Source organism: Tenuifilum sp. 4138str, from assembly GCF_041102575.1.
Taxonomy (GTDB): domain Bacteria; phylum Bacteroidota; class Bacteroidia; order Bacteroidales; family Tenuifilaceae; genus Tenuifilum; species Tenuifilum osseticum.
The window spans coordinates 115,343-173,013 of record NZ_JBGCUE010000002.1; the positions used below are offsets into that span (position 1 = coordinate 115,343).

At 43.1% G+C, this 57,671-nt stretch carries 53 protein-coding genes and 1 tRNA gene (1 of these 54 cut by a window edge); 39 read left to right on the plus strand and 15 right to left on the minus strand.

Features of this window, described 5'->3' with window-relative positions; genetic code table 11:
• Window positions 1–76 precede the first annotated feature (76 nt).
• Window positions 77–652: a SiaB family protein kinase gene (locus AB6811_RS02350; RefSeq protein ID WP_369488668.1), complete on the minus strand. Its 576-nt coding sequence runs from the start codon at window positions 650–652 to the stop codon at window positions 77–79.
• A 170-nt stretch (window positions 653–822) separates the two neighbouring features.
• Window positions 823–1,818, minus strand: a complete 996-nt coding sequence (locus tag AB6811_RS02355; RefSeq protein ID WP_369488670.1) for a type I phosphomannose isomerase catalytic subunit — start codon at window positions 1,816–1,818, stop codon at window positions 823–825.
• Between the two features lie 86 nt (window positions 1,819–1,904).
• On the opposite strand from AB6811_RS02355, the gene udk reads away from it, so the two are divergent.
• Together udk and AB6811_RS02365 are read left to right on the plus strand one after the other, a co-directional pair.
• Window positions 1,905–2,528 carry a uridine kinase gene (gene udk, locus AB6811_RS02360; protein WP_369488672.1) on the plus strand — a complete coding sequence of 208 codons (624 nt, stop codon included), beginning with the start codon at window positions 1,905–1,907 and terminating at the stop codon, window positions 2,526–2,528.
• 2 nt (window positions 2,529–2,530) lie between these two features.
• Window positions 2,531–3,256 carry a 3'-5' exonuclease gene (locus AB6811_RS02365; protein ID WP_369488674.1) on the plus strand — a complete coding sequence of 242 codons (726 nt, stop codon included), beginning with the start codon at window positions 2,531–2,533 and terminating at the stop codon, window positions 3,254–3,256.
• Here AB6811_RS02365 and AB6811_RS02370 read toward each other — a convergent pair.
• Complete coding sequence (locus tag AB6811_RS02370; protein ID WP_369488676.1) at window positions 3,253–4,047, minus strand: alpha/beta fold hydrolase; 795 nt, start codon at window positions 4,045–4,047, stop codon at window positions 3,253–3,255. The two genes, AB6811_RS02365 and AB6811_RS02370, sit on opposite strands and share 4 nt — an antisense overlap.
• Window positions 4,048–4,764, minus strand: a complete 717-nt coding sequence (locus AB6811_RS02375) for a pyridoxine 5'-phosphate synthase (RefSeq protein ID WP_369488678.1) — start codon at window positions 4,762–4,764, stop codon at window positions 4,048–4,050.
• 53 nt (window positions 4,765–4,817) lie between these two features.
• On the opposite strand from AB6811_RS02375, the gene AB6811_RS02380 reads away from it, so the two are divergent.
• The 12 genes from AB6811_RS02380 (at window position 4,818) to AB6811_RS02435 (ending at window position 18,000) form a co-directional block, all read left to right on the plus strand.
• Window positions 4,818–5,483: a CBS domain-containing protein gene (locus tag AB6811_RS02380; RefSeq protein ID WP_369488680.1), complete on the plus strand. Its 666-nt coding sequence runs from the start codon at window positions 4,818–4,820 to the stop codon at window positions 5,481–5,483.
• Window positions 5,484–5,487: 4 nt separating this feature from the next.
• Window positions 5,488–6,363, plus strand: coding sequence for an NAD kinase (locus tag AB6811_RS02385; RefSeq protein WP_369488682.1), 876 nt, complete (start codon window positions 5,488–5,490; stop codon window positions 6,361–6,363).
• Window positions 6,364–6,452: 89 nt separating this feature from the next.
• Window positions 6,453–7,232, plus strand: coding sequence for a DUF6089 family protein (locus AB6811_RS02390; RefSeq protein ID WP_369488684.1), 780 nt, complete (start codon window positions 6,453–6,455; stop codon window positions 7,230–7,232).
• Window positions 7,232–7,882: a type IX secretion system protein PorG gene (porG, locus tag AB6811_RS02395; protein ID WP_369488686.1), complete on the plus strand. Its 651-nt coding sequence runs from the start codon at window positions 7,232–7,234 to the stop codon at window positions 7,880–7,882. Before AB6811_RS02390 ends, porG begins: the two co-directional genes overlap by 1 nt.
• Before the next feature lie 4 nt (window positions 7,883–7,886).
• On the plus strand, window positions 7,887–8,624 hold the full coding sequence (gene uppS, locus AB6811_RS02400) for an undecaprenyl pyrophosphate synthase (protein ID WP_369488688.1): 738 nt from the start codon (window positions 7,887–7,889) through the stop codon (window positions 8,622–8,624).
• A 153-nt stretch (window positions 8,625–8,777) separates the two neighbouring features.
• Window positions 8,778–11,258, plus strand: a complete 2,481-nt coding sequence (bamA, locus tag AB6811_RS02405; RefSeq protein WP_369488690.1) for an outer membrane protein assembly factor BamA — start codon at window positions 8,778–8,780, stop codon at window positions 11,256–11,258.
• A 73-nt stretch (window positions 11,259–11,331) separates the two neighbouring features.
• Window positions 11,332–11,841 carry an OmpH/Skp family outer membrane protein gene (locus AB6811_RS02410; protein WP_369488692.1) on the plus strand — a complete coding sequence of 170 codons (510 nt, stop codon included), beginning with the start codon at window positions 11,332–11,334 and terminating at the stop codon, window positions 11,839–11,841.
• 36 nt (window positions 11,842–11,877) lie between these two features.
• Window positions 11,878–12,396: an OmpH/Skp family outer membrane protein gene (locus AB6811_RS02415; protein ID WP_369488694.1), complete on the plus strand. Its 519-nt coding sequence runs from the start codon at window positions 11,878–11,880 to the stop codon at window positions 12,394–12,396.
• A 78-nt stretch (window positions 12,397–12,474) separates the two neighbouring features.
• On the plus strand, window positions 12,475–13,293 hold the full coding sequence (gene murI / locus AB6811_RS02420) for a glutamate racemase (RefSeq protein WP_369488696.1): 819 nt from the start codon (window positions 12,475–12,477) through the stop codon (window positions 13,291–13,293).
• Between the two features lie 35 nt (window positions 13,294–13,328).
• Window positions 13,329–14,999, plus strand: coding sequence for a nucleoside kinase (locus AB6811_RS02425; protein WP_369488698.1), 1,671 nt, complete (start codon window positions 13,329–13,331; stop codon window positions 14,997–14,999).
• Window positions 15,000–15,185: 186 nt separating this feature from the next.
• Window positions 15,186–16,541, plus strand: coding sequence for an SPOR domain-containing protein (locus AB6811_RS02430; RefSeq protein WP_369488700.1), 1,356 nt, complete (start codon window positions 15,186–15,188; stop codon window positions 16,539–16,541).
• Between the two features lie 4 nt (window positions 16,542–16,545).
• Complete coding sequence (locus AB6811_RS02435) at window positions 16,546–18,000, plus strand: EF-hand domain-containing protein (protein WP_369488702.1); 1,455 nt, start codon at window positions 16,546–16,548, stop codon at window positions 17,998–18,000.
• A gap of 379 nt (window positions 18,001–18,379) precedes the next feature.
• Here AB6811_RS02435 and AB6811_RS02440 read toward each other — a convergent pair whose 3' ends face one another.
• On the minus strand, window positions 18,380–19,315 hold the full coding sequence (locus AB6811_RS02440) for a DUF4412 domain-containing protein (RefSeq protein ID WP_369488704.1): 936 nt from the start codon (window positions 19,313–19,315) through the stop codon (window positions 18,380–18,382).
• A 120-nt stretch (window positions 19,316–19,435) separates the two neighbouring features.
• Here AB6811_RS02440 and hydF point away from each other — a divergent pair, with 120 nt between their 5' ends.
• Window positions 19,436–20,665: a [FeFe] hydrogenase H-cluster maturation GTPase HydF gene (hydF, locus tag AB6811_RS02445; RefSeq protein WP_369488706.1), complete on the plus strand. Its 1,230-nt coding sequence runs from the start codon at window positions 19,436–19,438 to the stop codon at window positions 20,663–20,665.
• Window positions 20,666–20,668: 3 nt separating this feature from the next.
• Here the strand turns inward: hydF and priA are convergent, their stop codons facing one another.
• On the minus strand, window positions 20,669–23,134 hold the full coding sequence (gene priA / locus AB6811_RS02450; RefSeq protein ID WP_369488708.1) for a replication restart helicase PriA: 2,466 nt from the start codon (window positions 23,132–23,134) through the stop codon (window positions 20,669–20,671).
• A gap of 774 nt (window positions 23,135–23,908) precedes the next feature.
• On the opposite strand from priA, the gene AB6811_RS02455 reads away from it, so the two are divergent.
• The 10 genes from AB6811_RS02455 (at window position 23,909) to AB6811_RS02500 (ending at window position 32,606) form a co-directional block, all read left to right on the plus strand.
• The gene (locus AB6811_RS02455) at window positions 23,909–24,580 is read left to right on the plus strand and encodes a succinate dehydrogenase cytochrome b subunit (RefSeq protein ID WP_369488710.1); all 672 of its coding nucleotides are present in this window, start codon (window positions 23,909–23,911) and stop codon (window positions 24,578–24,580) included.
• 30 nt (window positions 24,581–24,610) lie between these two features.
• Window positions 24,611–26,530, plus strand: coding sequence for a fumarate reductase/succinate dehydrogenase flavoprotein subunit (locus tag AB6811_RS02460; RefSeq protein ID WP_369488712.1), 1,920 nt, complete (start codon window positions 24,611–24,613; stop codon window positions 26,528–26,530).
• A 30-nt stretch (window positions 26,531–26,560) separates the two neighbouring features.
• On the plus strand, window positions 26,561–27,304 hold the full coding sequence (locus AB6811_RS02465) for a succinate dehydrogenase/fumarate reductase iron-sulfur subunit (protein WP_439655706.1): 744 nt from the start codon (window positions 26,561–26,563) through the stop codon (window positions 27,302–27,304).
• Window positions 27,305–27,306: 2 nt separating this feature from the next.
• Window positions 27,307–28,203 (plus strand): universal stress protein, encoded by an 897-nt coding sequence (locus AB6811_RS02470; protein WP_369488714.1) that lies wholly within the window; start codon window positions 27,307–27,309, stop codon window positions 28,201–28,203.
• 53 nt (window positions 28,204–28,256) lie between these two features.
• Window positions 28,257–28,329 (plus strand) — tRNA-Gly (locus tag AB6811_RS02475).
• A 147-nt stretch (window positions 28,330–28,476) separates the two neighbouring features.
• Complete coding sequence (rsfS, locus tag AB6811_RS02480; RefSeq protein WP_369488716.1) at window positions 28,477–28,857, plus strand: ribosome silencing factor; 381 nt, start codon at window positions 28,477–28,479, stop codon at window positions 28,855–28,857.
• A 31-nt stretch (window positions 28,858–28,888) separates the two neighbouring features.
• Entirely contained in the window at window positions 28,889–30,910 is a 2,022-nt protein-coding gene (gene ftsH, locus AB6811_RS02485) for an ATP-dependent zinc metalloprotease FtsH (RefSeq protein WP_369488718.1), read from the plus strand.
• 3 nt (window positions 30,911–30,913) lie between these two features.
• Window positions 30,914–31,117, plus strand: coding sequence for a putative signal transducing protein (locus AB6811_RS02490; protein WP_369488720.1), 204 nt, complete (start codon window positions 30,914–30,916; stop codon window positions 31,115–31,117).
• The gene (locus tag AB6811_RS02495) at window positions 31,114–31,941 is read left to right on the plus strand and encodes a phosphatidate cytidylyltransferase (RefSeq protein ID WP_369488722.1); all 828 of its coding nucleotides are present in this window, start codon (window positions 31,114–31,116) and stop codon (window positions 31,939–31,941) included. Before AB6811_RS02490 ends, AB6811_RS02495 begins: the two co-directional genes overlap by 4 nt.
• A 14-nt stretch (window positions 31,942–31,955) precedes the next feature.
• Window positions 31,956–32,606, plus strand: a complete 651-nt coding sequence (locus AB6811_RS02500; protein WP_369488723.1) for a phosphatidylserine decarboxylase family protein — start codon at window positions 31,956–31,958, stop codon at window positions 32,604–32,606.
• A gap of 7 nt (window positions 32,607–32,613) precedes the next feature.
• On the opposite strand, the gene AB6811_RS02505 is transcribed toward AB6811_RS02500, so the two are convergent.
• The gene (locus tag AB6811_RS02505; RefSeq protein WP_369488725.1) at window positions 32,614–33,405 is read right to left on the minus strand and encodes a DeoR/GlpR family DNA-binding transcription regulator; all 792 of its coding nucleotides are present in this window, start codon (window positions 33,403–33,405) and stop codon (window positions 32,614–32,616) included.
• A 124-nt stretch (window positions 33,406–33,529) separates the two neighbouring features.
• On the opposite strand from AB6811_RS02505, the gene AB6811_RS02510 reads away from it, so the two are divergent.
• The 8 genes from AB6811_RS02510 to AB6811_RS02545 all read left to right on the plus strand — a co-directional run bounded on the left by AB6811_RS02510 (window position 33,530) and on the right by AB6811_RS02545 (window position 42,032).
• Window positions 33,530–35,095 carry a glycerol-3-phosphate dehydrogenase/oxidase gene (locus AB6811_RS02510; protein ID WP_369488727.1) on the plus strand — a complete coding sequence of 522 codons (1,566 nt, stop codon included), beginning with the start codon at window positions 33,530–33,532 and terminating at the stop codon, window positions 35,093–35,095.
• Window positions 35,096–35,135: 40 nt separating this feature from the next.
• Entirely contained in the window at window positions 35,136–36,626 is a 1,491-nt protein-coding gene (gene glpK / locus AB6811_RS02515) for a glycerol kinase GlpK (RefSeq protein ID WP_369488729.1), read from the plus strand.
• 101 nt (window positions 36,627–36,727) lie between these two features.
• Complete coding sequence (locus tag AB6811_RS02520; protein ID WP_369488731.1) at window positions 36,728–38,068, plus strand: hypothetical protein; 1,341 nt, start codon at window positions 36,728–36,730, stop codon at window positions 38,066–38,068.
• 42 nt (window positions 38,069–38,110) lie between these two features.
• Complete coding sequence (gene pyrH / locus AB6811_RS02525; RefSeq protein ID WP_369489070.1) at window positions 38,111–38,818, plus strand: UMP kinase; 708 nt, start codon at window positions 38,111–38,113, stop codon at window positions 38,816–38,818.
• Window positions 38,819–38,855: 37 nt separating this feature from the next.
• Window positions 38,856–39,422, plus strand: a complete 567-nt coding sequence (gene frr / locus AB6811_RS02530; protein WP_369488733.1) for a ribosome recycling factor — start codon at window positions 38,856–38,858, stop codon at window positions 39,420–39,422.
• 907 nt (window positions 39,423–40,329) lie between these two features.
• A complete protein-coding gene (locus tag AB6811_RS02535) occupies window positions 40,330–40,767 on the plus strand; it encodes a hypothetical protein (RefSeq protein WP_369488735.1) in 438 nt (145 codons plus the stop codon).
• Between the two features lie 12 nt (window positions 40,768–40,779).
• Entirely contained in the window at window positions 40,780–40,998 is a 219-nt protein-coding gene (locus AB6811_RS02540; RefSeq protein WP_369488736.1) for a hypothetical protein, read from the plus strand.
• A gap of 179 nt (window positions 40,999–41,177) precedes the next feature.
• Window positions 41,178–42,032 (plus strand): hypothetical protein, encoded by an 855-nt coding sequence (locus AB6811_RS02545; protein WP_369488738.1) that lies wholly within the window; start codon window positions 41,178–41,180, stop codon window positions 42,030–42,032.
• A 133-nt stretch (window positions 42,033–42,165) separates the two neighbouring features.
• Here the strand turns inward: AB6811_RS02545 and AB6811_RS02550 are convergent, their stop codons facing one another.
• Both AB6811_RS02550 and AB6811_RS02555 read right to left on the minus strand, forming a co-directional pair.
• On the minus strand, window positions 42,166–43,359 hold the full coding sequence (locus AB6811_RS02550) for a hypothetical protein (RefSeq protein ID WP_369488740.1): 1,194 nt from the start codon (window positions 43,357–43,359) through the stop codon (window positions 42,166–42,168).
• Window positions 43,352–44,518: a serine hydrolase domain-containing protein gene (locus AB6811_RS02555; protein WP_369488741.1), complete on the minus strand. Its 1,167-nt coding sequence runs from the start codon at window positions 44,516–44,518 to the stop codon at window positions 43,352–43,354. Before AB6811_RS02555 ends, AB6811_RS02550 begins: the two co-directional genes overlap by 8 nt.
• A 107-nt stretch (window positions 44,519–44,625) precedes the next feature.
• Here AB6811_RS02555 and AB6811_RS02560 point away from each other — a divergent pair, with 107 nt between their 5' ends.
• The gene (locus tag AB6811_RS02560; protein ID WP_369488743.1) at window positions 44,626–45,684 is read left to right on the plus strand and encodes a lipid A deacylase; all 1,059 of its coding nucleotides are present in this window, start codon (window positions 44,626–44,628) and stop codon (window positions 45,682–45,684) included.
• Window positions 45,685–45,860: 176 nt separating this feature from the next.
• Here AB6811_RS02560 and AB6811_RS02565 read toward each other — a convergent pair whose 3' ends face one another.
• The 4 genes from AB6811_RS02565 to AB6811_RS02580 form a co-directional block, all read right to left on the minus strand.
• Entirely contained in the window at window positions 45,861–46,124 is a 264-nt protein-coding gene (locus tag AB6811_RS02565) for a Txe/YoeB family addiction module toxin (RefSeq protein WP_369488745.1), read from the minus strand.
• A complete protein-coding gene (locus tag AB6811_RS02570) occupies window positions 46,121–46,375 on the minus strand; it encodes a type II toxin-antitoxin system Phd/YefM family antitoxin (protein ID WP_369488747.1) in 255 nt (84 codons plus the stop codon). The genes AB6811_RS02565 and AB6811_RS02570 overlap by 4 nt, the downstream gene beginning before the upstream one ends.
• A 69-nt stretch (window positions 46,376–46,444) precedes the next feature.
• Entirely contained in the window at window positions 46,445–47,689 is a 1,245-nt protein-coding gene (locus tag AB6811_RS02575) for a tetratricopeptide repeat protein (protein ID WP_369488749.1), read from the minus strand.
• 53 nt (window positions 47,690–47,742) lie between these two features.
• Entirely contained in the window at window positions 47,743–48,720 is a 978-nt protein-coding gene (locus AB6811_RS02580) for a M28 family metallopeptidase (RefSeq protein WP_369488751.1), read from the minus strand.
• A 122-nt stretch (window positions 48,721–48,842) separates the two neighbouring features.
• Here AB6811_RS02580 and AB6811_RS02585 point away from each other — a divergent pair, with 122 nt between their 5' ends.
• From AB6811_RS02585 to prfB, 4 genes are all read left to right on the plus strand, one after another.
• Complete coding sequence (locus AB6811_RS02585; RefSeq protein ID WP_369488753.1) at window positions 48,843–51,911, plus strand: glycosyltransferase family 117 protein; 3,069 nt, start codon at window positions 48,843–48,845, stop codon at window positions 51,909–51,911.
• Between the two features lie 2 nt (window positions 51,912–51,913).
• Entirely contained in the window at window positions 51,914–52,531 is a 618-nt protein-coding gene (locus AB6811_RS02590; protein ID WP_369488755.1) for a polysaccharide deacetylase family protein, read from the plus strand.
• Between the two features lie 13 nt (window positions 52,532–52,544).
• Complete coding sequence (locus AB6811_RS02595) at window positions 52,545–53,633, plus strand: glycosyltransferase family 4 protein (protein WP_369488757.1); 1,089 nt, start codon at window positions 52,545–52,547, stop codon at window positions 53,631–53,633.
• A 93-nt stretch (window positions 53,634–53,726) separates the two neighbouring features.
• Window positions 53,727–54,816, plus strand: a protein-coding gene (gene prfB / locus AB6811_RS02600; RefSeq protein ID WP_369488759.1) for a peptide chain release factor 2 whose coding sequence is annotated in 2 segments (ribosomal slippage) — window positions 53,727–53,789 and window positions 53,791–54,816 — 1,089 coding nt in all. Because the reading frame shifts where the segments join, the coding sequence is not laid out codon by codon here.
• Window positions 54,817–54,822: 6 nt separating this feature from the next.
• Here prfB and AB6811_RS02605 read toward each other — a convergent pair.
• Window positions 54,823–55,779: a DMT family transporter gene (locus tag AB6811_RS02605; RefSeq protein ID WP_369488761.1), complete on the minus strand. Its 957-nt coding sequence runs from the start codon at window positions 55,777–55,779 to the stop codon at window positions 54,823–54,825.
• Window positions 55,780–55,895: 116 nt separating this feature from the next.
• The gene (locus AB6811_RS02610) at window positions 55,896–57,239 is read right to left on the minus strand and encodes a fasciclin domain-containing protein (RefSeq protein WP_369488762.1); all 1,344 of its coding nucleotides are present in this window, start codon (window positions 57,237–57,239) and stop codon (window positions 55,896–55,898) included.
• A gap of 189 nt (window positions 57,240–57,428) precedes the next feature.
• On the opposite strand from AB6811_RS02610, the gene AB6811_RS02615 reads away from it, so the two are divergent.
• Window positions 57,429–57,671, plus strand: the 5' end (the start) of a protein-coding gene (locus AB6811_RS02615; protein ID WP_369488764.1) for an amidohydrolase. It continues 903 nt past the right edge of the window; the window shows 243 of its 1,146 coding nt (coding positions 1–243); its start codon is at window positions 57,429–57,431; the stop codon falls past the right edge of the window.

Genomic DNA, 57,671 nt, shown 5'->3' on the forward strand with positions numbered 1-57,671 from the left:
GTTACGGCAAAGTTAGAATAAATCAAATGATTTTATACAAATTCCATACCTTTTCAGTGTATGTAAGGTGAAAAAATTAAAAATCGTCCTCTTCGGCCGAGATAGGGATAGTAACAGCAAGTATGAAAAAGTGGCGATTATTCTCGTAAGGAACAAAATGGTAATATAGCTTGCGTTTCGATTTGCGTGCAATATCAATTAACCCTAAACCGGCTCCACCCTTCTCATTAAGTTCACCTTCAACCATCTGCTGCATGAACATCTCCTTAAGTTGCGTTGGACTGGCGCTGTTTAACCTATCGAGCCTTTGCTCCAGGATGGGAACCTTATCGTTCCTAACCAGGTTGCCGGTTACAATGTAAAAGCTATCGCGCTCCTTACCCACTACAAACAAACCATTACCAATCTGTTTTTCTTTTTCATCGTAGTCGTCGGAGTGTTTGGTGATGTTCTGCAAGCATTCAATCATGATGTGGAAAACCCTTTTGCGGGTTGCGGTGGGGACATTCATTTCAGCAATCTTCCTATTTGCCATAAAGGCAAATGAACGCATGATTTGGTGGTTCATTTCGCCCTTATATATAAGGGGAAAACCACTTGCTGCAATCTCATTTGCCAGGGTCGATTTTATGAAATAAATGACGCTATCCATCCGTAAAAATATCAGTTGAAGATACGTAAATAATTTTTATCCCGCAAAGTTTTAGCTCATGAACTTGTCTCCTTTTTTTACGAAACAATGCAATTTAATGATAAAATGATTTTTTTAGTGCACGAACTATATGAATTTTTAACAATACATACTACCTACATTATCAAAACTCATGCCTGATTTATATACACCTCGAGCAAGGAGCATTTCCCCTGCGGTCGTAAAATGATATCCTTCAGATCGGCAGGCAAAAGGAGCGTTTCGCCTTTTGTTAGCCGCTCGCTGGAGCCCGATGCGTAAACAACACTACATTCACCCTCAACACAAAGGTAAATAACAAAGGAATCGAGCATGTTATAGTCGCGTTGCATTGCGCTAGTAAAGGTAATCCTGTTAACGGTAAAGTACTTACAAGCGGATAGTTCACTTGTTTTATTCACCTCATCCACCGGATGAGTTTTGGGGTTCTGAACCCTTGAGAAATCAATTACATCCACAGCCAGTTCGGTGTGGAGTTCACGGGATTTACCTGAACTATCAACCCTATTCCAATCGAAAATTCTGTAGGTAATATCGGAGGTTTGCTGAATCTCGGCCAGCAGTACCCCTTTCCCAATGGCATGCACCCTGCCCGCCGGGATAAAGAAAACATCGCCGGCTATAGCATTCTCCTTGTGCAGGTAACGCTCCAGGTTACCCTCCTTTACTGCCTGAATGTACTCTTCCCGGGTAATATCCTTTTCAAATCCAGTGTATATGAGCGCATCCCTATCGGCATCAATAATATACCACATTTCAGTTTTGCCGTAGGCATGATGACGTTCCCGAGCGGTATCATCATCGGGGTGTACCTGTATTGAAAGAGTTTCGGAAGCATCGATGAGCTTAATGAGCAAGGGAAACTCCTCGCCAAACCTCTCGTAAAGGCTTTCGCCCACAAAGTCGCCCATGTAAACCTCAATCAGCTCATTCAAGGTATTACCAGCCAGAAAACCGTTCTGCACAACCGACACATCGCCTTCAACTCCCGATACTTCCCAACTCTCACCATATTTTTCTTCGGGGTTTGGGAATTGCTTACCCATGGAATGGTGCAACTTGGTACCTCCCCAAATGCGCTCCTTAAGGATAGGTTTAAACTTTAAAGGGTATAATGAATTGCTCATTGCCAACAGTTTATTTTTGCTGAAAACTATTTAAATAATTAACTTGCATTACTACTTTTGCAAAGGTAACACTAAAAGTTGATAGGATGCTAATAATTGGTATTGCCGGTGGTACCGGCTCAGGTAAAACTACAGTTGTAAACAAGATTATTGATTTGCTTCCCAAGGGAGAGGTGGTTGTTATCCCTCAGGATTCCTACTACCGCGATAACTCACATTTACCCTTAGAGCAACGTCAGGAAATGAACTTTGACCATCCCGATTCCATTGAGTTTGAACTGCTGGTGCAACATGTTAAGGATCTGAAAGCCGGGAAACCCATTGAACAACCCATTTACTCATACCTAACATGCGCCAGAGCACCTGAAACCATTAAGATTGAACCCCGCCACGTGGTAATTATTGAAGGTATCCTGATTTTTACCTGTGAGGAACTCAGGAAGTTGATGGATATCAAGGTTTTTGTTGATGCCGATGCCGACGATAGGCTATCGCGTGTAATAGCCCGCGATATTGTGGAACGTGGCCGTTCAGTTAATAAGGTACTGGAGCGTTACGAAAAAACTGTTAAGCCCATGCACCTGCAGTTTATTGAGCCTACTAAACGTTATGCCGATATAATTGTACCTCAGGGTGGAAACAATTCGGTTGCCATAAATATTCTTACATCAATAATTGAAAAAACACTCCGTTCACATAATTTGCTGTAGCCATGCTCACCGATGTTAAGCTCGATGAAATTCTTTTCCTGGACATTGAAACGGTTCCTCAATACCCTGAGTATAACCAAATGCCCGAGGAATTTAAAAAGCTTTGGGATAGAAAGGCAAAAACGTTGGCTAAGCCTGATGAAACGCCTGAAGCAATATATGAGCGCGCTGGAATTTATGCCGAGTTTGGAAAGATTATTTGTATTTCCGTGGGCATAATTGTGCCCTCCAATGGCAATTACACTTTCAGAGTAAAATCATACTATGGTGACAGTGAGATTGATTTACTCAAGGGCTTTGCCGAAATGGTAAACGGGTTTAGTGCCAAAAAACCTAACCTAAACCTTTGCGCCCATAATGGCAAGGAATTCGACTTCCCATACATTGCCCGCCGAATGCTGGTTAACGGTATTAAAATACCCGATATCCTAAACGTAGCTGGCAAAAAGCCATGGGAGGTAAAATTTCTCGATACCATGGAGCTATGGAAGTTTGGCGATTTTAAGCATTACACTTCGCTGAACCTGCTATCGTATATCTTTGGTATTCCCTCACCTAAGGATGATATAGATGGGAGCGAAGTGGCTAAGTGCTACTATGAACTGAACGATTTGAACCGGATTGTGATTTACTGTGAAAAGGATGTGTTAACAGTAGCGCAGCTTTTCCTGAGGTATAACGGTTTTCCAATTATTTCGCCCGAAAACGTAAGCCGTTCCGAGGTTTAACCCAAAAAACTCTTTAATGCCGAGATAAACATTTCTGGCTTTTCGGCATGCACCCAATGACCAGCTTCGGGAATGCTTACAACTTGGCAATTAAGGTAAATCTCCTTTAGCCTACCTACCTGATAGGCAGGTATATAGTTTGAATTCTCGCCACGGATGAACAGCACATTGGCCCCCAATGCCGATGTTTTTTCAACCTCAACACCCAGTAAAAGGTGTTCAAGGTTATTTTCAAGTGCATTGAGGTTTATTTGCCACTCAAATCCAAGGAACCTCCTTTTAAGGTTTTTTAGCAGAAAGTTTCTCAACCTCTCGTTGAGATTGTTTTGCTGCAATACCCTACCAGCATCAATACGTGAGGTTATTTCGTCAGGCCTCAAAGCCTTTAGGGCCTCTATAATTCGCATGTGCTCAGCATAAGCTGATCGGAACCACTCATCCTCGGGGCTATAGCTCCACGGGGCAACATCAACCACAACCAGTTTTTCCACTTTGAATGGATACTGCGATTGGAAAAGCATTGCCACACGACCACCCATTGAGTGCCCCAACAGGTAGAAACTATCCAGTTTCAACCTATTGGTTAGCTCAAGCAAATCATTTACCATATGCTGGTAGGTATGATCAGGTGAATGAGGGCTTTGCCCGTGGTTTCGCTGATCGGGGATTATGAGAGAGTAACTACTTTCAAGGTTTTTGGCTATGGAAATCCAGTTATCGGACAAGCCGTAAAGGCCATGTAGAATTACTAATGGCTTACCCTGTCCAAGTTGCCTGTAAAAGAGTTCCATTTAAAAGCGAAGCTGACGGAGGTACATCTGTATGGTATTTTCCAGCCCGTAGTACAGGGCATCACAAATAAGTGCATGCCCAATGGACACTTCGAGCAGGTTGGGAATATTTCGGGCAAAGTAGTTCAAGTTATCGAGGTTAAGGTCGTGGCCTGCGTTCAATCCAAGGCCAACTTCCATAGCTGCTTCGGCAGCTTTTACAAATGGCTCAATAGCCTGTGCAGGATTTTCAGGGAAATGCGTAGCGTATGGCTCAGTATATAGCTCAATCCGATTTGTTCCGGTATCGGCAGCATGCTTAACCATCAGGGGATCCGCATTCACAAAAATTGAAGTTCTGATACCATGCTCCTGAAAACGAGCAATAACTTTTTTAAGAAAGTCCTTGTTGGCAATAGTATTCCATCCGGTATTGGAGGTAAGGGCATTGGGTGGATCAGGCACTAGGGTAACCTGGTGTGGGGTAACACTAAGAACTAACTCTATGAACGATTCTGAGGGATACCCCTCAATGTTAAACTCGGTGGTAATTACTGGGCGAATATCGCGAACATCCTGATAACGTATATGGCGCTCATCGGGGCGAGGATGAACAGTAATCCCTTCGGCACCAAAACGTTCGCAATCAATGGCTGCTTTCAGCACATTTGGAATATTTCCACCCCGGGCATTGCGTAAGGTGGCAATTTTGTTTATATTTACACTTAAACGTGTCATTGCAATCAAATAAGTTTAACTTTGTACAAAAGTAATCGTTTTTTACAAGAAATATGGTAGCCAAGGACATGATTTCCGATGTAATTCCTCCACTCAAAACCTCCGATACCGGGATAACGGCTTTGAACTGGATGGATATTTTTAAAGTATCGCACCTACCTATTGTAAACGATAAAGAATTCCTTGGCTTAATATCAGAGAGCGATATCTATGACCTCAACATGCCCGAGGAGCCCCTTGGTAACCATCAGCTTTCGCTTTTGCGACCATATGTAATTGAGGACCAACATGTTTTTGAGGTAATGGAGGTCCTATCGCGCCTAAAGCTATCGTTAGTACCGGTACTCGATAGCTCAAAAAACTACTTGGGTGTAATAACCCTAATGGAACTTCTGCATTACTTTACGGAACTTTCAGCCCTCAGGCATAAGGGAAGCGTTATTGTTCTTGAGATGAACGTTAACGATTTTAGCTTGTCGCAAATTTGTCAAATTGTGGAGGGGAACGATGCAAAAATTCTTGCCGCTTATATTACCTCGCACCCAAACTCCACCCAAATGGAGCTAACGCTCAAGCTTAATGTCACCGATGTTACCTCAATAAAGCAAACCTTTCAGCGTTACAACTATAACGTTCTGGGAGCATACATGAAGCAGGATGACGAAAGTGACTTGCTAAACGATAGGCTAAATTATCTATTCAAATTTTTGGACATATAAGCAAATGACCATAGCAGTATACGGGAAAAGAATAGATGCGGAATTTGCCGAGGCAACCCGAAATCTTTTTGCAGCACTCGAAAAATATCGGGTCAATGTTTTGATTTACCTTCCACTACTCGATTACATAAAATCAAACCTATCGTACACACCACATATCGGCGGCACGTTTATAACTACTCAGGATCTAAAGGAAACCGATGTAATGATTAGCCTTGGAGGCGACGGTACCTTTCTTGATTCTATAGCCCTAGTTCAGGATATGGGAATCCCCATTATGGGAATTAACTTAGGTAGGTTGGGCTTTTTGGCAACAACGTCAATCCCTGAAATTGACAATTCCATTGATCTGCTGATGGCCTCAAAGTACTCCATTGAGAAACGAAGCATGCTCCAGCTTGTAAGCGACACTAAACTTTTCGATCCATTCCCATACGCTCTCAACGATATGGTTATCCGTAACTCCGTTGCTGGGCTACTCCATGTTAATACATACATCAACGGCGATTATCTGAGCACATACTGGGCCGACGGGTTAATAATTGCAACACCTACAGGTTCAACAGCATACTCACTCAGTGTTGGAGGCCCAATACTTACCCCAAACCTATCGGCGTTTGTACTTTCGGCAATTGCCCCTCACCATTTAACCGTCCGTCCCCTTGTAATTCCTGACGACAGCCTGATTGAACTTGAAGTGTCAGGGAGAGACGAAGAGCTGATAGTTTCCCTGGATTCAAGAAACATTAGAGTCCCACAACCCGTTAAACTTATGCTTAAAAAAGCTCATTTCAATGCCAATGTCATCTGCTTAAAAGGAACAACCTTTTACAGAACCATTAGGAGCAAATTGCTATGGGGCATGGACAAAAGAAACTGACTGGTGGTTGAAACAAAATTGTATTTAATTCGTTTTAAATAGATAATAGTTAAACATTTACTATATTTGAATGCTGATATATATTTGCCATGCGAAGGGTTACATGTTTGATAGTGGGGTTATTGACAGGTTTGGTTCTGCATGCCCAAACCTGGAAACAAAATCGCATTGAGGTCTATTTAGGTTTGCCAGTTAACCACTATTTTGGAGATATTGGCAACTCCGCTAACACCAATGTTATTACCAGCATTAAGGATGTTAGGATTAGAGCCTTACGCGGTGGTTTTGGCGGGGGTGTTGGTTTTAAGGTTAATCCATTTATATCGGCACAAGCAAGTTTAAATACGGGTTTCCTTGGTAATACCGACGATGGCTCATACTACAGCTCCAGGGATTACCGATTTTCTACTTTTTATTCCGAGCTAACCGTAAAGGGAATTTACTACATTATTTCTGAGAGCCATCAGAATTACTACTATCGCATTATGGACTTCAGGGGCGGTTTGCGCCATATCAATAAACCGTTTAGCGTTTACGTTTTTGCAGGCGCCGGTGGTTTGTTCTTCAGTGCAACACCCAATGACAAGTTGCTTTCCAGAACACCGCCACCGGGTTTTACTAAACCCGAGGTTGACGATTCAAAGTATTTTGCCCTGGTAATTCCCGCAGGTGTTGGTGTAAAGTATGAGTTTTATCCCCGTTTCCAGCTAGGGGTTGAACTTGGAGCCCGTTACGTAACCACCGATTATCTCGATGCTTTTTCATCGGTTTACTCTAGTCACAACGACATGTACTATACCATTAACTTTAACGTTTACTACAAAATTCCTTACCAAAAATTACTTAAACGCTCATTCTGGCAATTTTAATGGATACATTAAAAAATCTATTACTTTCCTTAACCCTTTGCTGCTTAGCCATACTAGCTGGCCAAGCACAGGACCGACGCGATTTTGGGATTCAGGCGGGAACTACCTACTACTACGGTGAGTTTAACGAGGTAATGCCACTCTATAGCCCATCATTTGCAATGGGAGTAATTTTCCGGTATAACATAAATCACAACTACTCCATAAGGGCATCGGCAATTTATGCCAATGTTAGCGGCTCATCCTCATCGGCAAATATAATTCCCGATCCCAACATCAGCTTTTCAAAAAATATAATTGGAGCTGAAGCAATGGGCGAATTTAACTTTTACTCCATAAACCCAACCAGCAGCCGCAAAGCAAACCTCTCGCCATATGTAAATGCTGGGGTTGGGCTTGCACAAATGGGCACCTCGTTAATTTTTCAAATACCTTTTGGCGTAGGCTTAAAATTTACCCCTGGTCAAAGGCACACCTTTGCCCTGGAATGGAGGTTTCACAAAACCTTTACCGATAAAATTGACGATTACAGCAGCCCCGACGATGGCCGCAAACCTTTTTTACACAATAACGATTGGTTCTCATTTATTGGATTGATTTATACCTATCGTATTCCAAATAACAGCTATATTTGCCCCGCATATAGATAGAATCATGTCGCTAATTGATAAAATTGAAAGGAGCAGAGTCCCTGAGCACGTTGCCATTATTATGGACGGGAATGGTCGATGGGCTAAGCAGCGTGGCAACCAGCGAATTTTTGGACATAAGAACGGTGTAAAAGCGGTTAAGGCTGCCACTGAGGCCGCAGGCGAAATTGGGGTTAAGTATCTTACACTTTATGCCTTCTCAACCGAAAACTGGAACCGCCCTAAGTCGGAAGTAGATGCCTTGATGAGCCTACTGGTTGAAACCATCAACTCCGAGACGGATACACTCCTGAAAAATGGAATTCGCGTACTAACCATAGGCGATCAGTCCATGCTACCGCCTGATGTTCAGCGTAAGCTAAACGATGTTATAACACGTACTGCAAGCTGCAACACCATAACTACCATTCTGGCCCTTAACTATGGCTCGCGCCATGAGATTACTGAAGCCGTAAAAAAAATTGCTGCTCAAACCAAGGATGGAACAATATCGCCCAACCAAATAACCCCTGAAATCATTTCTAAATACCTATATACTACAAACATTCCTGATCCGGCCCTGCTGATACGAACAAGCGGTGAGCTGAGGCTCAGCAATTTCCTGCTTTGGCAATTGGCCTATACTGAGCTTTACTTTACCCCAGTTCTTTGGCCCGATTTCACCAAAGAGGATTTTTTTGAAGCAATTGTTGATTACCAGAAACGCGAACGTCGGTTTGGTAAAACCAGTGAGCAACTTTAAACGTTCGTAATTTTTAACAGTAGTTATTGGAGATTGGCTATATAAAATCATATTTTTGATGCCGAAGGTTATAATACTTTCGGCATTTTGCTTTGTAACATAGGAAATTATACTAATTTTACGCGTCAAAAATAAAAGAGTAACTGATTTGATATGATGAGATTTAGGCTTTTGGCACTTGCCATGTTCTTTATAGGGGTTTCAGCATTTGCCCAGGAAAAACCGTTTAGCTACGAACTTCCAAAAAGATATTGCGTTAAGGAGATCACTGTATCGGGGGTAAAGTTTCTAAATCCTGATGTTTTAATCTCCATGACTGCTATTAGTATTGGCGACACCATTCAGGTTCCGGGTGAAGCAATTACCAAAGCAGTTAAAAAACTGTGGGGCCAAGGACTTTTTTCAAATGTGGATATTAAAGCCTCTCGTATTGAAGGCGATGATATTTACCTTGAGATCAGCCTAACTGAGCAACCCCGCCTAACTACAGTAAATTTTACTGGCATTCGTAAAGGTGAGGCCGACGACCTGAAAGATAAGCTTAAACTCCGAAGCGGCTCCCAGCTAACTCAAGCCACCCTAGAAAATAGCATTATCATAATAAAGAAACATTACAGGGCAAAAGGGTTCCTGAACGTTGATGTAAATCCCGTACTGGAAAATGACACCATAATAAGCAACGGAACAAAGCTAACCTTCAATATCCAGAAGAACGACAGGGTTAAAATTGGTGAAATCACCTTTGAGGGTAACAAAGCCTACGGTCAGGCACGACTCCGTCGAGCACTTAAAAAGATACACCGCCGCGACCTCAACATCTTTAAATCGGCTAAGTTCATTGAAGCAGACTACGATGAAAGTTTGGATAACCTCGTTGCCTTTTACAACGAGCACGGCTACCGGGATTTTAAAATTTTAGGCGATTCCATTTACACTATCAACCCCAAAAGAATAGGTATCCACTTTAAAATTTTCGAAGGGCCACAATACCACATCCGCAAGATTGAGTGGGTAGGTAACACTAAATTGCCTGCCGAGGCGCTCACGGCCGTTCTGGGGATGAAAAAGGGCGATGTTTATGACAGGAGTTTGCTGGAGAAAAGGTTATTCACTGAGGAGAACTCTATCTCCACTCTATACATGGATGATGGGTACCTTTTCTTCCATCTTGAGCCAGTAGAGGTTCAGATTCAAAACGACTCGGTTGACCTTGAAATGAGAATTTATGAAGGCGACCAGGCTACCGTAAACAGGGTAATTATTGCCGGTAATACAAAGACCAATGAGCATGTTATCCGCCGTGAGATATGGTCAAAACCTGGATACCTTTTCAGCAAGTCCGAAATAACCCGAACCCTCAGGGAACTTGGTCAGATGGGTCATTTTGACCCCGAAAAACTAGGGATTGATCCCCTGCCCAACCAGGCCGATGGAACCGTGGACCTTAAATATTCGGTTGAAGAAAAGGCCAACGACCAGCTCGAGGTATCGGGGGGTTGGGGTAACAAGATGTTTGTGGGAACCATTGGTATCCGTTTCTCAAACTTCTCGGTTCGGCGAATTTTCGATAAAGATGCCTGGCGTCCTGTTCCCTCGGGCGATAGCCAGTCATTAGCAATCAGAGCATCAACCAACGGAACATACTATAAAGCATTTAGCCTTTCGTTTACTGAACCCTGGCTAGGCGGACGTAAGCCAACTAACTTCTCCTTCTCGCTCTACAGAACCATACAATCAGGTGGAGTTAGCTACTTCTATCAAACAAGCGATAAATACTTCAGGGTGAGCGGGGCTTCCGTTGGAATAGGCACCCGTTTGAAATGGCCCGACGATTACTTTACCATTTACAATGAGGTGGGAATTCAAAACTATAAACTGAGCAACTGGTCAGGGTATTTTATCTTTACCGATGGGCAGTCGAACAACCTTAGTTACAAAGTTACCCTCGGCCGAAACTCAACGGACCAGATGATATATCCCCGAACCGGCTCAAACTTTTCGCTCTCGCTTCAAATTACCCCACCCTACTCCCTTTTCAATGGCAAGGATTACAGTAAACCCATGACCGACTCGGAAAAGTACAAATGGATTGAATACCACAAGTGGACTGGAAGAATACAATGGTACATACCTCTGGTTGAGAACTTGGTTCTTTACACCAATTTCCAGATGGGGGTAATGGGATACTTCAATAGCAAACTGGGCCATTCCCCATTTGAGGGGTTTGACCTTGGCGGTGATGGTATGTCGGGGTACAACCTTTACGGAAAGGAAACCATTGGTTTAAGGGGTTACCAGAACGGCTCGCTTACACCATACGTTCGCATAGGTGAGAGCCTAGTTGGGAATGCACACCTATACGACAAGTACACCGTTGAGCTGCGATACCCAATCTCGCTAAAACCGCAGGCTGCAATTTACCTGCTTACCTTCCTTGAAGCTGGTAATGCCTGGCAGAACGCTGGCGATTTTAATCCGTTCAACGTTCATCGCTCAGCTGGTGTTGGGGCTCGCTTTTTCCTTCCCATGTTAGGAATGTTAGGCGTTGACTGGGGATATGGTTTCGATAAGGTGCCCGGACGTCCCGATGCACATAAGGGTCAGTTCCACTTCATTATTGGGATGCCTTTTTAATCCTTACAGTTAAAACTGTTAAACTTGGCATATAAATTGTGTAACTTTAACCTGAACCAAATATTATAAAGTTATGAAGAGAACTATTCTGATATTAGCTGCACTTACAATTGGACTTGGGGCTTGGGCTCAAAAATTTGCCTATGTAGATACCGAGTACATACTTAAAAAAATACCATCGTATAAAGCCGCACAGGAACAACTCGACAAGCTTTCAGAGCAATACCAGAAAGAAATAGAGGAAAAGTATGCCGAGGTTGACAAGATGTACAAGGACTACCAAACCGAAAAGGTACTCCTGACTGAGGAAATGAAAAAGAAACGTGAGGATGAGATCATAGCCCGTGAGCGTCAGGTTAAGGAACTGCAGATGAAGTATTTTGGTCGCGATGGGCTACTTTTCAAGAAGCGTGAGGAACTGGTTAAACCCATTCAGGATCAGGTTTTTAACGCAATCAAAGAGATTGCAGTTGAGGGGGGTTACGCCGTAATATTTGACGCTGCCGCCTCACCTAACATGATTTACACTAACCCACGATTCGATAAGAGCGAAGAAGTTCTACAGCGCTTAGGTTTTAAATAATTTTTATATATTTGCTTAAACTAAAAACGATAAACAATGAGAAAGATTCTTGGATTAGCAATAGTTGCTCTACTAACATTTAGTTTTTCAGGAGTAAAAGCCCAGAACTATAAATTTGGTCATATTAACAGCCAGGAAATACTAAAGGCTATGCCCGATAGGGATAGCGCTGAAGCAAAAATTAAGAAGTATGCCGAATCGTTACAGGATCAGATTGAGCAACTTCAGGTAGAATTCAATAAGAAGTACCAGGATTACCTGCAAAAACGAGCTACCTTCACCGATGCAATACGCGAGATGAAAGAAAAAGAACTCACCGATATGCAGCAGAGGGCTCAGGAATACCAGCAGGTTGCCGAGCAGGATTACCAGCGTTATCAAGCTGAAACCATGAAACCTGTAATTGATAAAGCCGACGCAGCCATTAAAAAAGTTGCTAAAGCAAATGGGTTTACTTACATTTTTGATACCAGCTCGGGAGTTCTCCTTTACTTCTCAGAACAGAGTATCGATATTACTCCGTTGGTTAAGAAAGAGTTAGGCATTACAAAGTAAACTTACAATAACTTTAAATTTAGGGGGTAAACTGAACTTTGTTCGTTTAGCCCCTATTTTATTTACAATTGAGAGTAAATGAGCGGCAATTGTAATCCTATAGGAATTTTCGACTCCGGTGCGGGTGGTCTAACAGTTCTTTCAGAACTGGTTAATGTTTTGCCCAACGAGAAGTACATATATTTTGCCGATTCAGCAAATTGCCCTTACGGTTCCAAACCTGCCGAGGAAATTATCAACCTATCGGACAAGATAACACGCTTCCTAATAACAAAAGGTTGCAAGGTTATAGTTGTGGCCTGCAACACAGCAACGGCAGCTGCAATAGATTACCTGCGAAACTCATACAGCATACCATTTATTGGAATGGAACCAGCAATTAAACCCGCATCGCAAAATACTAAAACCAAAAGCATAGGGGTTTTGGCTACGGCTGGAACTTTTAAAGGACGATTGTACATTGAAACCAGCCGAAAATACGCCGCCGATGTTAACGTATGCTACCAGGTGGGCGAAGGGTTAGTAGAACTAGTTGAATCAGGAAAAGCTGATTCCCCTGAAGCAGAACAGCTCCTGCACAGATATATCGACCCAATGGTTGATTGTAATATTGACCATCTGGTTTTGGGCTGCACCCATTACCCATTCCTAAAACCTGTGCTGGAAAGAATGCTACCTAATCATGTCACTATTGTGGACCCTGCACCGGCAGTTGCCTTGCAAACTAAAAGGGTAGCCGAAAATAATGGGTTGCTTTGTAATCAAAATCTAGTAGATAGCACCAGTATCGACTTTTACTCAAGCAGCAATACCGAGGTACTTAAGATGCTCGTTGAAATGAACATTAGACCACAATACAGGATTGAAGATTTATACTTTAACAATGTGAAACTGTAAAAAACCTATTGTATCTTTAAATAAATATTACTCATATGCGCAAAGAGGTTGAAATAGTTATTGAGAATACCGGGCAAAAGGTTCGTGTAACTCCCGGACACTCACTTCTGGAAATTTCAAAAATATTCGAAATAAAATCCGATTACCAGATCCTGGGGGCAATGGTTAACAACCAGGTCAAGGAGTTAGACTATGAGGTTTTTACACCAAAAACCGTTCGATACATCGATATTACTCACCCTGCAGGAATGCGGATGTACCAACGATCGCTATTTTTCCTGCTACAAAAAGCTGTACGCGATATTATCCCCGGTGCCAAGGTACGAATTGAGCATTCCGTATCCAAAGGCTTCTACTGCGAGATTGACGGCTGCAACCTGCCCCTGGAATTACCGCTTATATTCAACATATGCGATAGAATGCGCGAGATTGTGGCGGCAGATTTGCCATTTCGGCGCGATAAGGTATTAACATCCGATGCTATCAAACTCTTTAGAGATTTGGGTTACGAGGACAAAGCCAGGTTATTCGAAACTCGTCCTACCCTTTACACCTCGGTTTACTACCTTGGCGACATGGCCGATTACTTCTTCGGAAGTCTTGTCCCTTCAACGGGCTACCTAAAAGTGTTTGACCTCACTAAGTATTACGATGGAATGCTGCTGAGGGTGCCTAAACGGTTCCAGCCCGATGAAGTGGAAGATGTAGTTATTCAGAACAAAATGTTTGAAATCTTTCAGGAATATAAGGATTGGCTTGAGATTTTAGGCGTTGAGAATGTTGGAGCTATTAACCAAGAGGTAGCCAAAGGAAATGCCAGTGAACTAATAAAAATTTCAGAGGCATTACATGAAAAAAAGGTTGCCGACATTGCCGATAGAATACACCAGCAACCCGAACCGGTAAGGCTTGTACTTATTTCCGGCCCGTCATCATCGGGTAAAACAACTTTTGCTAAGCGTTTAGCAATTCAGCTAAAGGTTAATGGTTTAAAACCATACACCATCTCGCTCGATAACTATTTTGTTGACAGGGAGAAAACCCCTAAGGATGAGTTCGGAAACTACGACTTTGAGGCACTGGACGCGCTTGATGTTGAGTATTTTAACAATGACCTGGTCAGGCTGCTTAAGGGCGAAGAGGTGGAAATACCAAAATTCTCCTTTGAGGAGGGAAAACGCTTTTTTGATGGCACCAAACTTCAGATTGAACCCAATGGCGTAATAATAATTGAGGGTATTCATGCCCTAAACCCAGCCTTAACCCACTTAATCCCTAACAACCAAAAGTTCAAGGTTTACGTTTCGGCATTAACCTCAATTTCAATCGATGGCATAAACCGAATACCAACCACCGATAACCGATTAATACGCAGAATAGTAAGGGACTATCGGTATCGGGGGTATAGCGCACTGGATACCATTGGCAGGTGGGAAAGTGTTCGTCGTGGCGAGGATAAAAACATCTTCCCATTCCAGGAGGAGGCCAACGTTATGTTTAACTCTGCCCTGCTTTACGAGTTTAGCGTTTTAAAACGCTTTGCTGAACCAATAATCCAGGAGGTTCCGCCAACCCGACCGGAATACGATGAGGCCCAAAGGCTGCTTAAGTTCTTAAGCTACTTCACTCCAATATCGGAACGTGAAGTGCCACCCACCTCAATCATACGTGAGTTTCTGGGAGGTAGCACTTTTTCCTATAAATAGCACAAAGTTTTCAACAGTGTATTGTGCTGACTTATTGTCGCTTGCGCATTTTTTGTTAGTAACAATTACTCGTTTAAAAGCCCAAAAGATTAGATTTTTGGGCTTTTTGTTACATTTTAAACAATTATTTCTTAATATTGTAACTAATTAACCCTATTGTGAACCTAAACCTTAGCCCAATAAACGATGCCTAGTATCGTTACAGTGTTATATAACCTGGTTGGCATTACCCTACTGAGTTTCCTGATTGGAAACGATGTTGCATTAAATGTAAATGTTCCGAAGGCAGTAAATGCCGGTAGCGAGTTTGACGTTGAAGTTATCTTGAAAAAGGGAAACCTTAGCGGTTTTGCTCGCCTACAACAGGATTTACCCATGGGTTTAACTGCCCAGCTAGTGGAATCGTCGCTTGGCGACTTTTCATTTGACGAACAAAAACTCCGATTCGTATGGCTTCGTCTTCCTGAGGGTAAGGAGATGCGTTTGGTTTACCGGGTAAAGGTTGACGAGAGGCTTAAAGGGTCGTTCACGCTAAAAGGGACCTTTGCCTACGTTGACAATAATGAACGAAAAACAGCCGAATTCCAAACCTCCACCATTAGTATTAACCCATCGACCAGGATTGACCCCAATTTAATTGTTGACATTAACGAGTTTCAGACCATTATTCCACCACAAGCACCAGTTGGATTTGTGGCTAGCAATGTTAGATGCATAAGGCAAACCCCTATCCCTTCAGGTGCTGAGAATGACTATCTGGTAAAACTACTAGTAAACAAGGGTAATGCCCAGAAGTTTGCCAAAATTGAAGAAGACGTTCCTGAAGGATTTACAGCCGAAGCCATTGAAACCAAGGATGCTGTTTTCACCTTTAAGGACCAAAAGGTTAAATTCCTTTGGATGAACCTCCCGGCCGAACCCCGATTTGTTGTATCGTACAAACTCATTGCCCCCGATGGGAAAGGAAATATTACCGTAAGCTTAAAGGGAACCTTCTCATACCTTGTGGGTGAGGCTACTAGGGTAATAGATATCATTCAAAAGGATATCGACCTAACGAACATCGACCCTGCTGCACTTGACGGACTTATTTCTTCAACTTTCTCAACCGAAGGAGCAAATATCATCTCAGGATTTACCCCTTACTCCGAAGGTGGGATTGATATTCCAATTGAGTATAAAAAAATTGAAGACAAGCCAAAACGTAAAGCCAAGCCGGAATTTGATATGGAACCCTTTATGCTTATGCCCGAAAAAGGGGTTTACTATAGGGTTCAAATTGCAGCCGGACATAAACCCATTGATATTAAACGATACTTTACCCGCTATAACATCAAATATGATGTTAGAACCGAAAAACATGAGGGATGGTATAAGTATTCCATAGGTTCGTTCAAGGAGTACAAGGAAGCTCGCGATTTTAGAATTCTTATCTGGAACTCCACAAGAATTAACGATGCCTTTGTTACTGCTTACAACAACGGGACTCGAATTACTGTGCAGGAAGCGTTAATGATTACTAGTCAAAAGTGGTACAGGTAGTTTTATGAAAAAACTAATTAAATTACACTTAGGGAGGTTAGTAACTGTTTTGGCACTTTTGGTTGTGCTACCAAATGCGCTTCATGCCCAAATTGATGAGGAAGAATACTATAAGGGTATACTCGATACCATAGTTGAAGTTCAAAACCCAGTTTACAAACCAGTAATTTCGTTGGGTGTTGGTTACCTGAGTTTCTGGGGTGATGTACGAAACCCTATCAGCTCTCCCCTTTACGGGAATGTTGCAGGAAAACTTAATGTTTCCAACCTGGTGGGCCGCAAGCACTACTTTAAGGGAAATATCTTTGCCATATATGGCGATATTTTTGCCCACGACCCCAAGCTCTCCTACCTTATGCAACAGCAGCCTTTGCCCCTCGACGATTTGAATAATCCTATTTTTGTTAACTCGGCCTTTAAAACCAACATCTTCCAGTTAGGATTATCGTTTGAGTACAACTTTGGCCATGTTTTTGGCCCTGCAAAACGCTTTAAACCCTTCCTATCAGTAGGTTTTTCAACCATTTTCTTTAGCCCAAAGGGCAATTTCCTCAACAACGGATCGGGGAACTTTTACTATTTCTGGTCCGATGGAACCATGCGAAATTTCCCTGAGAATGGGCCCGATGCCTACCGTGCAAGAATAGTAAGATTTGACAGCGATTACGAAACCGATTTGTCAGGAAAAGATCTCTATAAACAAGGAAGTATCTCGCAACAAACATTTTCAGTTCCAATTGATCTTGGGTTCGACTTCTATCTCTCCGATAGGGTAAACCTAAGGGTGGGAGCTGCTTTTAATTACTGCTTTAGCGATAAAATTGACAACTACGACAGTAAAATAGCCAAAGCCCAGGGATATCCTGTTAAGAATAATATCAAGGATATATTTAGCTTTACCTACTTTACCATGAATTTCGACCTGTTCTCCGATCCAAAAACAATTCTTGTGGAGAGGGTTTTTGCTATGCTGGGTGAGGATTACGATTACGAGATTTTCTTTAGCGATGCAGATGGAGATGGCGTTTTCGACAGGTTTGACGAGTGCCCCGACACCCCGGCTGGTGTTGCTGTCGATTCAATAGGTTGCCCATCCGATACGGACTTTGATGGTGTATTCGACTACATGGATAAGGAGCCTAATACTCCGGAGGGCGCTATTGTTGACGAAAGTGGTTCGCAGGTAACGGCCGATGTTCTGGCTGCCATGTTTAACCGAAAGAGCGAGGCTGTTTCGCGTAAGCAGGTTCGTTTAATCCCTGTTACCCACGTTTGGTCGCGCAGTTTGAACTATACACCGGGTAAGATTCCCGAAAAACTCAGGGTTGTTGACTCCGATGCCGATGGATACATATCGTTCCAGGAACTGATGAGGGCAGTAAATGAGTTTTTTGACGGCACAAACAACCTTACCCTTCAGGATTTGTACGACCTAAACGAATACTTCTTTGCACAGTAACCCAAACCTAACCAATATATATTTTCACAAAAACCTATTTGGTTTTAAAAGGAAAGAGGCTGGTTTTTATACCCAGCCTCTTTGATTTTCATAATAATCCTTGAGAATAATGAACAAAATTAAAATGTGAACATATTATTGAAAACACCAAAATACTAAATTGTTTAGCCCTTAATAACTTCCCTCAAACTCCATTATATTCCGATTCATTCCGAATCATTCCAACCTAAAGTCACGCAATTAACTTTTAACGTTTAACGGACTAAAAAAATCTTCTAACTTCATCATATTCTGTTATTCCGGCTCATTCCGCCTCATTCCTCTAGAAATTTGCCCTGTTGAATATGCTAACCCAGGGAACTCAGGTTCATGTGCCTACCTACTTCTTATCGCCCCCTAAGCCAACAACCTGGTAATCGGCAACACTTAGCGTTCTAGATATATTTGGATTAAACTCCTTTATCCAGAAATCGGCACGGGCATTAGAGTTTGCATCCTTGAAATGCATTTCAAGCACTGTGCCCAATAGGTAAGCTGTCCCTCCAGTAGCCAGGTACTGGAAACCATTCATGTGTCCAAAAGCCTCGGAGTAGTTATACTTTATATCGTTCGTAGCCCAAAGCTCTACCTTGCCTTCGGGGTTTTCATATACATATTCCTTACATTTATAGCCCAGAACATTTTTGGTGCGTCCTGTGGCCTTATAGTACATATTATAGGCCGATAAATCTTCTTGAGGAACTGGCTCGGCGAGCTCATCCTTCCCCTTTTCCTTTTGGACTGAGTCGGGTTCAAAGTTCATGGCTATACCGCTTTTCTCTCCATCCTTATCGCTTAGAATGAGCATTGCCTTGTTCTTGTAGTCAAAAATCATCAATGATTTTTCCTTCTTCCCCGTTTCGCGATTCAATGCCTCAAACTCCATGGCAAAGTTTTGCGAGTTCTTATCGAAATAAAAGGCGTATGTACCCTTGTTAACCTCTGTTGATGCGGAATCGACCGATTCAATATCCATCTTCATGCTTGAAGTAAAATTGTAGGCCGGATCAAACTTCACATTTTTGAAACCCATTAGCCCCATCATCTTTTGCTGCATATACCTATCGGCAGCGCTTGGCTGCTTCTTTTCCTGTTTTTCAGGCTGCTCCTCCTGCTGTTGTTCTTCAACCTTTTTTTCATCCTCGCCACGTTTCAAACTTTTAGCTACGGCTTTTTGGGCTTTATCCTTTAGGAAACCACCTACTTGAGCCTCGGTTACCATGGTTACGCTCATTAGGGCAATAATCAGGGTAAATACAAATGTTTTACGTACCATTTTTTTAAGTTTATATGTTTAAAGTAATGCAAGTTAACCAAATGATTTGAACATTGTGCTGACTGTCAGGTTATTTTTTGAAAAATATTTCAATACTTTTGCGAAGTAACAACATGATTTATGCAGAAAGGGAAAGAAACAAAGCCTCATATTGGTATTTATGGCCGCAGAAACAATGGCAAGAGCTCGTTAATTAACCTGCTTGCCGGGCAAAATGTTGCCATAGTATCGGACTTTGCAGGTACAACCACCGACCCGGTAAAAAAGTCGTTTGAGATTACCGGATTTGGACCTGTAATACTGGTTGATACTGCCGGAATTGACGATGTGGGTGAGCTTGGACAGAAAAGGGTTGAAAAAACCCTACAATCCATTAACCATATTGACCTTGCCCTATTGGTTGTTACCTCAAATACTTGGGGCGACTACGAGGAGATGCTGGTAAACGAGTTTATCAAAACCGATACACCGTACCTAGTGGTTCATAACAAGAGCGATATTGAGCCTGCTTCCAGTATTTTTAAGGAAAAGCTGAGTGGCAAAAGGCATTCGGGATTTATTGATATCAGCTGCAAATCCCAAACCCAACCCAACGAGCTTATTAGTCTAATCAAGAAAGCCATTCCCGAATCGTCGTATAGGACACCTACGCTGCTTGGCGACCTTATATCGTACGGTGATATTGTTTTACTTATCACCCCTATTGATGTTGAAGCTCCTGCAGGCAGGTTAATACTCCCACAGGTTCAGGCCATACGCGATGTTCTGGACAACGATGCCGTGGCAGTTGTTCTTAAGGAACGTGAGGTAGATGCCTTCCTACGTAAAACCCAGGTTAAACCTGCATTAGCCATTACCGACAGCCAAATTTTTGTTAAAGCCGATGCATCAATCCCCCGCGACATTCCGCTAACCAGCTTTAGCATACTCTTAGCCCGCCTGAAGGGCGATTTTGAAAACTACCTTAAGGGTACTCCAAAAATATCGGAACTAAAAGATGGCGATAGGGTGCTTCTGCTTGAAAGCTGCAATCACCATGTTTCATGCGACGATATTGGTAGAGTTAAGATTCCAAGGTGGATATCGAACTTTACCGGGAAGCAGCTCGAGTACGATGTGGTTGCAGGCCTCGATGCCCTACCCCGCGATATTAAGGAGTACTCACTTGTTATTCAGTGTGGTGGCTGTATGATTACCCGCAAGCAACTTATTAACCGCTTGCGTCCGGCCGTAGAGGCAGGCATACCTGTTACCAACTACGGAATGGCTATTGCCTATGTTCAGGGGATTTACCAACGTGCCATTGCACCTTTTACAGCAAACAAGGAATCAAAAGCCGATTACCTCTAGGCTTTAGTATGGGTCAACATCAATGGCGATAACCACCGTGCTGGTTTCCCTTTTTTGCTTTAACATCGTAATACTATACCTAATAAATTCCTTGATTCGCTGCAAGGGCTGTTCACGCTTAATCTTTACAAGAATCTCGAGTATATATAGCCCTTGTACTCTCGAAATTATTGGAGGCTCAGGCCCCAGTACATTCTCACCCAGCGAATGCCTTAGGGTTTTTGCCAGATTCTCAGCGGTATCTTCCAAGTGGTGCTTATCCTTATGTTTGAGGGTAATCCGAACAAGGCGGTAAAAAGGCGGATAGTGGAATCGGTTACGCTCTGCTAGCTGCCATTCCCAGAAAGTAAAAAAGTTGTTACCTGTAACGCTTTTAATAACGGGATGATCGGGCTGCGCTGTTTGAATAATAACTAAACCCTGCTTCCCCTTTCGCCCAGCCCTACCGCTAACCTGAGTAATCAGCTGAAAACTCCGCTCAAATGCTCTGAAATCGGGGAAATTAAGCATATTATCGGCATTTAGAATGCCTACAAGACTAACCCGGTCAAAATCGAGCCCCTTGGAAACCATTTGGGTGCCAACCAGAATATCAATTTTACCTTGCTCAAAGCCCGAAATAATTCGCTCATACGATGAGCGTGAACGGGTAGAATCCAAATCGATACGCTCAATAACGGCATCGGGGAAGAAAACCGAAAGTTCGTCCTCAACCTTTTCGGTTCCAAAACCCTTGGGCTGCAGGTTTGTACTCCCGCATGCAAGGCATGAACCCATCTGCTCCATGCCAAAGCCGCAGTAATGACATGTTAGCTGATTGGTATACTTGTGGTAGGTAAGCGTAACATCGCAATGCTCACAGTGGGGCACCCAACCGCAATCGGCACACTCAATAAATGGAGCATACCCGCGCCTGTTCTGGAAAAGTATTACCTGCTCCTTCTGGGAAAGAGCGTTCTCAATGGCACTCAGGAGAGTATCGGAAAAGTGCGACTTCATTCGCTTTCGCTTACGAGCATCGCGGGTATCAACCACAATAGTACGTGGCAATTCCAAACCACTAAAGCGCTCCAGCATCTTTACTAATCCAAACTTACCGGATTTAGCGTTAAAGTAAGTCTCAACTGCCGGTGTTGCGGTACCAAGCAAAACCTTTGCCCCAACCTGTTTGGCTAGGACAATAGCAGTATCACGAGCGTGGTATCGGGGTGCAGGGTTGTACTGCTTGAATGTATTTTCATGCTCCTCATCAACAATTACTAACCCTAAATTTGAAAAAGGCAAAAAAATTGAAGATCGAACCCCGAGAATTACATCGAAAGGCTCCTCGCTTAGCATTTTCAGGTAAACCTCAACGCGCTGAGAGTCTGAGAACTTGGAATGGTAAACACCAACCCTATTCCCAAAAACTTTGTGCAGGCGATTAATTATTTGTGTGGTCAATGCGATTTCGGGTAACAGGTAGAGCACCTGTTTCCCATTTTGTAGTGCTTGGTTAATAAGGTGAATGTAGAGCTCAGTTTTACCGCTTGAGGTAACTCCGTGCAGCAGCACAACATCGTGTGAGCTAAATTGGTTTTGTATTTCATTGAGGGCGTTAATCTGAAAATCTTCCAGGGCAAGGGGGTTACAAGTAGCAGGATCGCTATTAGCATTATCAATCCTTGAGGTTTCAACCTCATCCTGGACTATATATCCTTTGTCAATTAACGACTTTAAAACGGATGCCGATACATCAACCTTTTCCAGCAGGGTCTTCCTGAGAACCCTTGCAGTAGATAAATCGTTTGGAGTAGTTGCCTGCGAGGCAATAGCAAGTATTAGCCTTTGCTGTGCTGGTGCACGTTTAAGTGAATCAATAAGCTCACAGAGTTTTTTCTCATCGGAGTATTCCGGTGCCAAAGCAATATAATTTTCGGTTTTAGCGCGATAATCGGACTCAATATCCTCAGTTATGAAAAGCAATTTGCGCTCCAACATCGATTTTATAACGCTCATAGGATGTTTGAGACCCGATTTTTGGGTAAGTTGCTGGATGGTAAGCTTACGCTTTTGCCCTAGCAGATGGATAAGGGTCATCTCCTCATCGGAGAGGTCAATTTCATCAAATTCGCCAGAAGAAATGTAAGTATCACTCTCCATTTTTAATCCCGATGGTAGCGCAGCTTTCATTACCTCGCCAAGGGAACACATGTAGTATTCAGCAAGCCATTCCCATAGCTTATACTGGCTGGGAAGCACAATAGGCGTAGTATCAATAACCTGTAAAATATCCTTTACCTGTTGTACCTGGGGTTTTTCGGTGTGCACCCTGTAAACCAGAGCTGAGTAAAGCCTGCGTTGGCCAAACGATACAACAACCCGGACCCCGGGTTGAATCATTTTTTCCATCTCAAAGGGTACGGAGTAGGTGTATGTTGCCTGAAGAGCTAAAGGCAAAATAACATCAGCATAAAGTTGGCTTGTCATTATAACAGCTTTTTCACTCTGGAAAGTTATATAAAATAGTTGTTCATGCTAAGGCTTAAGCCTAACTGTTAATATCTTTATGGAGCTAACTGAAACAGCAAAAAACTTGCTTACAACATTTTGTGTTTTTATCAATGAAATGGTAATGCAAATCATCAATTATCTTCGTTTTGTCAAAATAATTTTACTAACTTGCAAAAAAATTATTCCTTGCGGAAGTTAATAAACAGGTTAGAATAATTGAAGTTTTAGAAGCGATGAAGGATTTGTTTAAACTTAAAGGTAAACTTTTAGTCCTAATAGTTGTTAGTGTTATTATATCCGTAGGTTTAAGTTCATGCCATAATAATATTCCATGTCCGGCCTACGCAAGTGTGGTAAAGTAAAGTATATTTGTATAAAATTTTGGCCTATGAAAACTAGAAGAATCGTAACTGGATTATTGCTACTTGCATTTGTAGCAGTATTAGCAAGTTCATGCTCCAAAAAAACTTGCCCAGCCTACAGTAAAATTTACCGTAGTACAGTAGTTAACAACTAGGCTATCCTAATTTGTATTGCCCACAAAGGATTTGTTAATCCTTTGAAATATCGAATATTACAGGGTTTCTCAGTAAGAGAAACCCTTTATTTTTATTCATTATCAAGGCCTTATGTGTTAGTCGGTACACAAAATGCGTGTTGGAAAAGTTATTTAGAATGTTAAATTAGTTCATATGCTTTAGATGAAAAGCAAAATTTAATAACTTGTACTGCCAATTAAACCGATAAACTATGATTGAAATGTTTAACTCATCGATTGGGAAAAAGCTGGTAATGAGCATAACCGGATTGTTTCTAATGGTATTCCTGCTAGTTCATTTAACTGTAAACATGCTGCTACTGGTGGGCGATGGTGAGGTTTTTAACCGAGCAGCTCATTTCATGGCCAGCAACCCTGCCATTAAGGTAATTGAGCCCTTGCTGGCAATCGGCTTTGTGTTTCACATTATCTATGCAACCTTCCTGACCATTAAAAATCAAAGAACAAGGCCAATAGGTTACTCAAAAACTACATCTAATGGTCTTTCAACCTGGTCGTCGAAAAATATGTTCATTCTGGGTACTACCATTTTCATTTTCTTAATCATACACCTAGCAAATTTCTTTTGGAAACTAAAGTTTGGAACCGTTGAAACCATTACTTACGGGAGCGACACTATGCCCAACGCATACGCATTGGTTTCGGGTCTTTTCATAAGCTACTGGTGGTACGATTTGCTTTACGTGATTGGTGCAATTTTTCTTGGATTACACCTGAGCCATGGTTTTTGGGCTGCTTTCCAAACCCTTGGATGGAATGGTACAAAATGGCTAAAACGCCTTGAGGTGGTAGCCTATGTTTACGCCATTATTATTGGAACGGGATTTAGCATTATCCCAATCTATTTTTTACTGTTTAAGTAGATTTTAATCCGATTATAAATATCGACAGCTATGAGTAAGCTAAACGCCAAAATACCTGAAGGCCCATTGGCCGAAAAATGGACTAATCATAAAGCGAAACTCCGACTGGTAAACCCAGCCAACCGACGAAAACTCGATATTATTGTGGTAGGAACAGGCCTTGCAGGTTCATCGGCAGCATCAACACTTGGCGAACTGGGGTACAACGTAAAAGTGTTTTGCTACCAGGATAGCCCCCGAAGGGCTCACTCCGTTGCAGCACAAGGCGGAATAAACGCTGCTAAAAACTATAAGAACGACAACGATAGCGTTTACAGGCTATTCTACGATATGATTAAGGGTGGCGATTTCAGGGCCCGTGAAGCAAATGTTTACCGTGCTGCTGAGGTAAGTAACCTTGTAATTGACCACTACACCGCACTGGGAGTACCTTTTGCCCGTGACTATGGTGGATTAATTGAAAACCGTTCGTTTGGGGGCGTTCAGGTTTCAAGAACCTTTTACGCTAAGGGACAAACCGGCCAACAGTGCCTTATTGGCGCCTACTCCGCCCTCTCGCGCCAAATTGATAAAGGAACTGTCACCATGTACCCCCGCAGGGAGATGATGGATCTTGTTGTAATTGACGGAAAAGCACGAGGGATTATAGTTCGCAACTTAGTAACCGGTGAGATTGAGCGCCACTCGGCTCATGCAGTAGTTTTAGCCACTGGAGGTTACGGCACAATCTATTACCTCTCAACACTTGCATTAAACTCAAATGGCTCAGCCGCATGGCGTGCCCATAAACGTGGCGCACTGTTTGCCAATCCAAGTTTTGTGCAAATTCACCCAACCAGCATTCCGGTGCTAAACGACCACCAATGCAAGCTTACCCTTATGTCGGAATCGTTAAGAAACGACGGCCGGGTGTGGGTGCCAAAAACAAAGGGTGACCCCCGCAAACCCAACGAGATACCAGAGGACGAACGGGACTACTACCTGGAGCGTCGTTACCCTGCTTTTGGGAACCTTGTTCCGCGCGATGTGGCCTCGCGTGCCGCTAAGGAACGCTGCGATGCCGGTTACGGGGTTGGCCCAACAGGCCTATCGGTTTACCTCGACTTCCGCGATGCCATTCAGAAAAAGGGCCGTAAGTACATTGAGGAAAACTATGGCAACCTATTTGAAATGTACGAGAAAATTACAGGAGAATCGCCTTACGAGGTACCCATGCGCATTTACCCTGCTGGCCACTACACCATGGGAGGGCTATGGGTTGACTATAACCTGATGACTACCATCCCTGGCCTATACGCCATTGGCGAAGCCAACTTTAGCGATCATGGGGCAAACCGCTTAGGCGCCAGCTCACTCATGCAAACCTCGGGCGATGGTTACTTTATACTACCCTACACCATTGCCGATTACTTAGCTGACGAGATAAAAACACCAAAAATACCCACCAATACCCCTGAGTTCGATGCAGCCGAGAAAGAGGTTAAGGAACGGATTGAAAGGTTAATGGCAATTAACGGAACCGAAACGGCTACCAGCTTCCACAAGCGGCTTGGAAAGATCATGTGGGATTACTGCGGGATGGTTCGCAACGAGGAAGGGCTTAAAAAGGCACTTACATTGCTCGATGAGCTAAAGGATGAGTTTTGGAAAAACCTTAAGGTTCCCGATACGGCCAGCGAACTGAACCAGGAACTGGAAAAGGCAAATCGCGTAGCCGACTTTCTTGAACTCGGTAAACTTATGGTTTACGATGCACTTAACCGTAGGGAAAGTTGCGGGGCACATTTCCGGGAGGAAAGCCAAACTGAAACAGGAGAGGCCAAACGCGACGACGAGAACTACTCATACGTTGCAGCCTGGGAGTTTACCGGCGATGGCAAGGAGCCAATACTCCATAAGGAAGAGCTGAAATTTGAATACGTAAAGCTTCAAGAGCGCAGCTATAAATAGCATCTCATCAACCATATAATACTAAAGGCTATGAAGGTAAAACTCAAGATATGGCGACAGAAAGATTCCCGTAGTAAAGGAAAATTCGAGGTTTATGAGCTCGATAATGTTGCCCCCGATATGTCGTTCCTTGAAATGCTCGACTCGCTGAACCAGCGACTGGTTAGGGAGGGAAAAAGCCCGGTGGCGTTCGACCACGACTGCCGCGAGGGGATTTGCGGTTCCTGCGGCATCTACATAAATGGTCGACCCCATGGAAACGACCACCGAACCACCACCTGTGAACTGCGTATGCGCCGCTTTAAGGATGGCGATTCCATTACCATTGAGCCCTGGCGCGCAGCAGCTTTCCCTGTTGTGAAAGACCTAGTGGTTGACCGCTCAGCCTTTGATAAGATTATACAAGCCGGAGGCTACATTAGCGTGAACGCAGGTGCCGCACAGGATGCCAATGCTATTCCTGTACCCAAACACAATGCCGATGTTGCCTTCGACACGGCATCGTGCATAGGTTGTGGGGCATGCGTGGCTGCTTGTAAAAATGCATCCGCTATGCTCTTTGTGGCTGCCAAAATCACCCACCTGGCACAATTCCCACAAGGGCGGGTCGAAGCACCCGAGCGGGTTAAGCGTATGGTAGCCAAAATGGATGAACTAGGTTTTGGCAGTTGCACTAATACACGTGCTTGCGAGGCTGAATGCCCAAAGGGTATTTCCATTAGCACAATTGCAAAGCTAAATCGCGAATATATCACCGCTAAACTTAAGGACTAAAAATGCCAGCTAAAAAAGATAAATCGCCCGACATACTGCTTGTTCCGGTTGATTTTGGGGACTACTACGAAAAGGCCATTGAATTCGCTCAGAAATTAGCCCCAATTACAAAATCACAAATCCATTTACTTCATGTTCTTGATTTAAAGGATTGGTGGCTCGATGAGGTTAAAGAGGAACGGCTTATCAATGAGGCCTTTAATAAACTGCTTAACATATCGCGCCAGTTTGGATTACCTGAGGACTCAAAGCTGATGGTGCTAACCGGAAAGCGGCACCATAAAATTGTGGAATACGCTGAGCAGGAAAACGTCCGCTTTATCCTTATGGTCGATAATTACCCCTTTGCCCAGGAAGGAAAAAGAATTGGATCAACCCTGGAGAACGTGATTATGAAGGCTACCAAGCCTGTAATAACCGTAAAAACCGTTCCTGAAACAATCTTTAAAAATATGCTTGTTCCCCTGGATCTAACTAAAAATTGCCGTATAAAACTATTTAACTCTGTTGCCCTTGCTCTAAAATTCGACTCTAAACTAAATATCGTATCGGTAATTTTTGGGGATATCGACCCTGAAAAAAGCCGAATAAATGAAAAGATTGAAAAGTATGCGGCTGTTTATGCTGAAAATCACATACCCCATACTAAAAAATTGATTCGCAAGGATGAAGATTTTGCATATCAGGAAATACTTGATTACGCCGATGAAATTAAGTGCGACTCCATTATAATTATGACGCACAAGGAAAACGTGGGCTTTGATAACTACGTGGGCGCATTTGCTCACCACATTATCAATGAGGCCAAGGTCCCGGTTATCAGCCTTAACAATGCATCATCAACACAAACAACAAGGGATTTACTATCGTCAATTATTGATCCCTTAAATATTTTTTAGGGTGTTGGCTCACCAATTTGCCTAAATATGTTATAAATTTGCAGTGCAAACAGGCGGGAGTAGTTCAGCTGGTAGAACATCAGCTTCCCAAGCTGAGGGTCGCGGGTTCGAGTCCCGTTTCCCGCTCAAACGTAAAGGGGTTAACCCCTTTACGTTTTTTTATATAGCTTTATTTAGCTACAACCTTGAGCTTAAACCTGTTTATGTAAAACAATTAAACGGGTTGATGTTCATTTTTTTGATTAATTTTGCAGTTTAGTAAAAACGGATTAAATGGCAGTAAAAAGAGTAAAGAAAACATCGAACACCGAGGATTTACTTACGTGTATAGTTGATGCTATTCAAGAAAAAAAGGGGAAAAACGTTGTATCGCTTGAGATTGGCGCTTTGCCGAATGCTGTATGCAAGTACTTTGTTTTCTGTAATGCCGACTCCACCACACAGGTAGATGCCATTGCAAACAATATTGAAGATAAAGTGTTAGAGAAGCTGGGCGAAAAGGTTTACCGCTCCGATGGTTACCAAAATGCAATTTGGATTGTACTAGACTACATCGATATAGTAGTGCATGTATTCCAAACTGAATGGCGCAACTACTACCGTGTTGAAGCACTTTGGGCCGATGCTAAAGCTATACAGTACGAAGAAGTTTAACAATAATACGTAATAATAGAAATAGTCCTATATGGCTGAGAACAACAATAACAACCCTATGATGAACGATGAAAACGGCAAACCAAAAATGCCACGATTCAACGTTTACTGGGTTTACATCATTATAATTCTTGGATTTTTCCTGATCCAGTATTTTTACTCTGGTAAAACAGCTCAGCTAACCACATGGCAGGAGGTAAAAAACCAAATGCTGGAAAAGCAGGAAATAAGCAAGCTATTGGTGGTAAGGAACGCTGGCAAGGTAGAGGTTTACCTTAAGGAAGATAAGCTAGAGAAGTACAAGGATAGACTAGGACAGGGATTTGGCGCTGTTCCAAAGGCAGGGCCTCACTTTTACTTTACCATTGGTTCCATTGAAACCTTTGAGCGGCAGCTTGCCGAGGCACAAACCAATATAGAGGAAAGTCAAAAAATATACCCGGAATACGTTGACCGGCCAAACTATTGGGCCGATATACTCTCATGGGTACTTCCGTTTGTAATACTTGCAGCCATTTGGATCTACATTTTCCGCAGAATTTCCAGAGGCGGTGGAGGCGGACCAGGAGGCGGGAATATTTTCTCGGTAGGTAAGTCAAAGGCACAGCTGTTTGATAAGGAAACACGCCCAAGGGTTGACTTTAAGGATGTGGCAGGACTTGAGGAGGCTAAAATTGAGGTAATGGAAATAGTTGATTTCCTCAAAAACCCCAAGAAGTACACTGAGCTGGGTGGTAAAATTCCCAAGGGTGCTTTACTCGTAGGCCCTCCGGGAACCGGTAAAACACTACTTGCCAAGGCTGTTGCCGGCGAGGCCAACGTTCCCTTCTTTAGCATGTCCGGTTCTGAGTTTGTGGAGATGTTTGTAGGCGTGGGAGCATCGCGCGTTCGCGACCTGTTCCGTCAGGCCAAGGAAAAGGCTCCATGCATTGTATTTATCGACGAGATTGATGCCATTGGCCGAGCTCGCGGTAAAAACCCGAGCTTCTCCGGCAACGATGAGCGTGAGAACACCCTTAACCAACTTCTTACCGAGATGGATGGATTTGCCTCCAACCAGGGTGTAATTATTCTGGCAGCAACCAACCGCGCCGATATTTTAGACCGTGCTCTTTTGCGTGCTGGTCGTTTCGACAGGCAAATTCATGTTGAGTTGCCCGACCTCAAGGAGCGTCTCGATATCTTTAAGGTTCACCTTCGCCCTATTAAGCTTGAGGAGAATCTCGATATCAGTTTCCTGGCAAAGCAAACCCCGGGATTTTCAGGTGCCGATATTGCCAATGTGTGCAACGAGGCTGCTCTTATTGCGGCGCGTAAGAATAAAAAGTATGTTGAGAAACAGGATTTCCTTGATGCCATCGACCGAATCATTGGAGGTCTTGAAAAGAAGAATAAGATTATATCAAAGGAGGAGCGTCGTACCATTGCCTACCATGAGGCTGGACACGCCACCGTTAGTTGGCTGCTAGAGCATGCTAATCCTTTGCTCAAGGTTTCAATTATACCCCGTGGCAGGTCGTTAGGCGCAGCATGGTATTTGCCTGAGGAACGTCAAATCACTACAACCGAGCAGCTTTTCGACGAGATGTGCTCAACCCTTGGAGGTAGGGCAGCTGAGGAGATAAACTTCAATAAGATATCAACTGGCGCTCTGAGCGACCTGGAAAGGGTAACCAAACAGGCCTACGCCATGGTTGCTTACTTTGGAATGGGCAAGAGTCTTCGAAATATAAGCTACTACGATTCCACCGGCCAGGTTGAATTCACATTTTCCAAACCCTACAGCGAGAAAACCGCTGAACAAATTGACGAGGAAGTTAAAGAAATTATCGATAAGGCCTACGAAAGGGCTAAGCAGATACTTACCGAGAACCACGAAGGTCATGTTCAGCTTGCCGAGCTACTGCTTGAACGTGAAGTTATCTTCAGCGAGGATTTGGAAAAGATATTTGGCCCACGGAAAACCCTAAGCCGTGAGCAAGAACTGGTAAAAGAGCTTGACGAGGAGGCTCACAAGCAAGATTTAGAAAGTAAAGAAAACCAAACCGAATAAACCATGGACCAAAATTGGCAAGAGGTGTTTTCCACTTCGCATACATGGCAAGCCGAAATGGCTAAACAAATCCTCGAGGAAAACGAGATTCCTGCTGTTGTGATTAACCGTAAAGATTCCAGCTATCTTTTTGGCGAAGTTTCAGTGTATACAGAGCCCGAACATGCTGAAAGGGCTAAAGAACTTTTAAAAGATATACAGGGTTGAGCGAGTTTTTAAAACGTACCATTAGCGGATTACTTTTTGTAATAGTACTGGTTGGGGCAATTTACATTGGCCACATCACCTTTTTCATTCTTTTTTTAGCCATTACCACTGCCACCATGCTTGAGTTCTACCATTTAGGACTTAAAGCCAAGTTACGGCCACAATCGCTACTTGGAGTATTCATTGGGATGGCCTTCTTTATTTGGTCGTACTTCTACAGCTCAGGCCGGATTGAGCAGCTAACGCTTTACGGTTTTGTACCTTTGCTCGTTTCAATTTTTGTTGTTGAACTTTACAGGCACCAGCAAAAGCCAATGCAGAACATAGCATTAACCCTGCTTGGAATTTTCTACATTGCCTTACCGTTTTCGTTAATGAACTTCATTACCATCAATGGATCCTCGTATAGCATGGATTACAACCCGAACATATTACTAGGAATACTCTTTCTGGTTTGGGCAAACGATACCGGAGCGTACGTTGTTGGTGTGAGTATGGGTAAACATAAAATGATTCCCCGCATATCGCCCAAAAAAAGCTGGGAAGGTTTTGTTGGGGGTATAGCCACCACGCTACTGGTAGCATGGGTTATTGCAATGTTTTTCGATGAGGTAAGCCTTAAGCACTGGCTTGCAATAGGACTAATTACAGCCCTTATGGCGGTACTGGGCGATTTAGTGGAATCGATGTTTAAACGCAGTATAGGGGTTAAGGATTCCGGGAAATTTCTTCCGGGACACGGGGGACTACTCGACCGTTTTGACGCATTGTTAATGGTACTCCCCATGGTTTATGTTTACCTTGAAGTAATGATGATTATTTAATTTTTTTTGTAGATATGAAGGTTCACAAGGAGGGATACTCAATTCTTTTTGTAACACTCGCAGTCCTGGTGGTACTATGCGCCGTTTCCTGGTTAATCCTGCCAAAAGCAATTTCAATTGTTGCAACGGTAGCATCGGTGCTGCTAATGGCTTTCTTAACCCGATTTTTCAGAGTACCTTCAAGGCAAATTGAAACCCGCCAGAATGCAGTTTTGTCGCCTGCCGATGGCACAGTTGTTACAATTGAGGAAGTAGAAGAGAACGAGTACCTTAAAACCCGATGCATACAGGTTTCAATATTCATGTCGGTTTGGAATGTCCATATCAACTGGTTCCCAATAAGTGGCGTTATAAAGTACTACAAGTATCATCCTGGCGATTACCTTGTTGCATGGCATCCAAAATCGTCGTCGCATAACGAGCGAACCACGGTTGTGGTTGAGCGCCCCGATGGTGTTAAAGTATTACTCCGCCAGATTGCTGGCGCAGTAGCCCGAAGGATTGTATGCTACGCCGAGGTGGGGAAACCTGTAAATCAGTGCTCTGAGCTAGGTTTTATCAAGTTTGGCTCACGGGTTGATGTATTCCTCCCGCTTAACGCCGATATTAAAGTAGCCATTGGTCAAAAGGTGACCGGAAACCTTACGGTTATTGCTACCGTTTAGCCAGCCCTTACACCAACACAACCTCTACACCTTTTTCCTCAAGCTGTTTAACAAACAGCTCGTTAACCCCTTTATCGGTAACTATCAGGTCAACCTGGTCGAGCTGGCATATCCGACTAAAACCCCTACGGCCGAATTTTGATCTATCGGCCAAAACAATTACCTTTTCGGCGCTGGCTATCATTTGCCTGTTCAGCGAGGCCTCAAGGGCATTGGTTGTGGTTAGACCAAATTCGGGGTCAATACCATCAACTCCCATAAAGAGCTTGCTGCACCGGAAGCCCTCGAGCATCTTTTCGGCAAAGGGGCCAACAACCGATGTGGCGGTATGTCTTACTAGTCCTCCAAGCTGTAATACCTCAGCCACTCCCCTTACGGCAAGCTCACGGGCGGCAACCAGCGAGGCGCATATGACAGTAATGTTACGTCGTTCGCCTATTTGGCGTGAGAACTCATTGATGGTACTCCCTGAGGCAAGAATAATACTCTCTCCATCGGAAATTAAACTGGCCGCATAGCGCGATATGCGCTGCTTCTCCTCAACATATAGCTGTTCTTTCTCTATTACATGCCTATCGGCTATGTACGGGTTACTTACCGATGCGCTCCCATGCGAGCGGAATAGCAGATTCCTACTTTCAAGAAGTTTCAGATCCTTTCGAATGGTAACCGCTGAAACTCCCAGTTGCTCGCTAAGCTCAACTACCGATACATAGCCTGTCTCCTTGAGTTTTTCAAGAATTTTTCTATGCCGTTCCGCTATGCTCAATGTCATACCTACCAATTTTATCTCAAACATAGTTATTTTTTAAATCCGATGTCTCAAGTAGATATCTAAAAATAATTTCATTTGATTTCGTTTTGTTTCGTTTTATTTGTTATTTTTACCAAAAATATTTCGTTGTATTACTAATTCTTACGATATGAATAGAGAACAGATGCTCAGCCAAGCTGTGTCAAATGATCAGGGATTTGACTTTGTAATTATTGGGGGTGGTGCAACAGGTATAGGAATTGCTCTTGAAGCAGCAACCCGTGGCTATAGAACACTGCTACTGGAAAAACATGATTTCACCAAATCAACCTCGAGTAAAAGTACCAAGCTGGTACATGGCGGGGTGCGGTATTTGGCTCAAGGCGATATTGCTTTGGTGCGCGAGGCCTGTATCGAGCGAGGAAGGTTACTAAAAAATGCTCCCCACTTAGTAAAAAATCAAAGCTTTGTGATTCCAACCTTTGGCTGGTTCGATGAGCTGATGTACACCGTTGGCCTAACGTTTTACGATTTACTGGCAGGCCGCTACAGCCTTGGGCGTTCGCTCAGGGTTTCAAAGAAAAGAGCGCTGGAGTACATTCCAACCATCGAACCTAAAAAGATTACTGCCGGTGTGGTTTACCACGATGGCCAATTCGACGATTCGCGCCTGGCCATAAATGTCCTTCAAACAGCAACCGAACATGGTGCCATGGTGCTTAACTACATGAACGTGGTTAAACTCACCAAAAACACTAACAGTATTGTCGACGGAGTTGTGGCTGAGGATTTGGAAACGGGCAGGAGCTACACTTTCCATGGAAAAGCAATAATAAACGCAACCGGCGTTTTTGCTGACGACGTACTGCAAATGGACATCCCCGGCCAGGCAAAAACCATATCGCCAAGTCAGGGTGTTCATGTTGTGCTCGACAAAAGCTTTTTACCCGGCAACCATGCCATGATGATACCCAAAACCGACGATGGACGGGTACTATTTGCTGTTCCGTGGCACAACCGCATTGTGGTTGGAACTACCGATACTCCCATACCTAACGCATCGCTTGAACCTGTTGCGCTTGAAGAGGAAATAGAATTTATTCTGAACACTGCCGGCCGATACCTAACCAAAGCACCCAAACGAAGCGATGTGCTAAGCGTATTTGCGGGATTACGGCCGCTTGCAGCACCTAAAGGCGATTCAAAGAAAACCAAAGAAATATCCCGGAGCCATAAAATCATTGTAACCCAGTCAGAGCTCTTTACCATGGTGGGAGGCAAGTGGACAACCTTCCGCAGGATGGCTGAGGATATGGTGAATAAGGTTGAAGCGGTTAAGGGCTGGGAGAAAAGTAAATCAAGAACCCGGAACCTGAAAATTCATGGTTACACAAACAATGTTAACCATAGCGACCCGCTCTATGTGTATGGAACCGACAAGGAAAAGATACTTGAACTGGCAAGGGTAGAGCATGTACTTGGCGAAACCTTAAGCCAGAGTCTTGGCATTATTAAAGCCCAAGTGGTGTGGGCAGTTCGCCATGAAATGGCCCGTAATGTGGAAGACTTTTTGGCGCGTCGTACCCGATGCCTGCTCCTCGATGCTCGCGAGAGTATGCGCATTGCACCTGCGGTAGCAGCTATAATGGCAAGGGAATTGAACCGTGATAAAAACTGGGAACGCGAACAGGTGGAAAATTACTTAGCTATTGCACAGAACTACATTCTTAGCTAATTTGTGAAACCCTAACAAAACCTAAAATCGACCTAAACCTATGGAAAAGTTTATAATGGCACTCGATCAGGGCACAACCAGTTCCCGCGCCCTGATTTTTGACCAAAAGGGGAACATTCGTTCCATGGCCCAAAAGGAATTTCAGCAGATTTTCCCTAAACCGGGCTGGGTTGAGCACGACCCCAACGAGATTTGGTCATCGCAGGTGGCGGTTGCAGCCGAAGCCATGTCGAAGATTGGGATTAACGGTCAAAATCTGCATGGCATAGGCATTACCAACCAACGCGAAACCACTATTGTTTGGGACAGGAATACCGGTGAACCCATCAATAACGCCATTGTTTGGCAGGATCGCAGAACTTCATCGCTTTGCGATGAGCTTAGGGCAAAGGGATTCACTGACACGATACGACAAAAAACCGGACTGGTGATTGATGCCTACTTTAGCGGAACAAAGGTTAAGTGGATACTCGATAATGTTCCCGGTGCACGCGAAAAGGCAAACCGTGGCGAGTTAGCCTTTGGTACAGTGGACACCTGGTTGGTGTGGAAGTTAACCCGCGGAAGAACCCACGTAACTGACGTTTCCAACGCCAGCCGAACCATGCTTTTCAACATTAACACCCTAACATGGGACAAAGAGCTGCTCGAACTTTTGCAAATCCCTGAGAGCATTTTGCCTCGCGTGGCCTCGTCGAGCGAGGTTTACGACCATACCAATACTACATTTTTTGCTACAAAAGTACCTATAGCAGGCATAGCTGGCGACCAACAGGCAGCCCTTTTTGGACAAATGTGTACCAGCCAGGGCATGGTTAAAAACACTTACGGAACCGGTTGCTTTATACTCATGAACACCGGGAAAAAACCTTTTCTCTCAAAAAATAATCTGGTAACCACTATTGCCTGGCAAGTAAATGGCGACACCTACTATGCCCTTGAAGGTAGTATTTTTATTGGCGGAGCTGTAGTGCAATGGCTACGCGATGGTTTAGGTATCATCAAAAGTAGCGCTGAGGTGGAGGAGTTGGCCCGCCAGGTACCCGACAATGGCGATTTATACCTTGTGCCAAGCTTTACCGGAATGGGTGCACCGCATTGGGATCAGTATGCACGCGGGTTGATGATTGGTATCTCTCGCGGAACAACACGTGCACACATTGCCAGAGCTGCTCTGGAAAGCATCGCCTTTCAAACCATGGATGTGCTTGATGTTATGGCTAAGGATACTGGCATAAACCTTACGGAATTGCGAGTTGATGGCGGCGCCTCAGCTAATAATCTGCTCATGCAGTTCCAATCCGATGTGCTTGGCATCAACGTTGTACGACCTAAAACAATAGAGACAACCGCTATGGGTGCAGCTTACCTGGCTGGGTTAGCCACGGGTTACTGGAAAAATATTGAGGAGATTGCCAACCTTTGGCAACTCGATAAAACTTTCACTCCCGGTATGCCAGCCGAAACCCTACAAAAAATGAAGGATAAATGGGCCGATGCTGTTGAAAGGGCAAAATCATGGCATAGATAGTAAATAGCCAAAAGGGTGAAAGTCAAAACTTTCGCCTTTTTTATTTAAATATTATTAATACATAAGCAGATTTTTCATACTATTGTATAAAACTTATTGTCATGAAAAAAATTCGCTCTATTTTAATTGTTTGGCTATCCATATTCTTGCTAGTATCACCCAACATTTCGAAAGCATGGTCAGAACATCCGTTACTCGCATATCCTGTTTTATCAAATATACCTGACCTAACAAACAGGAAACCTATCGATGCTATAAGCCTAAAGACTTTTCTAATAAAAAACGAGCAAGGTATAGCCAAGTTACTGAAAGAGTATGAGGAGTGGGCGGTTGTAAACTTGCCAAACTATGCACTACTTCCAAAAGAACTAGAGTTTGTTGCTACAGGTAATCCTAACGATATTGTAGTTCGTTTCCTTACTGCAGTTAGACTCAATCCAAATATCAGGCTAAAACTTTATCTACATCTTCTTCCTAACCAAGATATTGCTGGGAGAACCCTGATTTCGCCTTCGGAACTTACCACTCTTAAGGATTTCAGTGCATTATCGCATATTAATTACGTTGAACTTACCGAAGGAGACAAGGTATTACCCATTGATGTGCTGTGCACCGCCAACGACGAGCCCGACTATGGATTTGACATAGGTTTGTTTGAAGATAATGGCACCAGCTACGGAAAAACCTATGGATTCGGTGTTCAACCCTTTGGTGACCCAAAACTTGAATATGGTAGCCAAGCTCCCTTCCACATGGGTTTCTACCATGAAGCAAAAATTGTATATCTCTTCGGACCTTTCCTCAAAAAAACCTACCCAGAATATCGTATTAGCCTTTTTAAGGCTTTATCGGAATACGCCTTCTCCACAGGCAACGACTACTGGGGTTGGCGATTCATGGGCTGGGGAATGCACTACCTTGGCGACCTATCGATGCCGTACCACACAGCCCCCCTACCCGGAATGAGCGCCGCTCGAATGATTTGGATTAACCTCAAGGCTATTATTGGCTTCCCAAAAAGCAAAAACGATGCCGTTCAGCTGGTATCAAATAAACACTCCGTACTCGAGCAGTACCAATGGATAGCCATGCGTGAGGCCTATAGCAACTATGATACCAACCCTCTAATTGAGGCGCTTAGAACTGAAACCCCCATTACACCCTATTCCAACGACTTTGCCCGTACCGTGGTGAGCCAAATATCGGTTGACCGAAGCCGTAAGGTTGACAAAGCCCTAAAAGAATTCTGCCCCCCACTTCTGGTAAAAGACCCATCGTTTGAGGCCAGTAAATCAAAAGAACTTGACAACCTTATGGATCAAATCAACAATTACTCAGGATCAAATGGGATTGAACAGCTCAACGCATTGCTTACTGAGATGCTCCGTACCTACAGCATGTCGTTACGAAGCTACTACAACGCAATTGTTAGCAAAGCATAACCGATAATTTGCTATTTTTACGCCGTAAAAATGTAAACAATGATAAAGTATAAACGGATACTGCTTAAACTTAGCGGCGAAGCGCTTATGGGCGACGATAAGTACGGCATTAACACCCAGGTGCTTACCAGCTATGCCAAACAGATAAAGGAGGTTGCTGACCTTGGCGTTGAAATTGGGATTGTTATTGGTGGGGGAAATATTTTTCGGGGTTTGAGTGGCGTTTCCAAAGGATTCGACCGGGTAAAGGGCGACCAGATGGGAATGCTAGCCACTGTAATTAACAGTTTGGCCTTACAATCGGCCATTGAGGGAGCAGGCGGAAAAGCTAAGGTTTTTACCGCCACCAAGATGGAGCCTGTTGGTGAGCTCTACACCAAAGCAAAAGTTTTGGAAGGATTCCAACAAGGTTATGTTGCAATAATTGCAGGTGGAACAGGTAACCCATTCTTCACTACCGATACCGCTTCAGCTTTACGTGGAGTTGAAATCGAGGCAGAGGTTCTTCTGAAGGGAACTCGGGTTGATGGTGTTTACACAGCCGATCCCGAAAAGGATAAAAAAGCTGTTAAATTCGATGAACTCACTTTTACAGAAGCGTACGAGAAAAAACTTAAGGTGATGGATCTTACTGCCTTTACGATGTGTAGCGAGAATAACCTTCCTATCCTTGTATTCGATATGAACACCCTGGGCAACCTAATGAAAGTTGTTACCGGCGAAAGAATTGGTACATTGGTAAAAAATTAATACTTTTAGTGTCCGAAACAATAAAAATCATAAAGCCATGAACCTTGACGATGCAAAAAAAGTTATAGATATTGCCGAGAGCAAGATGCAAAAGGCCATTGAGCATTTGGATAATGAGCTTAGGGTTATCAGAGCCGGAAGGGCAAACCCGGCCATGCTTTCCGGTGTTATGGTTGACTACTACGGAACAATGACCCCGCTCACCCAGGTGGCAAGCGTGGGCAGCCCCGATGCCCGTACCATTGTGGTGCAACCCTGGGAAAAAAAGATGATCGACCCTATTGAGAAAGCCATCATGGCCGCCAACCTTGGCTTTAACCCCCAAAACAACGGCGAATCGATTCGCATAATGGTACCTCCCCTAACCGAGGAGCGCCGCAAGGATTTGGTTAAGCAGGTAAAGCACGAGGGTGAGAATGCCCGCGTGAGCATTCGCAACGCCCGCCGCGATGCCCTTGAGGAAATCAAGAAGATGCAGAAAAATGGCCTGCCCGAGGACGCTGCTAAGGATGCTGAAACCAAAATCCAAAAGATTACCGACAACTACAATAAGAAAGTAGATGATGTGCTCCACAAAAAGGAGCAGGAAATACTTACCGTTTAGGATTTGAACGTTCTATCATGCAAGGGTGTTACTTAACCGGTAACACCTTTTTTTATCCATCACATCCTTAGCCTCGATATACCGGGAAAAACTTTGTCGAGGAATCCCTTATTTAGTGTACCGCGTACAGTGTGCAGTTTACAGTGGGGGGGGTGATGATTAAGGATAAAGGATAAAAATTTAAAATTTCAGATTTCAGATTCATGATTGAAGGTGGTTTCATAAGCCATCAACCATCAACCAAATTGTTATCACAGAGTTGCACAGTGTAACGCGGTGTTACACTGAATGGCATTCACGAACAACGATTCACGAACAACCAGCAACTACTCCTGTCATTCCGAGCTAGTCGAGGAATCGCATTAATGAAGAGTTGTGGGTTCAATGAGATGCTTCGGCTGGGCTCAGCATGACAAGGTGAGTGAGAATGCTAAGGGTGTTGTCATCCCAAGCTAGTCGAGAAATCGTATTAATGAAGAGTTGTAGGTTCAATGAGATGCTTCGGCTGAACTCAGCATGACTTGAGGGCTAAATTCTCTTTTCCTAACAAACAACAACCGTCAACTTTTAACTAAATCAACTTCACCATCTGTGTTTCATTGGATTAACCATCAAATAATGTGTATCGCAGTTTAAACCACTTATTCAGCGTAATCTGCGTTCTATTAATCTCACAATCAACAACCAACGAACAACTTCACTGGTTAGGTAAAATAGTAAGTAAAAAAATAAAAGACTGTTTGATAATTTGTTATAAATTTTTTAAACTTGTTCTAGCAATAAAACGCTATTTTATAGCGCCTATACACCCAAAAATGGAAATAAGGCGCAACTAAGTAGCGCATATAAACTAGTTAGCGGTAATTAGAAAAAACAAACTGAAAATGAATAAACTAAAATTATAAATATGCCTCAGAAAGATAATTTAGAAGTTTCGGCAGATAATACATCAATATACGAAGGTGGTGAATTATCTCCAATTAAAGCAATAGATTTAGTCAATAATGAAATTGCTATTAGACAGTTAATTAATGAACATAATTTAACTGCGATTAATTTAAAAAACAAGATAGATGAGATTAACAATATTAAAAGTCAGACAGAATATTTGAAAACATCTCCTTTTGTATCTATCTTGACTTTGATTGTTAATGTTATTGGCTCTGCGATTTTAGCAATAGCCGCGAATTTAATGACAAGTAAGATGGTTCAGACTAATTTAGACAATAAGGAAGTAAATACTAATTTTGAAATGTGGTTGTTTATTATTGGAATAGGATTAATTGTAATTTCTTCCTCTGCTAATATTTTATACCCGTATGCAAGACAATGGTTTAACAAATAAATAATAGAGAAAATGCCTAAAAGAAATAATATAGCATATTGCATCAACCATCCTGATGTACAAATGGAACCACTAGAGGGATTTAATGCATTGACAAAACTACTAAAATCGGGAGATAAATTTACATTTAATCCAAGCTCTGGAGTACCTATAAAGGCATATATGTGCCGACAATGTGGATATATTGAATTATATCATGCAACGACAACAGAAGAATGGAGAAATAGCTAACTACCGCTAACAAGGGGTTAATAAAATGCAGGTTTTCAGCGGATTAGGAAACTTTCTCGCTTTTTCGTAGCTTCGTATCGTGGGACAAGAATTCGTTTCAATCTCCTGCACTTTACCAACCCCCAACCGTTAGGCTTTATTAAAGAAAAACCGTGCAGTAGTTGAAATTGGATTAGAAAATGACAAATAAAAAAACTGGATATAAAAAAGGACTGATTAAGAAAAGCTGGATTTTAAATATTGTGATTTGGCTAATTCTTACATCTATTAGTTTGACTGTTTATTATTCAACACCCCTTTTTCAAGTAAATGAGCATCAGATTTTGTATTTATTTTCTGCCGCATCACAAGTTATAGCCGCGATTTATGGATTAATAATTACCGGATATATATTTCTAAGAAATGAACTTGATAGAAAAGCGGACAAGGACGACTCTTATGAAGAGATTGTTGCAATATTAAAAACAGATTATTTCATTTCAATTATAACAATCAGCATTGTAACAATTATTTCAATTGCTTTATGTTTCTTGGTGATTGTAGATGCTTCAAGTTTAAATAATACTGCCTTAGACATTTTAATTAATGTCGCAGTGTCTGTGATACTGACTGAATTGATATTAATCGTTTCGTTTGTAATTAGAATTTTAAATCCGAAAAGCATTGAAATTGCAAGCGAGAAATTACGAGCAAGAACAATTACGTCTGAAAGTGGAGAAAAAGGTAGTCTTGAAGACTTCTTGAATAATTTCAATCAAATAGAATACATTCTTGCTAAATATGGAACAGCGATAACAAATCCTGAATTGACAGATTATGAGAGTGTAAAAAGGAAAAGGATTTCAAATCCAAAACAGGTTCAGATTTTATTTAACGACGAAAGAATTGATTCGAAATTAAAAGACGATTTATTAAAATTGATTTCATTTAGAAATAGTATAATTCATGGAACAAACCTATTTATTTCAAAACAAGATGTTGAATTATCAAAAGATATTTTAGAGAGATTGAAAAATTCATTAGGAGTGAGATAAATGACAAAGCCTAACAATAAATATACGTAATGCGGGGCGATGTGGTAAATTTGAACATTAAAGCATTTAATAAACAAAGTAGCGGTTTGATAGAGGAGTGCCTTGAAATCCTGCATTACGCATATTATCAACGCTAACTCACCACCCCAACATTCAGCAGCTCCGCTGCCAGGGTAAGGCGTTGAACCCAGTTCCCGGGCAGAACCATGTGGTGGTTGCCAAAGGGAGTTTCCGTAAAATACTTTGAGGCCGAAGGGCTAAGCTCAACCTCCAGTTGGGTGCGACAGGCATTCCGGCTTTTGGGCTTATCGGCAACCCTGGCTAGCGTTACAAATATGTGGTTTAGGGTACTATCGAACCTAAAGATGGTTACCTCATCGCCCTTAAGCTGGCCGCTTACGGCGTAACCCCTGCCAGTTTCAAAGTGGGTATCGAGCTTAAACGAGGTTAGGTGGTTAACCGGCGCAGTACAATGGGCAAGCATGGCTTTGCCATTACCCACATGGGCAATATTGGCCATCCATGGAATGGCATTGCATACCTCTGACGATAGCATCATTGCGGCAGCACTGCAAATATCGGCCTCGCAGGCTGTGGGTATGCCATCGTAGTTTAGCTTGGCCAATGCCAGGCAAGCGGTATGGCCGGTTTTGTTGACCAATGGGAAACATTCCACGGCCATGGCGTTAAGCCTGTAAAACGGAATAAGCGAGGCAAGCCCCTCATATATCTTACCGCTCTCAATGAGCTCCACCCGGTTCTCGGCCATGCCAAAAAGCGAGGTAAAGTCCGGCGAAACCTGCGATATCTCATCAAAAACAATATCATCCCAGCTAATATCAACCTGCTCAACCCCCAGCTTGCTTTGTAAAAGGTAGGGGTTAACACCGCTGGCCACAAGCCACGGCGATGAGCTGCCCACCACACCAAGTCGCTGACCGTGAAGCTTGCGTACCCCCACAAAGGCATTGTAGTACTCGCTCAGGTACTCGGCAGTTGAAGGGTTATCGGCATCGAGCAGCACGGAACGTATGTTATGCTGGTTCATCCAGGCTTTAACCTCGGTGGCAGCAGCCCATGCGTTGGCATCGCGCGAGGCGAGCAGCAGGTAAAAACGGTACTCCTGCACCGACTCAATGGCTATATGCTCAGAGCCTCCGGTCAGAAACATAAGCACATCGGGCTTATCGTTCACAAACTCCATCTCCTCGGGGTTAAACAAACCCATGTACTTCTTTTTGGCCTTGTCGAAAACTGAAAGCTCTGCTGCCGGAAAGGCAAGCAACTTTACCCTTAACCTATCCTTAATAAAATCGTTACTACTCATTGTTTTCAATGCTTTTAACAATACTAATTCCAAACCTGATATACTGGTAAACATCCTCAGGAGTGCCATCGATACGGTTGTTATTCCTTACGTGTCCCAACCTAACCACCACGGCATTCAAACTAGGAATTACAAAGATATACTGTCCCAGCAAACCGCGAGCATACCAGGTCTTGTAACCATCAACATTTATCATCCACCACTGGTAACCGTAAAAATCGACATTCTTGTTAGTTTCTGGGTCAAAGAGGTAACTTGCCGGCGTAAGCGACTCGTTAAGGTATTCTTCCGGCACAATCTGTTCCCCATTCCAACGGCCGCCGTTCAGCACCAACTGACCAAAGCGGGCAAAGTCGCGGGCATTGGTGTTAAAGCAACAGAACGCCTTTTCAACGCCATCCTTGCGGTCCAAGCACCAAAGGGCATCGTGCTCGGCGCCAATCTTTGACCATATCTTTTCCGAGGCGAAATCGGCCAGCGTTTTACCGGTTGCCTTTTCAATAATGAGCGATAGCAGCTGTGTATCGCCGCTACGGTACTCAAAGGTCTTTCCGGGTTCCTTTACCACCGTTTGGTTTAGCACCAGCTTGGGCAGGTTTTTGCCGTAGTAACCCTGTGTGGTAAGGGAGAATAGCGTGCTATACGATTCGTCCCAGCTTAGCCCTGAACTCATGGTGAGCAGATGCTTTATGGTGATTTTTGCCTTATCGCCCTCAGCAAACTCATGGAGGTAGTTCCCAACTGGTTCATCGATACTTTTCACATAACCATCGCTTAGGGCACACCCCATGAGCAGGCTAACAATGCTCTTGGCCATTGAAAACGAGTTGGAGTATGAATCTTTTCCGTATCCATCCCAGTACGATTCAAAAAGTAGGGCGGTATCCTTTACAACCAGGAAGGCTACTGTGCGGAAATCGTTAAAGTATTTGAGCTGGTCGTTGGTAAGCTGATAGGAGTTGTACTTTTCATGTAACCTCCAGGGTTGAGGCGTACCCGCCTTAACGGTACGGTTATGGAATATTTTGTAGTCGTCGATATTTACCTGCTGGTAAATTAGTGCCCGCACAATGTAATGGTTCTGAGGCAAAGCCAAATATACTGCAAGGGCTACAACAACCACTACGCTGGCCACCTTAAGTTTTCGCTTCCAGTTCATAGCATGCTAGGTTTAGGTTGATATGTTGTGTCGAAATTAAGGATTGTTTTGGATTTTTTGTGATATTTGTTCTCAAAATATTTCATTTGACCCGAATTATGAAAAGCATGATGCTCCGAGTAGCGCTTATTTCAACATATATATCGATTTTTTTTAATTCCATTGCTCAACCGGATAGCTCTGGGGTAGGCCTCTACCTTTTGGGACAATCGTTTTTTGATAACAAGGAGTTTACCGGGAACATCAAAAAGGGGTATACACACCCCGGCTTTTACATACAACCGGCCATCAAATTTGAAACGGAACAGTACAGCATTGCAGCGGGTTTCCATACTTTATACCTTGCCGGTGCCGACTCGCTTGAACGGTTAGTACCTGTTTTTTCGGCTAGATTACAGCTAAATAGCAGGGTAACCCTAATTGTAGGAACTTTAGAATCCAAAAACGGCCACTGGCTACCCGAGCCACTATTTAAGCCCGAAAGGCTATTCCTGAACCAACCCGAAACGGGTGTACAGTTCTTGTATCGAGGGACTGAGAGCAAAGCCGATTTATGGATAAATTGGGAGCGTTACATCAAAACTGGTAGCCCATTTCAGGAAGAGTTTACTGTAGGCTTTACACATCTGTACCACCGGAACAACAATACCGGATTCTCCAATGCCTTTCATGCAATGGCTTTCCACCATGGCGGGCAAATTGATAGCACCAACCTACCCGTTCAAACACACATAAACCTTGGTGTTATACCTGCATATAGCTTCCAGCCCCTGGCTAAAACACGATTTAAATTTTCATCATCGTTTTACTACTACAAAAACCTTTCCCCATCGTTTACCTCCTATTACAGCTCAGGCTTTGGCCTGCACCCTCAACTCAGAGCATACCACAATAGCACCACCATCGATATTGGTTACTGGTACTCCGATGGGTTTGTAAATCCGCGCGGCGAAGAGCTTTTTGGTTCAATATCTACAATTAATCCTACATTCAACCAAGCGGTTCGCACAATGGGTACTTTTTCAATTGAATTCCAAAAGGTATTTCGGGAGAAGTTGCTGCTGAACGCAAATTTCAAGGCATACTACGATTTTAAGTCGGGATTGCTGGAGTACAGCTACACGCTACGGCTGATGTTTGATGGAAAACTTACACAGGTGATGTAAAAAAACCGACCAGAGGTGGTCGGGTGGCATCCATCAATTTTAATGTTACTCCGTTAAACCAACAAGAATTGAATTAAAAATATCTTTTCCTCCTCCTTGTTAAAATGCCAGGTCAGGAAATGCTATCTTGACTAAAATTAACTAAAACTGAGATTAATAACTTTATTATAAGTGTTTTATCTGTCATAATGATATCTACAACTATAAATTAGAATTTCCTGATCAATGACTTGATAAACTAACCGATGCTCTCGGTCAATACGTCTTGACCATAAACCAGCCAAATCATATTTTAAAGGTTCTGGTTTTCCAATGCCTTCATAAGGATGCTTTTGAATGTCTTTTATTAACTCATTAATTTTTTTGAGCATTTTTTTATCCTCATTCTGCCAAGATATATATTCTTCCCAGGAATTTTTGGAAAATGTAATTCGGGTCATTCTTCGATAAGTTTGTTTCGAACCACATCCCCTTCCTTCATTTGTTTAATTGACTCATAAAGTCTGTCAGCATTTGCTTTAGAATTTAACAAGTGAAGAGTTTCCATTATAGAGTTATACTCATCTAACGACATCATAACTGCGCCTTTCCCCGTTCCTCTCTTAATAATAAGGGTTTCATTGTTATTCACAACATTGTCCAGAAACTTCTTTAGGTTTGTTCTAAACTCTGTAAAATTTGCGGCCATCATAATCTTTTCCCCCTTAAGTTACTTTTTCAGTACAAATATAAGTACATATTTAGTAACTTGCAAGAAAATTTACTTATTTTCTTTGGGACAGTAGATGTTAACCATCTGCTCAGCTGGTTTGTAGCCTAGCTCCAAAGCTTTGCGGAAATCGTCACACCCCGACTTGAACTCCTGAACGTTCATTTTTGAGATACCGCGGTTATAGTATGCCTCGGCATTCTTGGGGTCGGCCTTAATGATAACATCATAATCGGGGATGGCATCCTTATGGTTGCCCATAATTGCCTTTGAAACGGCACGGTTGTAGTAAGCCTGAACGTAATTGGGGTCAATGGAAATCACCTTGTTGAAATCGGTAATTGAACCCTTGTAATCCTTTTGGAACGCACGGGCAACACCCCTGCCGTAGTAAGCTTTAAGGTAATCGGGCTTAAGCTCAATGGCTTTATTGAAAGCAACAACGGCCTGCTTGAACTCACCCTTACGGAGCAATGCTCCACCCTTTACTCCGTAAGCCAATGGCAATTTAGGGTTAACCGCAATGGCCTTATCGAGTACCTTAATGGCATCGTCGAATCGCTGCACATTGGCAAAGGCATCACCAAGGCTATAAAGGGCTTCCTCGTCCTTGGGGAGTTCCTTTAGAGCTACCTCCAAATCGGCAATTGCCCCATTGTAATCCTGAATTTTGAGTTTAAAGATTCCCCTCTTCTTGTAGGCCTCAGGGGTAGCGTTAGCCCCTTCAATCATCTTATCGTAATCGGCAATTGCTCCCTTAAAGTCGGCAAGGTTTGCCAGCGACTCGCCACGGCTGTAAAATGCCTCAAGGTTTGAGCCATCGAGCTCAATGCTGCGGTTATAGTCCTTGATGGCTTGCTCAAAATCCATGGTTGCAGCGTTTAACAACCCACGCTGGTAGTATGCCTTTGAGCTGGAATCGTTCATTGCTATAGCCCGGTTCAGGTCAGCCATGGCCTGCGAATACTGCTTTAGCTTACGGTACGATACTCCACGTTCAATGTACAGCTCAAAATGGGTTGAATCAATACCAATAGCCGTACTAAAATCGGCCAAAGCCAGCGAGTCGTTATTTAATGCGGCAAGGGTTACACCGCGCTTAAAGTAGTAATCGTAGCGTTTTGGGTTTAACTTAATGGCTCTGTTAAACTTTTCAAGGGCAAGCTCATACTTGGCCGAATCGAGCAGCTTTAAACCTTCATTGTAACTGTTTTGCGCCAAACGGGGCTTAAGCAAAATGTAGGCTGCAAAAGCTATGATAACCAGCCCAACAAGTATAACCACAGTGCGTTTCATACAAATCTGCTTTAATATCAATTCAAATTTATACGATTATTTTGATATAAAGGTTATTTATTGGCTTCAACTATCAACGCACAGTTGAGTTTAGCCACCTCGCGCGCAAAACGTGGGTTTTGGTTTGAGAGTAAGTCGGTTAGCTTGTGGTAGTTGGGGTCGTCGTGCTGGCTTATGAAGAAAAGCGATTTGTAGCTCCTGAGGTAAAAGTTATAGCTATCGCTATAGTTTCGGTAGGTATTGTCGTTAACCGTTTTGAGCAGGGTGTAGGTTGAACAGATTTTTTGTGCATGCTTCCTAAAATCAACCGAATTGGGATAATCAATAACATTGAGGTACCAACCCGTTGAATCGGCAACCGGGCAGAACGATACCATATCGTTATTGAGCATGAATTTCACCTTAGCCAAAGTATCGGATAAACGGTTGGTCATATGCTGGCTACCATAGAGGCCAAGTTCCTCGGCAGCAAAGGTTGCAAAAACAATGGTTGTTCGGGGTGCAAAACCCGATTGCTTAAGAACTCTGGCAATTTCAAGGGTTACCGCAACGCCGCTGGCGTTATCATCGGCACCGGGAGCCACGTCAAGAGGGCTTTCGGGTTCAGTACTTCGTAGAATACAATCGTGATGCCCCCCAATAATGGTAAGGCTATCGGGGAACTCAACCCCTGGCAAAGTACAAACCACATTGTACTGCCAGGTTTCATAGTACTGATTTCGGAAATATACGTTAAGCTGGAATGAATCGAGACGGGCAGTAGCGTATCCGTAGCTTTTAAACTTATTCATTATTGCAACGGCTACATCGCGCCTGTTTTCGGCCAGTGCAAAACGTGTACCCATTCCCTGTAGCATGCCAATTGTAGCAGCAATGCTATCGGCATGGATTTTTTTGGTTAACTGGGCAATTTCAGGATCGGGCTTACTGGTGGGGTCAACAATTTCGTCGTCCTTTGAACAGGACACCACAATACCAAATAGCATTAGTGCCAACAGCCCCTTAAATACATAACGATAGGTAGAAGTCATAAACTTTAGTTTTGATGTAAAAATAAACATTCTGTTAATTCCGTAACGCTCCCAATTCAGAAAATTGATACCTTTGGTGGCTGAACCCTGAAATTAAAAGGTATAACAAAACCAATTACCCGATGGAGAACTTATCAGTAAGTCAATTCAAGAAGTATAACAACCTTATAGGATGGTTCACTTTTGCCATAGCCACACTGGTATACCTGCTTACCATTGAACCCACTGCCAGTTTTTGGGATTGTAGCGAGTTTATAGCCAGCGGCAATAAGCTTGAGGTAGGTCATCCTCCAGGGGCACCCTTTTTCATGCTTATGGTTCGTTTCTTTACCATGTTTGCACCATCCCCGCAATGGGTTCCTATACTTGCCAATAGCCTATCGGCCCTTGCCAGCTCATTCACAATCCTGTTCCTTTTCTGGACCATAACCTACATGGCTCGGCGAATTGTTTCGCCCAAAGCAACTGAATTCACCTTAACCCAGGTAATACTCATACTTTCATCGGGGTTTGTTGGCGCTCTTGCCTACACCTTTTCCGATACTTTCTGGTTCTCAGCGGTTGAAGGTGAGGTGTATGCCACCTCATCGCTCTTTACAGCTCTTGTTTTTTGGGCAATCCTAAAGTGGGAAGAGCAAGCCGATCAGCCCCATGCCACCCGATGGATCATTCTAATTGCCTTTTTAATGGGTATTTCCATTGGAATCCACTTACTCAACCTGTTGGCAATTCCGGCCATTGCTCTTGTTTACTATTTCAGGAAATACAGCTATTCGCCTAAAGGCCTATTTTACACCCTTTTAATTTCAGGTGTGCTGCTAATTACCATAATGTATGGTATAATTCAGGGATTTGTAGTGATAGCCTCAAAGGTAGAGTTGCTTTTTGTAAATTCCTTTGGACTACCAATTAAATCGGGTGTTTTCTTCCTGTTTACCGTTGTACTGGCGCTGCTTGCTTACGGTATTTATAGAACACATAAGCAAGGCCGCGTGGTGCTGAATACAATTTTTGTAGGGCTTACGGTGATAATGATTGGCTACAGCTCGTATGCTGCAATAGTAATTCGCTCGTCGGCCAATCCACCAATGGATCAGAATAGCCCCGACAACATGTTCTCACTACTATACTACCTTAACCGTGAACAGTATGGCGATAGACCTTTGCTGTACGGTCAGGTATTCAATGCACAGCCCATAGCAAGGGTTGAGGGTGAGCCTACCTATGCGCCAAAGAATGGTAAGTACGTTTTTGTTCGCACCAAGGATAAATACGAGTTTGACCCTGAATTCAAAATGCTCTTCCCCCGTATGTGGAGCAACGAACAAAACCATGTTAACGCTTACAAGAAATGGAGCAACTTTGATGGCAACCCCATTAAACGCTTTGGGCCCGATGGCAAAACCGAAACCATATACGTGCCCACCTTTGGCGAGAACTTACTCTTCTTCTTCCGATACCAGCTTGGCTTTATGTACTTCCGCTACTTTATGTGGAACTTTGCTGGCCGCCAAAACGACCTTCAGGGGCATGGCGAGGTAACCAAGGGTAACTGGATAAGCGGAATCCCTTTCATCGATAACCCACGTTTAGGGCCGCAGGAAAAGCTACCTGAAATTTACCGTAACAATAAAGGGCGAAACCAATACTACCTACTCCCCTTGCTCTTAGGCTTAGCCGGTTTACTGTACCATCTTCGTAGGCATAAGCACGATTTTTGGGTAACCACCATGCTTTTTGTGATGACCGGAATCGCTATAGTTGTTTACCTGAACCAAACGCCCTACCAGCCACGTGAACGCGACTATGCCTATGCGGGAAGCTTTTACGCCTTTACCATTTGGATAGGTTTAGGTGTTTTAGCGGTTTATGAATTGCTGAGGAAAATTAAGGATACCCCAGCCACGGCTGTGGTTACAGCATCGGTATGCACGCTGGCCGTACCCGTACTAATGGCCAGCGAGAACTGGGACGATCACGACCGCTCAGGGAGCTATGTGCCAGTTGATTTTGGGTATAACATGCTTATTGGCTGTAAACCCAACGCCATTCTTTTCACCTATGGCGATAACGATACTTTCCCCCTATGGTACTCACAGGAGGTGGAGGGCGTTAGAACCGATGTTCGTGTTGCTAACCTGAGCTACCTGCGCGGAGAGTGGTACATTGAACAGATGCAGCGTAAAGCTTACCAGAGCGAACCCATACCAATCCGAATGACATACGACCAATACTTTACCGGCGCTCGCGATGCAATTGTGGTGATTGATAGGATAAAAGAACCCCTGAACCTTGACCGTGTGGTGGATTTCTTCCTCTCCGACAAACCCGAAAATATGATTCAATCACCATTTAACCAAAACGAAAGGATAAACTACATCCCTTCCAAACAGCTTTTCCTAACCGTTGATAAATCAGAGGTTAAAAGTAAAGTCGATTTGCCGGACAACGACCTAAACCGCATAGCCGACACCATGACCTGGACGCTTAACAAGCAGGTTGTGCTTAAGGATGGGCAGGTAATCCTTGACCTTATTGCTACAAACCAATGGAGGCGTCCCATTTATTACGCCACAACTGTTAGCGGTGAAACCTATTTAGGTTTGGATAAGTATTTTCACCTGGAGGGTATGATGTACCGTGTACTACCTATTCCTGCCTCGCGTCAGTGGGGGACTGGTTCGGTTAACACTCGCGAGATGTGGGAAAACCTAATGGAAAAGTATAGGTTCAGGAGCTTGAACAACCCCAAGGTCTATTTGGACGAAAACAAGATGCGAATTGTGTCCAACTACCGTAACCTTTTTGCTCGCCTTGCCAATGCTTTAGTAGATGAAGGCAAAAAGGATTCGGCCATCACAGCACTGAACAGGTGCATGGGGCTAATTCCTCCTAAAACTGTTCCCCTTAACTACTTTGCCCTTTCCATGGTTGAAGGCTATTACCGTGCAGGCGATATGCAAAATGCCCTGAAATACTCTCAGCAAATGGCAAACCAAGCCTCCGAGGCCATATCGTACATGATTTATGATCTTGACGAGTTTCAAAAAAATTGGCTTGGAAACGAGCTCCAGCTAAATCTTGCAATACTTTATGAGTTAACACGAATGGCCAACCAGTACGAGAAGGGCGAATACGCTAAACAGCTAACTGATAAGTTCAACTCATACGTTACGGTTCTTGAAGGGTAGTTATGATAAATCTTAGTCCCCCGCGTTTTTTTCAGAGGTTCTTCAGGAATGTGGTTTGGAATTTCCCCTCCGAAAAGGAAGGGGTTTTCCTCACATTCGACGATGGTCCAACGCCGGGGGTTACACCATGGGTGCTGGAGCAGCTACGCAAGTACAATGCAAAAGCCACCTTTTTTTGCCTAGCAAAAAACATTGAGATGCACCCTGAAATTTTTGAGATGATTGTGGCCGATGGACATGCTTTGGGAAACCACTCTTACAGCCATATCAAGGGATGGGGAACCGACACCACTCAGTATGTGCAGGATATAATTTACGCCAACAGCTTTGTAAACAGTAACCTCTACCGCCCACCCTACGGGCGTATAACGCCCAAACAGTTCAAGCTGCTTAAATCGCAATACAAGATTATTTTGTGGGATGTGCTTAGCATGGACTACAGCCGAAGGGTCTCACCCAAAAGGGTTTACCAGTACGTAGTACGAAATGCCAAACCCGGGTCAATCATTGTTTTTCATGATTCCTTGAAGGCTGAGCGTAACCTGCGCTACGCACTGCCCCGCGTACTCGATAATCTCAGCTCTAAAGGGCTAACCTTTAAATCGATTATTATTCCATGAACAGAATAATTAGATGAGTAATATACTCTTTATTGTTCAACTTCCGCCTCCGGTTCATGGTGCTAGCTTAATGAATAAGCTGGTAATGGCTAGGGCTTCGCAATTGCCAAACAACAAATGCATTACCATTAGCCTTAACTTTTCAAAATCGCTTTCCGATTTACAGCGATTTAAACCCCGTAAAATACTTAGGGCCATAACGGTTGTTTTCGAAATTATAGGTAAAATCATTAAGTACAAGCCCGATATAGTTTACTTCTCAATGGTTCCCATTGGACTTGTGTTGATTAGGGATAGCTTTTACTTAATGCTTTGCAAGGCATTATCACCAAAATCAAAAAAGATAATTCATCTTCACCGGCCGGGAATGCTACAGTTTTATAGTCAGAAACCATACCTGTACCGATTTTATAGTTTTATTTTCAAAAACTGCGAAATTGTTCACCTAACCCCTCGCCTGGCCAGGTTGGAGCTTTCCCCTTTGAACTTAAAAAAAACTAAAATTACCGTTATTCCCAACTCCATAATCAAAACACCCGAATACGAAAGGCACGAAAAGGACTGGAGTAATATCCTATTTCTTTCAAATTTTCTAATACATAAGGGACATTATGAACTGGTTGAGGCATTTGCAATACTCAGCAGCAAATACCCACAGCTAAAGCTCACCCTTGCAGGGGCATTCCCATCCGAAACGGAAGAGCAAAACTTGCTGGAACGAATAAACCAGTATGGGTTGAACAGAACGGTTGAGGTTGTAGGCCCTGTTTACGGTCCCAAAAGATTTGAACTGTATAGTAGGGCAGGTATCTTTGTACTTCCATCAAAACTAGAGTACTTCCCCCTGGTTATTCTGGAAGCCATGTCGGAACGATGTGCTGTTATAACCAGCGGAAAGGAAAATTTACAGGATACCTTTGTTGATGGCAAGCAACTGCTTTTCCTTGAAAGTGTTGACCCCTACGATATTTCGCAGAAGATTGAAAGATTAATACAATCGCCACAGCTTACCCAATCAATTGCGAACGAAGGCTACAAAAGGTTCACCGAAATACAGGAAGAAAGCCTCTTAAAAATAGACAAGCTCTTCACATGCCAATAGAACTAGAATGTACTTTCAATAATTTTCATGATTGCCTTCAATTCTAGGGCATCTACCATAAAATCTATATCTTTGCAAAAATCTTTTTACGGAATGACAACCATTGAACAGGTAAAAGAGCTTGCAAAGCGCCGCGATGCGCTGAGGAGGTATCTTTGACATCGACAAGCTTAGTATAGAATACGAAGAGGAACAGCAAAAAACACAAGCCCCCGACTTTTGGGATAAGCCCGATGAAGCAGAGAAACAGCTTAAGAAAGTAGCTTCAATCAAATCCTGGATAGATGGCTTTAATAAGGTAAACAGCCTTACCGAGGATTTGCAGGTTATGTTTGACTTTGCCAAGGAAGGTGCTGCAACCGAAGAAGAAATTAACTCCCACTACAGGCAAACCCTGCAGGCCATTGAGGATTTGGAGCTAAAGAACATGCTCGGTAAGGAAGAGGATAGGCTTGGGGCAATCATGAAAATCAACTCCGGTGCCGGAGGAACTGAAAGTATGGACTGGGCGGCCATGCTCATGCGCATGTACATGCGCTGGGGCGAGCGGAATGACTACGAGGTAAAAGTTGTAGATGTGCAGGATGGCGAGGAGGCCGGCGTAAAATCTTGTACACTGGAGTTTGTGGGCGAAATGGCTTACGGATTTCTAAAGGGCGAGAATGGCGTTCACCGCCTGGTTCGCATATCCCCATTCGACAGCAATGCCCGAAGGCACACATCGTTTGCATCGGTCTTTGTTTCGCCAGCAGTTGACGAAACCATTGAAATAACCATTAACCCAGCCGACATTAAATGGGACACATACCGTTCATCGGGGGCCGGTGGCCAAAACGTAAATAAGGTTGAAACAGGCGTCCGCCTTTACCACATCCCAACAGGCATCGTAATTGAGAATACCGAATCGAGGTCGCAATTTCAGAATAAGGAGAATGCCATGCGACTACTGAAATCGCATCTTTACGAGTTGGAACTACGCAAACGCCGTGAGATTCAGGCCGAGATTGAAGGGAAAAAGAAAAAAATTGAGTGGGGCTCACAAATCCGGAACTATGTGCTCCACCCCTACAAACTTGTTAAGGACCTAAGGTCGGGCTATGAAACCTCCGATGTAAATGCCATACTCGATGGCGACCTTAACGAATGTATTAAAGCTTACCTGATGCAGTTTGGCGACGAGTAGCCAATGCTACTCGTTTTTTCTTAGCCTAGCTCGTGTTATTAGCCCAACTGGTATAAATGCGAATATATTACGAAATCTTTTTTGTGGAATTTGAGAAAGGAATAAACCTAAAACAACCATTACAATACCAAGCGCCTTAACCAACGTGATGGTCTCATTTATTAGAAAATAGGATAAAAAGGCTGTCATAACAGGAATGGCATTTGCAAAAGCATTGGCTTTTGTAACCCCTAAATGTTTAACCGAATGCATGAAGAGCAAAAAGGCAAAAGTTGATGCAATAATGCCTAGCTTGACAACTGGAATAAGTGTGCGCAACGACACCCCGACTGTTAGAAAATGGTTAAATTCAAATATGAAAAAGAGTGGGATAAAATAGATAAGTGCTATCGTATTCTGATAGGTTATGATGGTAAAAACGCTATAACGTTCGGTCAACTTCCTTAGGGCTAGAGAGTAACTAAGACCAGCAAAAACAGCAAGAAACATACAGGCTATGCCTAGAGGATTTGCATCAAGTTTACCAAATCCTCTATAAAAAACTACCATTGCAACCCCAATAACCGAAAACAGGACACCAATAAAGTTCATTAGAGTAATTCGTGTATTATACAGATAAAATTCACCTAATGGGCTAAAAAGTGGAATAGTTGCTATAATTACAGCACCAAGCGTAGGCGAGACCATTGTCATACCAAAACTCTCACCTATAAAGTAAAGGAAGGGTTCAAAAAAGGCAAGCAGAAGGAAGTATTTCAAATCGCTAACTTTCATTTTGGTCAGTTTCCTCATTATTAGTCCTACCGTGATAAAAAGGAAAATGGCAGAAATAGATAACCTACCAACCACTAAAGTGATAGGTTTATAGAATTGGAATACCTCCTTATACCAAATATAAGAGAGCGACCAAAAAAACATGGCCAGCACAGCTGCAGTGTAAATCCCAATGGAATTATTCTTCATTGTTTAAAGTTCAATTAATTGGCAAAGGTTTAGAACGGTGTAAACCCAAAAGGTTTATGCGACAAAAATAAAAAAAGGGCGTTGAACACTCAACGCCCTAATCTAATAATGCAAGCTTATTTTGCGGGAGGCAAAAGCACCTTGTTAATTACATGAATAACGCCATTGGTAGCCTGTACATCAACCAGAACAACCGAAGTGTTCTCGTTAATTGTAACGGTTGTACCAACATTAACATTGATATCGCCATTCAATGTAGGCACATTACCACTAGAAATTTGATTCGATTTTACATTACCTGATACCACATGGTAGAGCAGAATGGGCGTTAAATCATCCTTTGAAAGCTGTTCGATTCCTGAAACTCCAATTTCGGTGAAAAGGGCACTGAAAGCATCGTTGGTTGGGGCAAACACTGTAAATGGGCCCTCGCCCTTTAAGGTTTCAACAAGTTCAGCTTTTACCAGAGCCGAAACAAGAGTGCTGAAACTGCTATTAGCCAATGCTATATCAACAATCGTTGGGGGAAGCAAAACCTTATCGATAACATGAACTATACCGTTTGTACCAACCACATCGGTGGCAACAATTTTAGAATTGTTGTTCAGCATAACAGCAGCGGCATCGACAAGTAAGGAAACTTTAGAGTCATTTGGACCTGGGCTCAAAGTTGAAACATAGCCAGTTTGAAGTTGTGTGGATTTAACTGCAGTACCTAAAACGTGGTATAAAAGTATTGGAGTCAAATCCTCGGCATTAAGCGCATCTAAACCACTTATACCTAAATCAGTGAAAAGTTGACTAAATGCATCGTTTGTAGGAGCGAAAACTGTAAACGGTCCATCGGCCTTAAGGGCATTAACCAGGTTGGCTTTGGTTAGTGCAGCCACTAAAGATGTAAAACTGCTGTTTGCAAGGGCAATATCAACCACTGTTTGCGGAAGTAAAACCTTATCAATTACATGAATAACCCCATTGGTGGCTGAAATATCGGCAGCGGTAATACCAACATTTCCGTTGAGTTTGAGCATACTTGCATCAACCTTAAGTGAAACACCTAATCCACCTGCACCGGGGCTAAGTGTTGAAACATAGCCACTCGTAAGCTGATTGGATTCAACCTTACCCGATAAAACATGGTAAAGCAGAATTGGGGTTAGCTGGTCAGCAGTTAAGGCATCTATACCACTCACGCCTAACTGATTGAAAAGCTCGTTGAAGGCGGCGTTGGTTGGAGCAAACACTGTAAAAGGACCAGTTCCCTGAAGGGTTGTAACCAGGTTCGCCTTCTGGAGGGCTTGAACCAGAATTGAGAACTGTGGATTGGAAACGGCAACCTCAACAATGCTTTTAGGCATTTCCATCTCCTTTTCTTCATCCTTTTCGCAACTTGTTAATAGTAGCGTTCCCGCTAGGCCTACCAAAGCTAGTAGAGCAAATAGATTTTTTCTTGTTTTCATAATTGTGTGTTTTTGTTGATTATGCCCTACTAACATTAAAAAATGGTCTTTGTTCATTTTATTTTCTATTTGCATACTCTTTTGTTGGTTAATTTTTGTTATTTATATGTCTTTGTTGATTGATTTATTTGGGTGGATTTGGATTTATTTACCAAAAATCGATAATTTTACAGAAATTTGGTTGCAGGTATGGAAGAACTCATCAGGCTACGTCACGAGCTGCATCGCAACCCTGAACTCTCTGGCCAAGAAAGAGCTACGGGGAAAAGAATTCGTTTTTTTCTAAGCCGCTACCAACCACATGAACTTTACTCAAATATTGCTGGTGAGGGAATGGCTGTAGTATACAGGGGCAAAGAGCCTGGCCCTACAGTACTATTCCGCTGCGATATGGATGCCCTGCCCATTACCGAGCTCTCCGATTTTAAGTAC

Excerpts from the sequence above, each read along its gene's own strand:
- AB6811_RS02350 (WP_369488668.1), bottom strand. The coding sequence starts at position 652 with ATGGATAGCGTCATTTATTTCATAAAATCGACCCTGGCAAATGAGATT.
- AB6811_RS02355 (WP_369488670.1), bottom strand. The coding sequence starts at position 1,818 with ATGAGCAATTCATTATACCCTTTAAAGTTTAAACCTATCCTTAAGGAG.
- udk (WP_369488672.1), top strand. The coding sequence starts at position 1,905 with ATGCTAATAATTGGTATTGCCGGTGGTACCGGCTCAGGTAAAACTACA.
- AB6811_RS02365 (WP_369488674.1), top strand. The coding sequence starts at position 2,531 with ATGCTCACCGATGTTAAGCTCGATGAAATTCTTTTCCTGGACATTGAA.
- AB6811_RS02370 (WP_369488676.1), bottom strand. The coding sequence starts at position 4,047 with ATGGAACTCTTTTACAGGCAACTTGGACAGGGTAAGCCATTAGTAATT.
- AB6811_RS02375 (WP_369488678.1), bottom strand. The coding sequence starts at position 4,764 with ATGACACGTTTAAGTGTAAATATAAACAAAATTGCCACCTTACGCAAT.
- AB6811_RS02380 (WP_369488680.1), top strand. The coding sequence starts at position 4,818 with ATGGTAGCCAAGGACATGATTTCCGATGTAATTCCTCCACTCAAAACC.
- AB6811_RS02385 (WP_369488682.1), top strand. The coding sequence starts at position 5,488 with ATGACCATAGCAGTATACGGGAAAAGAATAGATGCGGAATTTGCCGAG.
- AB6811_RS02390 (WP_369488684.1), top strand. The coding sequence starts at position 6,453 with ATGCGAAGGGTTACATGTTTGATAGTGGGGTTATTGACAGGTTTGGTT.
- porG (WP_369488686.1), top strand. The coding sequence starts at position 7,232 with ATGGATACATTAAAAAATCTATTACTTTCCTTAACCCTTTGCTGCTTA.
- uppS (WP_369488688.1), top strand. The coding sequence starts at position 7,887 with ATGTCGCTAATTGATAAAATTGAAAGGAGCAGAGTCCCTGAGCACGTT.
- bamA (WP_369488690.1), top strand. The coding sequence starts at position 8,778 with ATGATGAGATTTAGGCTTTTGGCACTTGCCATGTTCTTTATAGGGGTT.
- AB6811_RS02410 (WP_369488692.1), top strand. The coding sequence starts at position 11,332 with ATGAAGAGAACTATTCTGATATTAGCTGCACTTACAATTGGACTTGGG.
- AB6811_RS02415 (WP_369488694.1), top strand. The coding sequence starts at position 11,878 with ATGAGAAAGATTCTTGGATTAGCAATAGTTGCTCTACTAACATTTAGT.
- murI (WP_369488696.1), top strand. The coding sequence starts at position 12,475 with ATGAGCGGCAATTGTAATCCTATAGGAATTTTCGACTCCGGTGCGGGT.
- AB6811_RS02425 (WP_369488698.1), top strand. The coding sequence starts at position 13,329 with ATGCGCAAAGAGGTTGAAATAGTTATTGAGAATACCGGGCAAAAGGTT.
- AB6811_RS02430 (WP_369488700.1), top strand. The coding sequence starts at position 15,186 with ATGCCTAGTATCGTTACAGTGTTATATAACCTGGTTGGCATTACCCTA.
- AB6811_RS02435 (WP_369488702.1), top strand. The coding sequence starts at position 16,546 with ATGAAAAAACTAATTAAATTACACTTAGGGAGGTTAGTAACTGTTTTG.
- AB6811_RS02440 (WP_369488704.1), bottom strand. The coding sequence starts at position 19,315 with ATGGTACGTAAAACATTTGTATTTACCCTGATTATTGCCCTAATGAGC.
- hydF (WP_369488706.1), top strand. The coding sequence starts at position 19,436 with ATGCAGAAAGGGAAAGAAACAAAGCCTCATATTGGTATTTATGGCCGC.
- priA (WP_369488708.1), bottom strand. The coding sequence starts at position 23,134 with ATGACAAGCCAACTTTATGCTGATGTTATTTTGCCTTTAGCTCTTCAG.
- AB6811_RS02455 (WP_369488710.1), top strand. The coding sequence starts at position 23,909 with ATGATTGAAATGTTTAACTCATCGATTGGGAAAAAGCTGGTAATGAGC.
- AB6811_RS02460 (WP_369488712.1), top strand. The coding sequence starts at position 24,611 with ATGAGTAAGCTAAACGCCAAAATACCTGAAGGCCCATTGGCCGAAAAA.
- AB6811_RS02465 (WP_439655706.1), top strand. The coding sequence starts at position 26,561 with ATGAAGGTAAAACTCAAGATATGGCGACAGAAAGATTCCCGTAGTAAA.
- AB6811_RS02470 (WP_369488714.1), top strand. The coding sequence starts at position 27,307 with ATGCCAGCTAAAAAAGATAAATCGCCCGACATACTGCTTGTTCCGGTT.
- rsfS (WP_369488716.1), top strand. The coding sequence starts at position 28,477 with ATGGCAGTAAAAAGAGTAAAGAAAACATCGAACACCGAGGATTTACTT.
- ftsH (WP_369488718.1), top strand. The coding sequence starts at position 28,889 with ATGGCTGAGAACAACAATAACAACCCTATGATGAACGATGAAAACGGC.
- AB6811_RS02490 (WP_369488720.1), top strand. The coding sequence starts at position 30,914 with ATGGACCAAAATTGGCAAGAGGTGTTTTCCACTTCGCATACATGGCAA.
- AB6811_RS02500 (WP_369488723.1), top strand. The coding sequence starts at position 31,956 with ATGAAGGTTCACAAGGAGGGATACTCAATTCTTTTTGTAACACTCGCA.
- AB6811_RS02505 (WP_369488725.1), bottom strand. The coding sequence starts at position 33,405 with ATGTTTGAGATAAAATTGGTAGGTATGACATTGAGCATAGCGGAACGG.
- AB6811_RS02510 (WP_369488727.1), top strand. The coding sequence starts at position 33,530 with ATGAATAGAGAACAGATGCTCAGCCAAGCTGTGTCAAATGATCAGGGA.
- glpK (WP_369488729.1), top strand. The coding sequence starts at position 35,136 with ATGGAAAAGTTTATAATGGCACTCGATCAGGGCACAACCAGTTCCCGC.
- AB6811_RS02520 (WP_369488731.1), top strand. The coding sequence starts at position 36,728 with ATGAAAAAAATTCGCTCTATTTTAATTGTTTGGCTATCCATATTCTTG.
- frr (WP_369488733.1), top strand. The coding sequence starts at position 38,856 with ATGAACCTTGACGATGCAAAAAAAGTTATAGATATTGCCGAGAGCAAG.
- AB6811_RS02535 (WP_369488735.1), top strand. The coding sequence starts at position 40,330 with ATGCCTCAGAAAGATAATTTAGAAGTTTCGGCAGATAATACATCAATA.
- AB6811_RS02540 (WP_369488736.1), top strand. The coding sequence starts at position 40,780 with ATGCCTAAAAGAAATAATATAGCATATTGCATCAACCATCCTGATGTA.
- AB6811_RS02545 (WP_369488738.1), top strand. The coding sequence starts at position 41,178 with ATGACAAATAAAAAAACTGGATATAAAAAAGGACTGATTAAGAAAAGC.
- AB6811_RS02550 (WP_369488740.1), bottom strand. The coding sequence starts at position 43,359 with ATGAGTAGTAACGATTTTATTAAGGATAGGTTAAGGGTAAAGTTGCTT.
- AB6811_RS02555 (WP_369488741.1), bottom strand. The coding sequence starts at position 44,518 with ATGAACTGGAAGCGAAAACTTAAGGTGGCCAGCGTAGTGGTTGTTGTA.
- AB6811_RS02560 (WP_369488743.1), top strand. The coding sequence starts at position 44,626 with ATGATGCTCCGAGTAGCGCTTATTTCAACATATATATCGATTTTTTTT.
- AB6811_RS02565 (WP_369488745.1), bottom strand. The coding sequence starts at position 46,124 with ATGACCCGAATTACATTTTCCAAAAATTCCTGGGAAGAATATATATCT.
- AB6811_RS02570 (WP_369488747.1), bottom strand. The coding sequence starts at position 46,375 with ATGATGGCCGCAAATTTTACAGAGTTTAGAACAAACCTAAAGAAGTTT.
- AB6811_RS02575 (WP_369488749.1), bottom strand. The coding sequence starts at position 47,689 with ATGAAACGCACTGTGGTTATACTTGTTGGGCTGGTTATCATAGCTTTT.
- AB6811_RS02580 (WP_369488751.1), bottom strand. The coding sequence starts at position 48,720 with ATGACTTCTACCTATCGTTATGTATTTAAGGGGCTGTTGGCACTAATG.
- AB6811_RS02585 (WP_369488753.1), top strand. The coding sequence starts at position 48,843 with ATGGAGAACTTATCAGTAAGTCAATTCAAGAAGTATAACAACCTTATA.
- AB6811_RS02590 (WP_369488755.1), top strand. The coding sequence starts at position 51,914 with ATGATAAATCTTAGTCCCCCGCGTTTTTTTCAGAGGTTCTTCAGGAAT.
- AB6811_RS02595 (WP_369488757.1), top strand. The coding sequence starts at position 52,545 with ATGAGTAATATACTCTTTATTGTTCAACTTCCGCCTCCGGTTCATGGT.
- AB6811_RS02605 (WP_369488761.1), bottom strand. The coding sequence starts at position 55,779 with ATGAAGAATAATTCCATTGGGATTTACACTGCAGCTGTGCTGGCCATG.
- AB6811_RS02610 (WP_369488762.1), bottom strand. The coding sequence starts at position 57,239 with ATGAAAACAAGAAAAAATCTATTTGCTCTACTAGCTTTGGTAGGCCTA.